Annotated in this window: 50 protein-coding genes and 1 pseudogene (1 of these 51 running past the window's edge); 20 read left to right on the top strand and 31 right to left on the bottom strand. The window is 62.7% G+C overall.

The genetic code is table 11. The annotated features are described in order from the left end of the window. Both AC5ZG5_RS34055 and AC5ZG5_RS34050 read right to left on the bottom strand, forming a co-directional pair. Positions 1–289 carry the 5' portion of a branched-chain amino acid ABC transporter permease gene (locus tag AC5ZG5_RS34055; RefSeq protein ID WP_456645343.1) on the bottom strand. It extends 578 nt beyond the left edge of the window, so the window shows 289 of its 867 coding nt (coding positions 1–289); it begins with the start codon at positions 287–289; its stop codon lies off the left edge, out of view. A 125-nt stretch (positions 290–414) separates the two neighbouring features. Further along, the gene (locus AC5ZG5_RS34050; protein ID WP_456645359.1) at positions 415–1,422 is read right to left on the bottom strand and encodes an amino acid ABC transporter substrate-binding protein; all 1,008 of its coding nucleotides are present in this window, start codon (positions 1,420–1,422) and stop codon (positions 415–417) included. 370 nt (positions 1,423–1,792) lie between these two features. Between AC5ZG5_RS34050 and AC5ZG5_RS34045 the strand changes: the two genes are divergently transcribed. Continuing rightward, positions 1,793–2,695 carry a LysR family transcriptional regulator gene (locus AC5ZG5_RS34045; protein WP_130229945.1) on the top strand — a complete coding sequence of 301 codons (903 nt, stop codon included), beginning with the start codon at positions 1,793–1,795 and terminating at the stop codon, positions 2,693–2,695. Positions 2,696–2,706: 11 nt separating this feature from the next. Here the strand turns inward: AC5ZG5_RS34045 and AC5ZG5_RS34040 are convergent, their stop codons facing one another. The 3 genes from AC5ZG5_RS34040 to AC5ZG5_RS34030 all read right to left on the bottom strand — a co-directional run bounded on the left by AC5ZG5_RS34040 (position 2,707) and on the right by AC5ZG5_RS34030 (position 5,795). Next, positions 2,707–4,350, bottom strand: coding sequence for a benzoate-CoA ligase family protein (locus AC5ZG5_RS34040; protein WP_456645342.1), 1,644 nt, complete (start codon positions 4,348–4,350; stop codon positions 2,707–2,709). A gap of 132 nt (positions 4,351–4,482) precedes the next feature. Then, the gene (locus AC5ZG5_RS34035) at positions 4,483–5,304 is read right to left on the bottom strand and encodes an alpha/beta hydrolase (protein WP_456645341.1); all 822 of its coding nucleotides are present in this window, start codon (positions 5,302–5,304) and stop codon (positions 4,483–4,485) included. Continuing rightward, on the bottom strand, positions 5,301–5,795 hold the full coding sequence (locus AC5ZG5_RS34030) for a MarR family winged helix-turn-helix transcriptional regulator (protein ID WP_028165273.1): 495 nt from the start codon (positions 5,793–5,795) through the stop codon (positions 5,301–5,303). Before AC5ZG5_RS34030 ends, AC5ZG5_RS34035 begins: the two co-directional genes overlap by 4 nt. A 267-nt stretch (positions 5,796–6,062) precedes the next feature. Here AC5ZG5_RS34030 and AC5ZG5_RS34025 point away from each other — a divergent pair, with 267 nt between their 5' ends. Both AC5ZG5_RS34025 and AC5ZG5_RS34020 read left to right on the top strand, forming a co-directional pair. Continuing rightward, positions 6,063–7,229, top strand: coding sequence for an ABC transporter substrate-binding protein (locus AC5ZG5_RS34025; RefSeq protein ID WP_456645340.1), 1,167 nt, complete (start codon positions 6,063–6,065; stop codon positions 7,227–7,229). A gap of 28 nt (positions 7,230–7,257) precedes the next feature. Then, positions 7,258–7,713, top strand: coding sequence for a cupin domain-containing protein (locus AC5ZG5_RS34020; protein WP_208822011.1), 456 nt, complete (start codon positions 7,258–7,260; stop codon positions 7,711–7,713). A gap of 167 nt (positions 7,714–7,880) precedes the next feature. On the opposite strand, the gene AC5ZG5_RS34015 is transcribed toward AC5ZG5_RS34020, so the two are convergent. The 9 genes from AC5ZG5_RS34015 to AC5ZG5_RS33975 all read right to left on the bottom strand — a co-directional run bounded on the left by AC5ZG5_RS34015 (position 7,881) and on the right by AC5ZG5_RS33975 (position 18,494). Continuing rightward, the gene (locus tag AC5ZG5_RS34015) at positions 7,881–9,122 is read right to left on the bottom strand and encodes a flavin-dependent oxidoreductase (protein WP_456645339.1); all 1,242 of its coding nucleotides are present in this window, start codon (positions 9,120–9,122) and stop codon (positions 7,881–7,883) included. A gap of 204 nt (positions 9,123–9,326) precedes the next feature. Then, complete coding sequence (locus AC5ZG5_RS34010; protein WP_456645338.1) at positions 9,327–9,722, bottom strand: RidA family protein; 396 nt, start codon at positions 9,720–9,722, stop codon at positions 9,327–9,329. Positions 9,723–9,743: 21 nt separating this feature from the next. Then, on the bottom strand, positions 9,744–10,583 hold the full coding sequence (locus AC5ZG5_RS34005) for an enoyl-CoA hydratase family protein (RefSeq protein ID WP_456645337.1): 840 nt from the start codon (positions 10,581–10,583) through the stop codon (positions 9,744–9,746). Between the two features lie 23 nt (positions 10,584–10,606). Then, positions 10,607–11,389 (bottom strand): SDR family NAD(P)-dependent oxidoreductase, encoded by a 783-nt coding sequence (locus tag AC5ZG5_RS34000; protein WP_456645336.1) that lies wholly within the window; start codon positions 11,387–11,389, stop codon positions 10,607–10,609. Continuing rightward, positions 11,386–13,701, bottom strand: coding sequence for a bifunctional salicylyl-CoA 5-hydroxylase/oxidoreductase (locus AC5ZG5_RS33995; protein ID WP_456645335.1), 2,316 nt, complete (start codon positions 13,699–13,701; stop codon positions 11,386–11,388). The genes AC5ZG5_RS34000 and AC5ZG5_RS33995 overlap by 4 nt, the downstream gene beginning before the upstream one ends. 320 nt (positions 13,702–14,021) lie before the next feature. Beyond that, positions 14,022–15,341 (bottom strand): UDP-glucose dehydrogenase family protein, encoded by a 1,320-nt coding sequence (locus AC5ZG5_RS33990; protein WP_456645334.1) that lies wholly within the window; start codon positions 15,339–15,341, stop codon positions 14,022–14,024. Positions 15,342–15,387: 46 nt separating this feature from the next. Further along, positions 15,388–16,179, bottom strand: coding sequence for an FkbM family methyltransferase (locus tag AC5ZG5_RS33985; protein ID WP_456645333.1), 792 nt, complete (start codon positions 16,177–16,179; stop codon positions 15,388–15,390). Positions 16,180–16,258: 79 nt separating this feature from the next. Next, positions 16,259–17,692, bottom strand: coding sequence for a mannose-1-phosphate guanylyltransferase/mannose-6-phosphate isomerase (locus AC5ZG5_RS33980; protein WP_456645332.1), 1,434 nt, complete (start codon positions 17,690–17,692; stop codon positions 16,259–16,261). Between the two features lie 40 nt (positions 17,693–17,732). Continuing rightward, on the bottom strand, positions 17,733–18,494 hold the full coding sequence (locus AC5ZG5_RS33975; RefSeq protein WP_028165262.1) for a sugar transferase: 762 nt from the start codon (positions 18,492–18,494) through the stop codon (positions 17,733–17,735). A gap of 560 nt (positions 18,495–19,054) precedes the next feature. Here AC5ZG5_RS33975 and AC5ZG5_RS33970 point away from each other — a divergent pair. The 10 genes from AC5ZG5_RS33970 (at position 19,055) to AC5ZG5_RS33925 (ending at position 30,844) form a co-directional block, all read left to right on the top strand. Further along, positions 19,055–19,192, top strand: coding sequence for a hypothetical protein (locus AC5ZG5_RS33970; protein WP_155255278.1), 138 nt, complete (start codon positions 19,055–19,057; stop codon positions 19,190–19,192). Positions 19,193–19,281: 89 nt separating this feature from the next. Further along, on the top strand, positions 19,282–20,016 hold the full coding sequence (locus AC5ZG5_RS33965) for a metallophosphoesterase family protein (protein ID WP_456645331.1): 735 nt from the start codon (positions 19,282–19,284) through the stop codon (positions 20,014–20,016). Positions 20,017–20,153: 137 nt separating this feature from the next. Beyond that, on the top strand, positions 20,154–20,747 hold the full coding sequence (locus tag AC5ZG5_RS33960; protein WP_130227818.1) for a polysaccharide biosynthesis/export family protein: 594 nt from the start codon (positions 20,154–20,156) through the stop codon (positions 20,745–20,747). A gap of 457 nt (positions 20,748–21,204) precedes the next feature. Next, positions 21,205–22,476: an outer membrane beta-barrel protein gene (locus tag AC5ZG5_RS33955; RefSeq protein ID WP_245474877.1), complete on the top strand. Its 1,272-nt coding sequence runs from the start codon at positions 21,205–21,207 to the stop codon at positions 22,474–22,476. Beyond that, the gene (locus AC5ZG5_RS33950; RefSeq protein ID WP_456645330.1) at positions 22,457–24,775 is read left to right on the top strand and encodes a polysaccharide biosynthesis tyrosine autokinase; all 2,319 of its coding nucleotides are present in this window, start codon (positions 22,457–22,459) and stop codon (positions 24,773–24,775) included. Before AC5ZG5_RS33955 ends, AC5ZG5_RS33950 begins: the two co-directional genes overlap by 20 nt. An 80-nt stretch (positions 24,776–24,855) precedes the next feature. Then, a complete protein-coding gene (locus tag AC5ZG5_RS33945) occupies positions 24,856–26,148 on the top strand; it encodes a VpsF family polysaccharide biosynthesis protein (RefSeq protein WP_456645329.1) in 1,293 nt (430 codons plus the stop codon). A 20-nt stretch (positions 26,149–26,168) separates the two neighbouring features. Next, on the top strand, positions 26,169–27,242 hold the full coding sequence (locus tag AC5ZG5_RS33940; protein ID WP_456645328.1) for a glycosyltransferase: 1,074 nt from the start codon (positions 26,169–26,171) through the stop codon (positions 27,240–27,242). Positions 27,243–27,246: 4 nt separating this feature from the next. Continuing rightward, complete coding sequence (locus AC5ZG5_RS33935; RefSeq protein WP_456645327.1) at positions 27,247–28,356, top strand: acyltransferase family protein; 1,110 nt, start codon at positions 27,247–27,249, stop codon at positions 28,354–28,356. Continuing rightward, positions 28,356–29,405 (top strand): acyltransferase family protein, encoded by a 1,050-nt coding sequence (locus tag AC5ZG5_RS33930; RefSeq protein WP_456645326.1) that lies wholly within the window; start codon positions 28,356–28,358, stop codon positions 29,403–29,405. The genes AC5ZG5_RS33935 and AC5ZG5_RS33930 overlap by 1 nt, the downstream gene beginning before the upstream one ends. A gap of 2 nt (positions 29,406–29,407) precedes the next feature. Continuing rightward, on the top strand, positions 29,408–30,844 hold the full coding sequence (locus AC5ZG5_RS33925; RefSeq protein WP_456645325.1) for a lipopolysaccharide biosynthesis protein: 1,437 nt from the start codon (positions 29,408–29,410) through the stop codon (positions 30,842–30,844). A gap of 8 nt (positions 30,845–30,852) precedes the next feature. On the opposite strand, the gene AC5ZG5_RS33920 is transcribed toward AC5ZG5_RS33925, so the two are convergent. Then, complete coding sequence (locus AC5ZG5_RS33920) at positions 30,853–31,956, bottom strand: endo-1,4-beta-xylanase (RefSeq protein ID WP_456645324.1); 1,104 nt, start codon at positions 31,954–31,956, stop codon at positions 30,853–30,855. Between the two features lie 206 nt (positions 31,957–32,162). Between AC5ZG5_RS33920 and AC5ZG5_RS33915 the strand changes: the two genes are divergently transcribed. The 4 genes from AC5ZG5_RS33915 to AC5ZG5_RS33900 are packed head-to-tail and all read left to right on the top strand — an operon-like array spanning position 32,163 to position 35,826. Next, positions 32,163–32,960 carry a WecB/TagA/CpsF family glycosyltransferase gene (locus AC5ZG5_RS33915; RefSeq protein ID WP_028165254.1) on the top strand — a complete coding sequence of 266 codons (798 nt, stop codon included), beginning with the start codon at positions 32,163–32,165 and terminating at the stop codon, positions 32,958–32,960. Continuing rightward, complete coding sequence (locus AC5ZG5_RS33910; RefSeq protein WP_130227813.1) at positions 32,957–34,231, top strand: glycosyltransferase; 1,275 nt, start codon at positions 32,957–32,959, stop codon at positions 34,229–34,231. The genes AC5ZG5_RS33915 and AC5ZG5_RS33910 overlap by 4 nt, the downstream gene beginning before the upstream one ends. A 9-nt stretch (positions 34,232–34,240) precedes the next feature. Further along, positions 34,241–35,416, top strand: a complete 1,176-nt coding sequence (locus AC5ZG5_RS33905; RefSeq protein WP_456645323.1) for a glycosyltransferase family 4 protein — start codon at positions 34,241–34,243, stop codon at positions 35,414–35,416. Beyond that, entirely contained in the window at positions 35,413–35,826 is a 414-nt protein-coding gene (locus AC5ZG5_RS33900; RefSeq protein ID WP_028165252.1) for a hypothetical protein, read from the top strand. Before AC5ZG5_RS33905 ends, AC5ZG5_RS33900 begins: the two co-directional genes overlap by 4 nt. A gap of 4 nt (positions 35,827–35,830) precedes the next feature. On the opposite strand, the gene AC5ZG5_RS33895 is transcribed toward AC5ZG5_RS33900, so the two are convergent. Both AC5ZG5_RS33895 and AC5ZG5_RS33890 read right to left on the bottom strand, forming a co-directional pair. Beyond that, positions 35,831–36,829, bottom strand: a complete 999-nt coding sequence (locus tag AC5ZG5_RS33895) for a class I SAM-dependent methyltransferase (RefSeq protein WP_456645322.1) — start codon at positions 36,827–36,829, stop codon at positions 35,831–35,833. A 323-nt stretch (positions 36,830–37,152) separates the two neighbouring features. Continuing rightward, positions 37,153–37,599 carry a DUF983 domain-containing protein gene (locus AC5ZG5_RS33890; RefSeq protein ID WP_456645321.1) on the bottom strand — a complete coding sequence of 149 codons (447 nt, stop codon included), beginning with the start codon at positions 37,597–37,599 and terminating at the stop codon, positions 37,153–37,155. 46 nt (positions 37,600–37,645) lie between these two features. On the opposite strand from AC5ZG5_RS33890, the gene AC5ZG5_RS33885 reads away from it, so the two are divergent. Further along, a complete protein-coding gene (locus AC5ZG5_RS33885; protein ID WP_456645320.1) occupies positions 37,646–39,055 on the top strand; it encodes an aminotransferase-like domain-containing protein in 1,410 nt (469 codons plus the stop codon). A 12-nt stretch (positions 39,056–39,067) separates the two neighbouring features. Here the strand turns inward: AC5ZG5_RS33885 and AC5ZG5_RS33880 are convergent, their stop codons facing one another. From AC5ZG5_RS33880 to AC5ZG5_RS33865, 4 genes are all read right to left on the bottom strand, one after another. Next, positions 39,068–39,262 carry a hypothetical protein gene (locus tag AC5ZG5_RS33880; RefSeq protein ID WP_456645319.1) on the bottom strand — a complete coding sequence of 65 codons (195 nt, stop codon included), beginning with the start codon at positions 39,260–39,262 and terminating at the stop codon, positions 39,068–39,070. Continuing rightward, positions 39,262–40,425 (bottom strand): PepSY-associated TM helix domain-containing protein, encoded by a 1,164-nt coding sequence (locus AC5ZG5_RS33875; protein WP_130227809.1) that lies wholly within the window; start codon positions 40,423–40,425, stop codon positions 39,262–39,264. Before AC5ZG5_RS33875 ends, AC5ZG5_RS33880 begins: the two co-directional genes overlap by 1 nt. Positions 40,426–40,434: 9 nt before the next feature. Next, complete coding sequence (locus AC5ZG5_RS33870; protein ID WP_456645318.1) at positions 40,435–42,771, bottom strand: TonB-dependent siderophore receptor; 2,337 nt, start codon at positions 42,769–42,771, stop codon at positions 40,435–40,437. A 205-nt stretch (positions 42,772–42,976) separates the two neighbouring features. After that, a complete protein-coding gene (locus tag AC5ZG5_RS33865; protein ID WP_456645317.1) occupies positions 42,977–43,897 on the bottom strand; it encodes a helix-turn-helix domain-containing protein in 921 nt (306 codons plus the stop codon). Positions 43,898–44,916: 1,019 nt separating this feature from the next. Here AC5ZG5_RS33865 and AC5ZG5_RS33860 point away from each other — a divergent pair. Beyond that, positions 44,917–46,653 (top strand): ABC transporter permease, encoded by a 1,737-nt coding sequence (locus AC5ZG5_RS33860; protein WP_456645316.1) that lies wholly within the window; start codon positions 44,917–44,919, stop codon positions 46,651–46,653. Between the two features lie 146 nt (positions 46,654–46,799). Here AC5ZG5_RS33860 and AC5ZG5_RS33855 read toward each other — a convergent pair whose 3' ends face one another. Continuing rightward, positions 46,800–47,624 (bottom strand): DUF1194 domain-containing protein, encoded by an 825-nt coding sequence (locus AC5ZG5_RS33855; protein ID WP_456645315.1) that lies wholly within the window; start codon positions 47,622–47,624, stop codon positions 46,800–46,802. A gap of 231 nt (positions 47,625–47,855) precedes the next feature. On the opposite strand from AC5ZG5_RS33855, the gene AC5ZG5_RS33850 reads away from it, so the two are divergent. Further along, the gene (locus AC5ZG5_RS33850; RefSeq protein ID WP_456645314.1) at positions 47,856–49,103 is read left to right on the top strand and encodes a multidrug effflux MFS transporter; all 1,248 of its coding nucleotides are present in this window, start codon (positions 47,856–47,858) and stop codon (positions 49,101–49,103) included. 216 nt (positions 49,104–49,319) lie between these two features. Here the strand turns inward: AC5ZG5_RS33850 and AC5ZG5_RS33845 are convergent, their stop codons facing one another. The 9 genes and pseudogenes from AC5ZG5_RS33845 to AC5ZG5_RS33805 all read right to left on the bottom strand — a co-directional run bounded on the left by AC5ZG5_RS33845 (position 49,320) and on the right by AC5ZG5_RS33805 (position 57,430). Continuing rightward, positions 49,320–50,180: a lytic transglycosylase domain-containing protein gene (locus AC5ZG5_RS33845; RefSeq protein ID WP_456645313.1), complete on the bottom strand. Its 861-nt coding sequence runs from the start codon at positions 50,178–50,180 to the stop codon at positions 49,320–49,322. A gap of 13 nt (positions 50,181–50,193) precedes the next feature. After that, positions 50,194–50,655, bottom strand: a complete 462-nt coding sequence (locus tag AC5ZG5_RS33840; protein ID WP_456645312.1) for a hypothetical protein — start codon at positions 50,653–50,655, stop codon at positions 50,194–50,196. Positions 50,656–50,675: 20 nt separating this feature from the next. Then, a complete protein-coding gene (locus AC5ZG5_RS33835; RefSeq protein ID WP_456645311.1) occupies positions 50,676–51,779 on the bottom strand; it encodes a peptidylprolyl isomerase in 1,104 nt (367 codons plus the stop codon). A 196-nt stretch (positions 51,780–51,975) separates the two neighbouring features. Continuing rightward, the gene (locus AC5ZG5_RS33830) at positions 51,976–53,286 is read right to left on the bottom strand and encodes a metal-dependent hydrolase family protein (protein WP_456645358.1); all 1,311 of its coding nucleotides are present in this window, start codon (positions 53,284–53,286) and stop codon (positions 51,976–51,978) included. Between the two features lie 181 nt (positions 53,287–53,467). Continuing rightward, complete coding sequence (locus AC5ZG5_RS33825; protein WP_028165242.1) at positions 53,468–54,031, bottom strand: HdeD family acid-resistance protein; 564 nt, start codon at positions 54,029–54,031, stop codon at positions 53,468–53,470. A gap of 42 nt (positions 54,032–54,073) precedes the next feature. Beyond that, positions 54,074–55,255 (bottom strand): MFS transporter, encoded by a 1,182-nt coding sequence (locus tag AC5ZG5_RS33820; protein WP_456645310.1) that lies wholly within the window; start codon positions 55,253–55,255, stop codon positions 54,074–54,076. A 100-nt stretch (positions 55,256–55,355) separates the two neighbouring features. After that, a pseudogene (locus AC5ZG5_RS33815) lies at positions 55,356–55,598 on the bottom strand (MFS transporter); the annotation flags it as partial. Positions 55,599–55,794: 196 nt separating this feature from the next. Then, positions 55,795–56,787 carry a glutaminase A gene (gene glsA, locus AC5ZG5_RS33810; RefSeq protein WP_456645309.1) on the bottom strand — a complete coding sequence of 331 codons (993 nt, stop codon included), beginning with the start codon at positions 56,785–56,787 and terminating at the stop codon, positions 55,795–55,797. A gap of 274 nt (positions 56,788–57,061) precedes the next feature. Next, positions 57,062–57,430, bottom strand: coding sequence for a hypothetical protein (locus AC5ZG5_RS33805; protein ID WP_456645308.1), 369 nt, complete (start codon positions 57,428–57,430; stop codon positions 57,062–57,064). Positions 57,431–57,671 lie beyond the last annotated feature (241 nt).

The following is a 57,671-nucleotide window of genomic DNA, read 5'->3' as shown; positions in this document are numbered from 1 at the left end:
TCGTCAGCGTCACCAGCACGGGGGCGGTGATCACGCGGTTGAGCAACAGCCGCTGCAGGAGGTAGCCGAGCACGAAGAACAGCGGCGCAGCGACCGCGACCGAGTACCAGGGCGAGATGTGCAGCGCGTTGTAGAGCCCGTAGGCGAGATAAGCGCCGAGCACGATGAAGGAGCCGTGGATCAGGTTGATGACGTTGAGCACGCCCCAGACCAGCGAGAAGCCGATCGCGATGCAGGCATAAAGGCAGCCGAGAACGACGGCGTTCACCAGGATCTGGGCTGCGTGCATGAGGGTGCCCTAACCGATCAGCTCAAGAGTGTCGTCATTGCGAGGAGCGGAGCGGACGAAGCAATCCACGCTTCCACAAGTGGCGAAATGGATTGCTTCGCTTCGCTCGCAATGACGGGTGGTCATCAGTTGACACCGATCTTGAGGTCGCCCTGCTTGATGGCTTCCGGGAACAGCACCACGGGCTTGGCGCCCTGGATCTGGAAGACCGGCGGATCGAGCGAGTTGATCTGGCCGTTGGCACCAAACCTGACGGGGCCGAAGAAAGTCACCACGTCGAGCTTGGCGAGTTCATCGCGTACCTTGTCGCGATCGAGCGAGCCGGCCTTTTCGATCGCCATCTGGAACAGCGCGCCGCACAACGCCGCCGACGCCTGGCCATAGTCCGGCTCGCTCTTGTACTTGGCCTTGAACAGCTTCACGAAATTCTCGGTCGCGCCGAAAATGTCCTTGCCCTCATATCGCGCGGCCGGATGCCACCAGGAGGCGCTGGTGATGTTCTCGGCGGTCTTGCCACCGGACTCGATGAATTCCTGGTAGGCGGGACCGGCGATCATGGTGACGACCGGCGCCTTCATCTCCTGGTCGACCATCTGTTTGCGCACCAGGAGCAGGTCGTTGATGTAGCCGGTGACGAAGATCCATTGCGGCGCCAGCGACTTGATCTGCGACAGCGCCGCCGAGTGATCGAGCGTGCCGATCGCATATTTCTCGAAATAGACGAGGTCGAAGCCGTTCGCCTTCGCCGACTTCTCCATCTCCTGCGCGATCGCGAGCGGGAACAGGTCGTTGCGCGCGAGGATGGCGACCTTCTTCACCTCGGGCACCTTGGCCTTGATGATCTGTGTCAGCGGCGTCGTCAGCGTGTCGTTCGGCGTGAAGGTGCCAAACAGATATTTGTAGCCCTGGTCGTAGACCTGGACGGAGGACGCGGTCGCCGCCAGCGTCGGCACCTTGTACTTCTCGGACACGGTGCTCGCCGCCTTGGCCGCGCCGGAACCGAAGGCGCCGAACATGAAGTTGACGTTGTCCTGGCTGATCATCTGCTCGGTCGCCTGTACCGCGCGCGGCGTGTTCGACTGATAGTCGGCGTAGACGATCTCGACCTTGTATTTCTTGCCGCCGACGGAAATGCCGCCGGCCTTGTTCGCCTCCTCGGCCCAGAGGTCATAGCCTGCTGCTGCTTGATCGCCTCAGGCGCGAGCGGGCCGGTGATCGGCAGCGGGGCCCCGAAACGGATGACGTCCTCGGCCGACGCGTTAGAAGCCAGCGCGCCGGAGAGAACCGCTGCCGCCCATATTGGGGTTGCAAGACGCGCGCAACGAGTGACCCAAGACTTATTCATAGAATATTTCTCCATGGCGGCCAGACCGAATGGAAAAATCATGGCAAATCCCGCATTCGAATAAAAGCATTGAAATTAGAGGTCTGAGGTCGAATAATTCGATCCCTGGTCAGCGCCTGCCATCTTGTTGGGCAGACCGACAGGAGGACGAACGCCGCATGATCGAGTCAGCCGCCATCCGATATTTCCGAGAGGTCACTCAATGCGGCTCGATCAAGCAAGCGGCTGCTACGCTGCGGATCGCGCCGAGCGCGATCAGCCGGCAGATGCAGGCGATCGAGGAGGAGCTATCGGCAAAGCTGTTCGAGCGCGGCCCGCGCGGGATGCAGCTCACCGGCGCCGGCCATTTGCTGTACCGCTACGCGGTCGAGAACCGCAATCAGCTCGACGGCATCCGCGTCAAGGTGCAGGAATTCGACAGCTCGCGGCGTGGACAGGTCAGGATCGCCACCGTCGAGGGCATGCTGATGAGCTTCCTGTCGAATTTCGCCGTTGACCTTGCCGGCGACTATCCGGGCATCTCGATCTCGATGACAATGGTGGGCTCGCGCGACGTGGCCGAGAAGGTTGGCCATAACGATGCTGACCTCGGCTTCGTGTTCGGCCGCGCGCCGCGCAGCGACCTGATCGAGCTCGGGCGAATGCGGCAGTCGCTGTGCCTGATCGTCTCGCCACGCCATCCGTTGGCGAACAAGGCGAGCTGCACGGTGAAGGAACTCGCAGGGCTACGCGTCGTGGTTCCCGATCCGTCCTTCGGCATTCGTCAGGAGGTCGATCGCGCCTGCGCGCAGGCCAAGGTCAGGCTCGAGGTGTGCACCGAGACCAACTCGCTCGCCTTCGCACAAAGGCTTGCCGCGCGCACCGATCTCGCCACCTTCTTGCCGCGAGTGGCCGCGGTGCAGGCGCTGGAGGCGGGCCTGCTCGTTGCCGTGCCGCTACGCGACAAGCGGCTGGAGGCGACGCAGGTCACCATGGTCCGGCTGGCGAGCCGAAACCTGTCGCCGTCCTGCCGGCTGGTGGCCGACCTCCTGATCGGCCGAATGCGTGAAGAGCAGGACTGAATTGTCCGAGCTCAGCTCGCTTTGCGCAGTTTGAAGCGCTGGATCTTGCCGGTCTGCGTTTTCGGCAGCGCATCGACGAAGCTGATGGCGCGGGGATATTTGTACGGCGCGATCCTGGCCTTGACGTGATCCTGCAGGAGCTTGACCTGCAACTCATCGCAGCGGCAGCCCTGCTTCAGCACGACATAGGCCGAGACGATCTGCCCGCGCTCTTCATCGACCTGCCCGACCACCGCACATTCCGCGACATCTGGATGTGTCAGCAGCGCGGCCTCGACCTCGGGACCTGCGATGTTGTAGCCGGAAGAAATGATCATGTCGTCGGCGCGGGCGACGAAGGAGAGCCTGCCATTCTCGTCGCGCACGAACGCGTCGCCGGTCAGGTTCCAGCCATCGCGCACATATTTGGTTTGGCGCGCGTCCGCGAGATAGCGACACCCGGTCGGGCCGCGCACCGCGAGTTTACCGACCTTGCCGGGCGGCAACTCGTTCATGTCGTCGTCGACGATCTTTGCCTCATAGCCGGAAACCGGATGTCCGGTCGTGCCCGCCACGGCATCGCCGATCCGGTTGGTGATGAAGATGTGCAGGATCTCCGTGCTGCCGATGCCGTCGAGAATCGGCTTGCCGGTCTTCCTGGTCCAGCTTTCGAACACCGGCGCCGGCAACGTCTCGCCGGCGGAAACAGCGATGCGCAGCGATGACAGATCGGCCCCGTTGTCCATCGCGGCCATCATCGCACGGTAGGCGGTCGGCGCGGTGAAGCAGATCGTGGCCTTGTAGGTCTCGATGATCTCGACCATCTGGTTCGGCGCGGCGTTTTCCAGCAGCGTCGCGGTGGCGCCGAACCGCAAAGGAAAGATCGCAAGCCCGCCGAGGCCAAACGTGAAGGCCAGCGGCGGCGAGCCGACAAAGACGTCGTTCTCGGTGACATCTAGCACTTCCTTCGCATAGCCGTCCGCGACGATCAGGAGATCGCGGTGGAAATGCATCGTCGCCTTCGGCTCGCCGGTCGTGCCCGATGTGAATCCTAATAGCGCCACGTCATCGCGGCCGGTCTTGACCGCGTCGAACCGCACCGGCTTGCTCAATGCGACGCGGTCGAGCTCGGCGTCGTGATTCTGCGTGCCGTCGAAATTGACGACCTGCTTGAGGAATTTGCTGGTCTTGGCACAAGCGACAAGTTCGTCGGCGATACGGCTATCAGTTAGCGCCAGCGAGATTTCGGCCTTATCGACGATCTTCGCCAGTTCGCCGGCGCGGAGCATCGGCATGCTGTTGACGACCACGGCGCCGGCCTTGGTCGCGGCGAGCCAGGCGGCGACGAAGGCCGGATTGTTGCCGGAGCGGATCAGCACGCGGTTGCCGGGCTTGACCCCGTAGTTCTCGACCAGCGCATGCGCAAGGCGGTTGGACCAGTCGGTCAATTCCTTGTAGGTGCGCTGGCGGCCGTTGCCGATCAGCGCAGTGTGGTCGCCAAAGCCTTTCTCGACCATGCGGTCGGTCAGTTCGACCGCGGCATTGAGATATTCTGGATATTGAAATTCAGGCCGGTCGAGCAGCAGGTCCGGCCATTGATGGAATGGCGGAAGATTGTCGCGCGTGAACGTGTCGACATGGGCGGAAGGGCCCAGCTTCGGTGCAAGAACTGCCATATCCATCGCCCCTCGCTTTCCAGCAAGAATGCTCACGATCACACATCGAGGACGCCCGGCAGCGTATCCGGCAACAATTTTATACTTAAAACAATTTCACGCAAGAGCGGATTTTGCGCTTCGCCGGAATGTTCAGGCCTGCGCCAATTCGCGCAGCCGCGCGACCATCGCCGAGTCCTGGTCGGCGAGCGGCGCGATCGCGGTGAAGTGATTGGCAGCGGCGACGACGCCGAAGCGGGTGGCAACGCCGGCCGCGCCCCATTGTTCGACGATGGTGCGGCTTTGCCGATGATATTCGGCGCTTTCGGTTTCGCCGACCACCGCATCCAGCGCTGTTCCGGCCGGCGGCCGCCAGAACAGCGGACTTGCAGCCTCGGCCGCCGCGGCATCCAGACGCAATGCCTTGTTGATCGAGGTTTCGGCCAGCGGCGCGAGCTCGAACAGGCCCGAGATCGAATAGGCGGATATGACCGGCCGCGTCGGCAGCGACGCATCGAGCGCCGGCCAATCGGTCGCGAGCATGCAGGCGGCGAGATGCCCGCCCGCGGAATGGCCGCTCACCACCAGCGGTCGGCCAAGCCGAGCCAATACGCGCGAGGCATCTCGCATCTGGCCGATGATGTCGGCAATGGTGACAGTGGGACAGAGATCGTAGCTTGGCACGGCAACCGTGACTCCGTGGGCATTGAGCCCGCGCGCGCAATGGCTGAAGAAGGAGCCGTCGAGCGCCTGCCAATAGCCGCCGTGGATGAAGACGACGATCGGCCCCTCGCTGCTTTCAAACAAATCAATGGTGTGGCGATTGCCCGGGCCGTAGGCGATGCGGCGCGGCGCATGCTGCGCGCGATAGGCGGCCGCGTCCCTGGCCCAGCCTTCGATCAGCGCGGGATGTTCCGGTACCCGCGCGCGGTTGTTGTATTCGACCTCGTAGTCGACCCCAGCCACGCCGCTCATGGCGTCCGCGCTTTGGCCGATCGCTGCGCCGACGCCTTTGTCTTGGCGAGCAGCCGCATCAATTCGCTGATATCCTTGCGCGAGAGGTCGGCGAAGACATCGGCGATCCAGGTCTCGTGCTCGGCGGCCATCTTGCGGAACTCGGCGCGGCCGAGCTTTGTCAGCCGGATGAACTGCACGCGCCGATCGGTCTCCGAGGTGCGGCGGTCGAGATGACCCGATTCCACCAGCCGTTCGACCAGACCGGTCACATTGCCGTTCGACACCATCATCCGCTTGGAGAGGTCGGACAGCGTCATGCCATCAGGCACCTTGTCGAGCTGGGCCATCAGGTCAAAGCGCGGCAACGTAACGTCGAAGCGCTCGCGAAGGCGGCTGCGCACCTCGCCCTCGATCAGTGTGGTGCAGGTCAGGAGCCGAAGCCAGAGCCGAAGCTCGGTGCCGTGATCCTCCGGCAGTTCGACCGCTTTTGTCTCGGAATCAAGCATCATGGGTAGTCACGCCTTTCGCGGCGCCAATCGCAGCCGATCGTTTTGACCTTCAAGCAATTCGCGGCATATCGCAAGCCGAATGAGCGATGCTCCATGATATCGCGGGATCTCTTTAAGCTTCAAGCAATTTGGCGCGGCGCTTGCATGCGGGCTTGCATACGATCCGCTGGCGGTCGAGACGCGGCGAGGCATTCCCTTGCGGCGCTTGCCGTCGTCAGAATAAGCTGTGGCGCGGGATTTTGATCTTTGTTGGCGCGGGGACAGACCATGAAACGGGCATTGAAGTTGGCAGGACTGGCGGCGCTGTTCGCCCTTGCTGCCGGACCTGCGCTGGCGCAGGAGAAGATCAAGATCGGCGTCATCGTGACGACGTCGGGCCCGGCTGCCGCGCTCGGCCAGCAGGTGCGCGACGGTTTTGCGCTGGCGATCAAGGATCTCGGCGGCAAGATGGCGGGCCGCGAGGTCGAGGTCGTGAATGTCGACGACGAGCTCAAGCCGGATGGCGCGGTGACCAAGGTGCGCGGGCTGCTGGAACGCGACAAGGTCGACTTCGTGGTCGGGCCGATCTTCTCCAACATCCTGCAGGCGATCCATCGCCCCGTGACCGAGAACAAGACGTTCCTGATCTCGCCCAACGCCGGACCCTCGAGCTACGCCGGCAAGGAATGCAACCCATTCTTCTACGTCACCTCCTATCAGAACGATCAGGTGCACGAGATCCTCGGCAAGGTCGCGCAGGATCGCGGCTACAAGCGCGTCTATCTCCTGGTACCGAACTATCAGGCCGGACGCGACTCGGTGGCCGGCTTCAAGCTCGACTACAAGGGCGAGATCGTCGATGAATCCTATACGCCGCTCAACACGCTCGACTTCCAGCCGGAGCTCACAAGAATCTCCTCGCTGAAGCCGGATGCGCTGTTCACCTTCATGCCGGGCGGCATGGGCGTCAATCTGGTGAAGCAGTACAAGCAGGCCGGCGCCACCGTGCCCGTGCTATCGGCCTTCACGGTCGATGAATCCACGCTGCCGGCCCAGCAGGATGCGGCGGTCGGCATGTTCGGCGGCGCCAACTGGGCGCCCAACCTCGACAATCCCCAGAACAAGAAGTTCGTGGCGGCCTATGAAGCCGCCTACCAGAGCGTCCCCGGCACCTACGCCATGCAAGCCTATGATGCGGCGCTCTTGATCGACAGCGCTGTGAAAGCGGTGAACGGCAACCTCTCCAACAAGGAGGCGGTCGCGGCGGCGCTGAAGAAGGCCGATTTCGTTTCGCTTCGCGGCGGCTTCAGGTTCAACGCCAACGGCTATCCGATCCAGGACTTCTATCTGACCCAGGTCGCCAAACGTCCTGATGGAAAGTTCCAGACCGAGATCGTACAAAAGGTGTTCGAGAATTACGGCGACCGCTACGCCAAGGATTGCTCGGCCAAGTGAACGTGCAAGTAAACGAGGGAGTGGAACAATGAACGATGAGATCGCGGGCATCACCCGCGCCAACGAGGGCATGCAGGGCATCACCTGGAACATCCTCGGCCAGACCTATGTGCCGAAGAACCGCACCGAGCATTCGTTCTCGTGGCATGCGACGTTTCCGCCCGGCACCTTCGTGCCGCCGCACATCCATCCCGACCAGGACGAATATCTCTACATCCTCGAAGGCAAGCTCGACTTCATGCTCGACGGCGCCGATGAATCGGCGACGCCAGGCGATCTCGTGCGCCTGCCGATGGGCAAGCCGCACGGCATCTTCAACAAGTCACAGCAGGCGGCGAAGACGCTGTTCTGGGTGTCGCCGACGCGCCGGCTCTACGACCTGTTCTGGGCGATCCACAACATGCGGGAGCAGAACCCGGATGACGTGGTGAAACTCGCCGCCGAGTACAACATCCACTTCCTGCCGCCGCCGGCGGCTGCTTAAGTTCGTAGCTCGGGATGGGGCGCCGCTTTCCACCTCTCCCGAAGGGAGAGGTCGGCGCGAAGCGCCGGGTGAGGGGTTTTGCTCCCTCGTGGACACCGCCCCCTCACCCGGATCGCATCTGGCGATGCGATCCGACCTCTCCCCGCTGGGGAGAGGTGGGCACCGAGCTACTGCCGCGCCACCACGCGGGCGGCGAAGCCGGCCTTGGCGGCGTAGCCGCGCACGATTGCTTCGCGGGCCTCGTAGCTGAGGATGGTGTCGATATCCGTAAAGCCCTGCGGGGCGATCTGCTCGACCGCATCGATCACGCCCTCCGGCCCGCCGCGGCGGTTGGAGGCGACGATGTCGGCGGTCATCGGCAGGCGCTGGCGTTCATAGGCGACCAGCGCCTGGCGCGGATGCTCGGAGCGCGCCAGCGCATCCGCGAGGCACCGCGCATCGAGGATGGCCTGTGAGGCGCCGTTGGAGCCGACCGGATACATCGGATGCGCGGCATCGCCGAGCAAGGTGACGCGCCCGCTCGTCCAATACGGCAAGGGATCGCGGTCGCAGCACGGATACTCCCAGAATTCCGGCGTGGCGCCGACCAGCGCTGCAAAGTCCACCTGCGGGATCGAGAAGCCTGTGACATGCGGCATCAGCTCTTCCCGCCTGCCGAGATTCGACCAGCCCTCGCGGCGCGGCGGCGGTGACGCGCCATCGCCGATCCGCACCATCACCGCCCAATTGGTGAGACGGCTGGCCGGGCTCGAGCCTTCCGCGATCGGATAGATCACGGCCTTGGCGTTCAGGCCCCCGGCGATGATCATCGAGCGGCCGGTCAGGAACGCGGGCCAGTCGGCGGCACCGCGCCACAGCATCAGGCCGTTCCAGCACGGCGGGCCTTCGTTCGGAAACAGCGTCTCGCGCACTTTCGAGTGGATGCCGTCGGCGCCGATCAGGATATCAGCGCGAGCGGTGTGCATATGTGCCCCCGCACGATCGAAGAAATAGGCCGTGACGCCGCCTTCATCCTGCGTGAACGCGCCGAGCCGGCAGCCGGTGTGGATCGCCTCGCCGCCAAGCCGCTCGACCACAGCCTGATGGATGACGCCCTGCAGACGGCCGCGATGGACGGAGAATTGCGGCACGTCGTGGCCGGCGTCCAGCCCGCGCTTCTCATGCCAGACCTGCTGGCCATGGCGCGTCAGGTAGAACAGTTCATGGGTCCGGATCGCGACCTTGTCGAGCGCGTCAAGCAGGCCAAGCCCGGCGAGTTCGCGGATTGCATGCGGCAAAGTGTTGATGCCGACCCCGAGCTCGCGGATCGTCTCCGCCTGCTCGAACAATTCGCAAGTAATGCCACGGGCCCGCAGCATCAGCGCCGTGGTGAGCCCGCCAATCCCGCCGCCGACGATAATCGCCTTCATCGCCCTACTCCACTCGCGACGTCATGCCCGGCCTTGCGCCGGGCATCCACGCCGTCCGCGCTGAACCAAGGACGTGGATGGCCGGGACGAGCCCGGCCATGACGAAAGCATTCGCTCGACGCACCAGCGTCGCATGGTCCAAACCGGCGTCGCAAGCGGGTTTGTTGGAGGTGGAGCGCGCTTAAAGTTAACGCTCTCACCACCTCAATCCGGAACCACCGCGATCGCCTGGATCTCGACCTTGGCGCGATCCTCGATCAGGCCGGAGACCTGGACCGCCGTCATCGCCGGGAAGCGGCGGCCCATGATGTCGCGGTAGACGGCGCCGATCTCCTTTAACCGGGAGGAATATTCGCGGCGGTCGAGCAGGAACCAGGTCATCGACACGATATGCTCCGGCTTTCCGCCGCCGCTGGCGGCGACAGCGACGACGTTGCGCAGGGTCTGCCCGATCTGCTCCACGAGGTCGTCAGTCTCGAACACGCATTGCGCGTTCCAGCCGATCTGGCCGGCGACAAGGATCATCTTGCCGCGCGCGGCAACGCCATTGGCATAGCCGACCGGTTGGGCCCAGCCTTCGGGCTGCAGGAGTTCGATCATGTGCTTATTCCCGTCAAAGCCTCAATTCCCCTCGAAGACCGGTTTCTTCTTGGCAGCGAACGCCTCGAAGGCGCGGCGGAAATCGCCGGTCACCATGCAGATCGCCTGCGCCTGCGCTTCCGACTCCACTATCTCGTCGATGCCCATCGCCCATTCCTGGTTGAACATCGTCTTGGTCATGCCATGCGCGAACCACGGACCGTCGGCGAGCGAGCGGGCGAGATCGTAGGCCGCGGCAGGTAGCTCCGCCGTCGGCACCAGGCGGTTGTGAAAGCCCCAGGCAAATCCCTCTTCCGCGCTCATGGCCCGGCCGGTGTAAAGCAACTCAGCGGCGCGGCCCTGACCGATCACCCGCGGCAACAATCCGCACGCGCCCATGTCGGCGCCGGCGAGGCCCACGCGCGTGAACAGGAAGGCGGTCTTGGCCTGCGGCGTCGCCAGCCGCAGATCGGAGGCGAGCGCCAGCATCGCGCCGGCGCCGGCGCAGATGCCGTCGATCGCGGCGACGATCTGCTGCGGGCATTTTCGCATCGCCTTCACGACATCGCCGGTCATGCGCGTGAACGCGATCAGGTCGGGCATCGCCATCCGCGTCAGCGGCTCGATGATCTCGAACACGTCGCCGCCGGAGCAGAAATTGCCGCCGTCCCCGGTCAGCACGATGGCGCGGACATCTGAGGCGTAGGCGAGATCGCGGAAGAGATCGCGCAGTTCCTCGTAGGACTGGAACGTCAGCGGATTCTTCTTGTCCGGCCGATTCAGCGTGATCGTGGCGACGCGGGCATCGTCATCGGTTGCCCATTTGAAATGGCGCGCCTGATAGTCCTTGAACGGCCGGAGCTTTGCTTTCATCTCAGACATGATTTCTTCCTTGGGCGTTTCTTTTATCCCGTGAAGACCTCGCCGCCTGCGACGGCAATGGCCTGTCCATTGATGGACGATGAGCTAGAGGAAGCGAGCCAAAGAATGGTGTCCGCGACTTCCTCAGGCGTGACCAGCCGCTGCATCGGATTGACTTTCGCCAGGGCTGCGCGTGCTTCGGCCTCGCTGCGGCCGGTCTTGGCGACGATGTTGGCGGCCGCCTCAGCCACTAACGGCGTATCGGTATAGCCGGGGCAGACCGCATTCACGGTGACGCCGCGACGCGCATATTCGAGCGCGAGCGCGCGCGTCAGCCCGACAACGCCGTGCTTCGCGGCGACATAGGCCGAGACGTAAGCGTAGCCGGTCAGGCCCGCCGTGGACGATACGTTGATGACGCGCCCGCGGCCACGTTGCGCCATGCCGGGCAGCACCGCATGAGTCACCAGGAACACGCTGGAGAGATTGCTCGCCAGCATGTCCGACCATAGAGCCGCATCCGTCTTCTCGAACGGCGCGCTCAATGCCTTCCCCGCATTGTTGACGAGAATGTCGATCGGGCCGACCTCGGCCTCGATCCGCTTGATGCCCTCGGTGACAGCGATTTCATCGGTCACATCGACAGGCAGAACAGCGCCGGCACCCGCCCCAATGGACGCCGCAGTCCCGGCAAGCGTATCCGGCCTCCTGCCTGCAACGCTCACGCGTACGCCGGCTTCGGCCAGCGCTCGTGCCGTGGCCGCGCCGATGCCGGAGCCGCCACCGGTGACGAGCGCATGTGCGTCGGGCCAGAAATTCCGGGTCATGCTTTCGCTCCCGCTGCCGCGCGCTCCAGATTGGCCTCATATTGCGGCTTGCCGGAGAGATACTGCTTCGGCCAGGCAATCGACTTCACGCCGATCTTAGCGGCCTCGTGCAGCGTCCAGGCCGCATCCGCAAGATGCGGGCGCGCGATCGCGCAGAGATCGGCGCGGCCGGCGGCGATGATGGAATTGGCGTGATCGGCCTCGGAAATCGCGCCGACCGCAATGGTCGCAATGCCGACCTCGTTGCGGATCTTGTCGGCAAACGGCGTCTGATAGAGCCGGCCATAGACCGGATGGTCGTCAGCCCAGACCTGGCCCGAGGAGCAATCGATCAGGTCGGCGCCGGCTTGCTTGAACAGCCTTGCGAACTGAAGCGCATCATCCGGCGTGTTGCCGCCCTCGGCCCAGTCATGGCATGACAGGCGCACCGAGATCGGCTTGTCCTGCGGCCACACGTCACGTATCGCCCGAAATACCTCCAGCGGATAACGCGCGCGGTTCTCGATGCTGCCGCCATATTCGTCCGTCCGGCGGTTGGTGAGCGGCGAGAGGAAGCTCGACAGCAGGTAACCGTGGGCGCAATGCAGTTCGAGGATGTCGAAGCCGGCCCGCACCGCACGCCGCGCCGCGGCGACGAACTGCTCGCGCACCTCATCCAGTTCGGCGCGCGTCATCGGTTCCGGCGTCTGACCGTCGGGCAGATAGGGAACGGCTGAGGCCGACACCAGCGGCCAGTTTCCTTCGGCAAGCGGCTCGTCCATTCCCTCCCAGGCCACGCGGGTCGAACCCTTGCGTCCGGAGTGGCCAAGCTGAATGCCGATCCTGGCCGCGCTATTGGCGTGGACGAAATCGACGATGCGCTTGTAGGCCTTCGCCTGCTCGTCGTTCCACAATCCGCAGCAGCCCGGCGTGATCCGCGCCTCCGGCGACACGCAGGTCATCTCGGTGAAGATCAGCCCGGCGCCGCCGAGCGCGCGGGCGCCGAAATGCACCAGATGGAAATCGTTCGGCACGCCCTCTTCTGCCGAATACATTGCCATCGGCGAGCAGATGATGCGGTTGGGCAATGATAAGCCGCGGATACGGAACGGCGTCAACATCGGCGGCGCCACGCGATCATTGGAATCCGGCAGCCCGGCGCGTTCGGCGAACCAGCGCTCATAGCCTTCGAGCCATGTCTTGTCGCGAAGCCGCAAATTCTCGTGGCTGATGCGCTGCGAACGGGTCAGCAGCGAATACATGAACTGCTCGGGCTCCAGGGTATCAGCATAGCGCGCGCCCACCACCTCGAACCACTCCATCGCATTGCGCGCGGCATTCTGGATCCGCGCCACATCGACGCGGCGAAGTTCCTCGTAGGCCGCGAGTACCGCGGGAATCTTGTCCGGCGTCGCGCCGAGCTGCTTGAACTGGTTGGTCAGCTCGATCGCATCCTCGAGCGCGAGCTTGGTCCCCGATCCGATCGCAAAGTGCGCGGTATGCGCGGCATCGCCCATCACCACGACTTGGCTGTTGCCGTTGAACGCGGTCCACTTGCCGCAGATCAATCGCGGGAAGGAAAGCCAGGCCGAGCCACGCAGATGCCGCGAATTGGAGATCAGCGAATGGCCATCGAGAATTTCGGCGAAGATCTTCTCACAGAACGCGATGGAGTCGTCCTGATCGAGCTTGTCGAGACCATGCGCAAGGAACGCCTCCTCCGTGGTCTCAACGATGAAGGTCGCCGCGCCCTCCTCGAACTTGTAGATATGCGCCTGGAACCAGCCGTGCTCGGTCTTGCGGAAGTCGAAGGTGAAGGCATCAAAGCGCTTGTTGGTGCCGAGCCAGATATAGCGGTTCGGCCGCATCAGGATGTCGGGCTGGAAGCTTTCGGCATAGCGCGTGCGGATCTTCGAGTTCACGCCGTCGGAGGCAACGATCAGGTCGGCATCCGGAAATTCGAGATCGGACTCGACCTCGCGCTCAAAGACCAGTTCGACGCCGAGTTCCTCGGCGCGCGCCTGCAATATGTTGAGCAGGCGCTTGCGGCCGATGCCGACAAAGCCGTGGCCGGTGGTGCGCATCCGGCGACCCTTGATCAGGACCTCGATATCGTCCCAGTGGTTGAAAGCCTGCTCGATCGCATCCGCCGTGACCGGATCCCATTTGCGCATGTTGTCCATGGTCGCATCCGAAAACACGACGCCGAAACCGAAAGTGTCGTAGGGGCGGTTGCGCTCGACCACCGAAATCCGGTGCGCCGGATCGAGCATCTTCATCAGGATGCCGAAATAGAGCCCGGCCGGCCCGCCCCCGATGCAGACGATGCGCATGGCTGTCTCCTCACCTTCGGCCGTCCGGGTATCTCCGCGGAGGGCTCCCGGAACCGAGAGGACAATACTTTATGCTTAAAATAATTTTGTCAAGCGAGGGGCGGTCCGTTCACTCCGGCAAACGGACGATTATGCCGTCCTTTCGCCCATGGGAACGTGGATTTTCGCGTGACTCGGGTCTGGAGACGAAGACCGAGGGGAGTGTTGGGAGCCGCGCCCGCAGCCTGAAGCAAAACGCCGGCCTCAACGGAGGCCGGCGCGCTACACCTTTATATGACGCCATACGATGCGGGCGCCTGCCGATAAGGCCGCCCCAGCGGCTAATACGCCAGCGGCTTCGGCCGGCCGACGCCGCAGTAATGAAAACCGTTCCGCGTCACATCCTCGGGCGAATAGATGTTGCGGAGATCGACGATCACGGGTGTTGCCATGATCGTTGCGATCTTCTTCAGGTCGAGCGCGCGGAACTGCTCCCATTCCGTCACGATCACGATCGCATGGCTTCCTCGCGCGCAATCATAAGCGTCGCGGCAGAAGGTGACGTTCTCGAACACCTTCTTGGCCTGCTCCATCCCGACCGGATCGAAGGCACGGATCGTCGCGCCCATATCCTGCAACGCCGTGATCAGCGGGATCGACGGCGCATCGCGCATGTCGTCGGTGTTCGGCTTGAAAGTGACGCCGAGCACGGCGATGGTCTTGCCGCGGATGTTGCCGCCGAAGGCATTCGCCACCTTGCGCGCCATGGCGCGCTTGCGCTGGTCGTTCACCGACACCACCGTCTCGACGATCCGCAGCGGGGCCTCGTGGTCCTGGCCGGTCTTGATCAGCGCCAGCGTATCCTTGGGAAAGCAGGAGCCGCCGAAGCCCGGACCGGCATGCAGGAATTTCGAGCCGATACGGTTGTCGAGCCCGATGCCGCGGGCGACCTCCTGGACATTGGCGCCGACCTTCTCGGCAAGATCGGCGATCTCGTTGATGAAGGTGATCTTGGTCGCAAGGAATGAGTTGGCGGCATATTTCGTCAGCTCCGCGGTGCGGCGGCTGGTGTAGAGGATCGGCGAGGTGTTGAGATGCAGCGGACGATAGACTTCGGCCATCACCTCCCTCGCAAAGGCATCCTCCGTGCCGATGACGATGCGGTCGGGATGCTTGAAATCCTGGATCGCGGCCCCTTCCCGCAGGAATTCGGGATTGGAGACGACGGCAAATTTCGCGTCCTTTTTCTCCTCGCGGATGATGCGCTCGACCTCGTCTCCGGTGCCGACCGGGACGGTCGACTTCGTCACCACGACTGCCGACTCCGGCAAGGCCGCGGCGATTTCGCGCGTCGCGGCGTAGACATGGGAAAGATCGGCGTGGCCGTCGCCGCGGCGGGACGGGGTGCCGACCGCGATGAAGATGACTTCGGAACGGCTGACCGCCCCCTTCAAGTCGGTCACGAAGGCCAGCCGGCCCTGCGCGATGTTTCTCGCCACCAGCTCCGAAAGCCCGGGCTCGTGGATCGGGATCTCGCCCTTGTTCAGCGCTGCGATCTTCTTTTCATCCTTGTCGACGCAAACGACGTAGTGCCCGAAGTCGGCGAAACACGCCCCCGACACCAGTCCGACATAACCGGCGCCGACCATCGTGATATGCATGACTTATCCTGTCTGACCAAAATGATCGCAGCGGCCGCACCGGTCATCATTTGACCAGCATCGACTCGCCATCGAGATGCTGCGGGAAGAAGAAGAAATTGTTGATATAAAACCGCCCTTCCTTGCGGCCACCATCCGCCTCGAGCGCCGCCGCATCCTGCAGCTCCTCGACATCGAACTTTTCGACGTCGACCACATCGCCTTCCTTCAGGAAGAAACCACGGTAGAACCGTTGCCGGAAGAAATCGAACACCGATTCCGTCGCGGCCGGCCGATGACGATCCTCCGCTTCCACCAGGAACACCGGCTGGCAGCGCTCCAGGAGTTCGACGGCACCGTTGAGGACGTTGAGCTCGTGCCCTTCCACGTCGATCTTCACGAAGGCGACCTCTTGATGCATCACCGAATCCAGTCGCGCCATCGGCACATGGGCGGCGACGATCGGATCGGCCGACGCCATCACACGCCGCTCAAGCGAGGCAAGGCCGTGGACCAGACCCGTGTCGCCGCGCGGAATGAAGAGTTCGGCGTCACCTTCGTGGTCCGACAGCGCGATCTCGTGCACGCTGACGTTTGAAGCAGATGTCCGCCGCAGCAGGCGCGCCATGTCGTGCGAGGGTTCGAAGGCGTGGACCTCGCGGGAAAGCCGCGCCAGCTTTCGCGTGTAGAGGCCGCAATTGGCGCCGATGTCGACCGTGACCGCATCGTCCGGGATAATCTTGTCGAGATAGGAAAGTTCCCGCTCCGCCGATTTCGGACGATGCATGAAGTGCCACTGCAGCCAGATCGATGGGAATGCATCCTTCAAGAGATCCTTGGCCTGCTGCTTGGCACCCATGTCCATTCCCTCCGTTATGTGTTGATGCGGATAGGATACTCCGAGACGCCGCCCGCTGGATTGGCTTGCGGCCGCCACGTCACACCCGGTGGTAGATATCCTGCACCCGGACGATGTCGTCCTCCCCAAGATACGTGCCCGACTGCACCTCGATCAGGTTGAGCGGAACCTTGCCCGGATTTTCCAGGCGATGCATGCAGCCGAGCGGAACGAAGATCGATTCGTTCTCGCGGAGCAGCACTTCCTCGTCGTCCCGCGTGACGATCGCGGTGCCGTTCACCACCACCCAATGCTCGGCGCGGTGAAAATGTTTCTGCAGCGACAGCTTGGCGCCCGGGTTGACAGTGATGCGCTTGACCTGGAAGCGGTCGCCGGCATGGATCGACGTGTAGTAACCCCACGGACGGTGCACGCTGTGGGTCTGCGTCGCGGCGCGATGGCCATTGGCCTTCAACCGCTCCACCAGCTTGCCGACATCCTGGGCGCGCTCGCGTTTGGTCACCAGCACCACGTCGGGCGAAGCGGTGATGACGAGATCCTCGACGCCGAGGGCGGCAACCAGCGGGCCGTCTCCCCGCACGTAGCAGCCGGAGCTGTCCTCGGCCACCGCATCGCCGATCACGACATTGCCGGATGCGTCCTTCTCGCCCATGGTCCACAGTGCCGACCAGCTTCCGACGTCGCTCCAGTCAAAACTGGCGGGAACCACCATGGCCTTGTCGGCCTTTTCCATCACCGCGTAGTCGACCGAGATGGACGGGCAGGACTCGAATGCCTTTTCTTCCAATCGCAGGAAATCGAGATCGCGCGTCGCGCCGGCCAGCGCCGCGCGGCAGGCATCCAGAATCGCGGGCTCGTGCCGCGCCAGTTCATCGATGAAGGCGCGTGCGGGCAGCAGGAAGATTCCGCTGTTCCACAGATGATCATTGCCGGCCAGCAAGCGCTCCGCGGTCACGGCGTCGGGCTTCTCGACGAAGCCCGCGACTTTGCGGATTTCGGGAAGATCGGCGATCCCGCCGCCCATGCGGATGTAGCCATATCCGGTCGCAGGCCCGGTCGGCTTGAGGCCGAACAGAACAAACTGTCCACGGCGCGCCGCCGGTAGCCCGCTCGCGATCGCGGCGCGGAACGCCGCGTGATCGCGCACCCAGTGGTCGACCGGCGTCACCAGGATCACCGCGCCGGGATCAACCTCGCTGGCGAGAAGCGCCGCGATCGCGACCGCCGGCGCCGTATTTCGTCCGAACGGCTCCAGCACCATGGTCGGATTGGCGATGCCGGCCGCGCGCAGTTGCTCGCCAATGGCAAAGCGATGCTCGGCATTGGCGATCACCATCGGATCGGCAAACAGCGACGGCTCCGTCACACGGTTCGCCGTCTGCTGCAGCAAGGTCTTCTCGCCGAGCAGCGCGAGCAGTTGCTTCGGCTGGTTCTCGCGCGACAGCGGCCAGAGCCGCGAGCCGGTTCCGCCCGACAAAAGAACTGGGACTATGCGGCCGCGTGGCTGCAGCATTCTGTCGCTCCCCTTGTTGTGATGCTTGGATGTCGGCGGGCTAGAAGCCGCTGCCGGACAGGAATTCGCGGCGGACGGTGCGCACGATGATCATGACGTCCATGCGCAAGGACCAGCGCTCGATGTAGTCGAGGTCGTAATCGATCCGCGAGATCGCGCGGCCGGCCTCAACCGTGCTTCCGCGGCAGCCGCTCACCTGCGCAAGGCCGGTGATCCCGGGCCGAGCGCTGTGGCGCTGGAAGTAATACGGCACGAGGTCCTCATAAGGCAGCTCAGCGGCCAGCATGCCCGGGACATGCGGGCGCGGGCCGACCAGCGACATGTCGCCCTTGATGACATTGATCAATTGCGGGATTTCATCGAGGCTCGTCTTGCGCAGGATCCTGCCGATCGGGGTGACTCGGGAATCGCCCTGCACGGTCTGCTTGACGCCGCGCACGTCGCCGGCGTCGGTCCGCATCGAGCGGAACTTGTAGATCTTGAAGCGCCGGTTTCGATAGCCGTACCGGTATTGGTGAAACAACACCGGTCCTCGCGACGTCAGCTTGATGCCGATGGCGATCGCGATCAAGAGCGGCGCGAAGAACAACAGCGCTGCGCTTGCAACCACGATATCGAAGATGCGCTTTGAGATGGAAGAACCCGGCTCAGTCCGCACCGCGCCGCGCGGGCGCTTTGCTCGATAGGGGCTATATGAATTGCTGCCGGCATATTCGACCGGCCGCATCGAGATGGTGCTCCGCTTGTTGCGGAGCGACCTGATACTGTCCTGGTCGAAGTTGGCTGTGACGATGGCGGCCATTTGCTCTCGCTCTCTCTGTTGAACCCAAAGAGGTCACAAGCGCGACGACGCAGACCGTCACTGCCCGTCTCGCGGGCACCTTCGCAATTGCGAATTTTCCTGCGTAGCAGAGACGCGTCTCGATCGCGCGGCGGTATAACTCTACGAACTCTTTGAGCGAAATGGGGCAGCAAAACGAAAATGTTGCGCGCGGTTTTGCATCGCGGCATCGTGAGCTTTGTGCGATGCAAAGAATCCGTTTTGTTCGGAAGCGCTTAGGTTGAAGTGCACGCGAAATGCGCTGCGTGTGTTTCGATGCAGCCATGCATTAACGCAAACCTGGAACCACGCGCGAATCGGATTCGATTCAGAAATGGCCACGCAACGGCTATATCAAGCACTTAATCTGTGCGATCATTTTTGAAGGATTTCTTTCACTGCATACTAAAGCGCCACTCGTACTCTCCCCGACGCGATCATTTCAATTGATGGTCTTCTCGATGATTGCGGGACGTCAACACCCGAAAACGGCCTTAACGAAGAAGCCGCTTGTCTCGGAAAGATTTTCCAGGGAGGCGCCAATGATCGCGGCGCGTTTGGATCGCCCTGAACCAAAACGACTCGATCCTGCGGGGCGTAAATTGAGGAACCGCATCATCCTGACGAACATGCTTGCCTGGATCGTGATCATTCTGCTCATCCGAATGATCTTCTTCTAGACTTTATACAGGCAAGGGAAACGGGAACAGGTGCCGCTGCGGCGGCGCCGCCGATTGACCTCATGACGGTTCCATGATCGAAGCAGTCGATGATGCGGCCGCCAGTTGCATATCCCGCGTTCGTTGCACCTTCGGCTCCCGCAGACACGCGCATCTACGCGGTCGGCGACATTCACGGACGCGCCGACCTGCTCGCCGAGACCATTGCGCGTATCGACGACGACATAAGCCGGCGGCCGATCCGCTACGCGCTCGAGATCTATCTCGGCGACTATATCGACCGCGGCCCCGATTCCAAGACCGTGCTCGATCTGTTGGCAGTTCGCCTCGTCAGGAATCACGCGGTTTGCCTGCGTGGCAATCATGAAGAGCTGTTGCAACACTTTCTTGACGATCCGGCGGCGTTCGCGCAGTGGCGGCGGCTCGGCGGCATGCAGACGCTCGCCTCCTATGGCGTGTTTCCGCGCGACGTGCCCGTCTCCGAAGTCAACCTGCAGCGCCGCTTTCTCAACGTGTTCCCGCGCACGCATGTCCTGTTCCTGCAATGCCTGCGCGACAGCTTTATCTGTGGTGACTTCTTCTTTGCCCATGCCGGGCTGCGCCCCGGCGTTCCGGTCGAGCAGCAGCATCCGGAGGATCTACTTTGGATCCGCCAGGAGTTTCTCAGTTCGGATGAAGATCACGGCAAATATGTCGTGCACGGCCACACCCCGGTTCCCCATCCCGACATCAGGCATAACCGCATCAATATCGACACCGGCGCGTGGAGAAGCGGGACCCTGACCTGCATCGCCATTGAAGGAACAGCGATTCTGGTCCTGTGACAGACGATGGCGCCATTAACGCTGCGCGATCATGGAACCGCATGGAGCTGTCGCGGAACCACTACCCACATTTTTTCGCCTTGTTTCCTCACTTATGCTCCGCGCCGTTACTGACGGACTTTCGTGGGGATGCAGTCATGCAGCAACAATCAATCCGTGTCGCCCGCGCGGCGCCACGCAATATTCTATTTGCGTTTGTTTTGGCGAGCATCGCAAGTTTTGCAACTTGCGCGTCGGCTCAAACGCAAACCGGCTCGCATGCGTTCTCGACAGGGACCTACGTGCTCGGTCCGAACGACAGAGTGCGTGTGAAGGTCTATGGGGAGCCCGACATCACGGGAGAGTATGAAATCGACGCGAGCGGTCAGGTCTCGATTCCACTTGCAGGACGCATGAGGGCGTCCGGCATGACGACCAAGCAGTTGGAACGCGCGATCACATCCGCGCTATCGAAGGACATCGTGCGTGATCCGAAGGTGAACGTCGAGATCGTCGCGTACAGACCTTATTACATCCTCGGCGAGGTCAAGAAGGCCGGCGAGTATCCGTACCGCCTTGGTCTGACGGTGATGGATGCGGTCGCCAGTGCCGGCGGATTCACCTATCGCGCCAACGAGGGCAAGGTCTATCTGCGCCGATCGGGCAGTCCAGCGGAGGAGATCTACGCGCTCGATGCACCGATCCTGGTGTTTCCTGGCGACAACATCCGGGTTCCCGAGCGCTACTTCTGAGTGGCTCGTTCGACGGAGCAATCTCGTTCGCAAATCACGCGCGTAAACATTTACGTCATGCGCGCTGCCATAGTGTCGTCGATTTGCGATGAGTATTATTTTGCAATGCAGAAAACTTTTTCCCGCGACGCACGTTAATGCGCGGGAAGATGTTCTCTGATCAAACCAGCAATGCTCCGTAGTGCGCGCGTAACAAGTGCAAAGGGCTGCCATGTCAATGCGCAGTCCGCGGTGAATTTGTGAGCACGGGCAGCCGGGCCTTAGAACTTCACCGCTCCAGAGTTCCCGCAAGGGATGGATTATGGGACGCACGACTGCATTTGGCTGGTTGAACGCGATTGGAACGAGTGGGTCGCAGACCCGTTCGGTCGTCGCGTTCGGTCGCCGCGGACTGAAGATCCTACCCGCGCCGGTGACTGCGATTGTGCTTGGACTCGGATCGCCAGCGGAGGCGCAGGTGCTCCCTTGGCCGAATGAGGAGGTGGCGCCGCCATGGAACGCGCAACAGATCTTCGAGCCATCTCCGTTACCCAAGCTGACCGATCCTGACACCCGTGAAGCCATCCCGCCGGAGGACACGCCCGTGAAAGGCCGTCTACAGCCTGGCTATGAGCCTGTCGGCATTCGCTCGGGCTCATGGATGTTCAATCCGTCGCTGATCACTGGCGGGTTCTTCGACAGCAACGTATTCGCGTCGAATACCGACATCCGAAGTGACGTCGCGGCCGTGGTCGAGCCGTCGCTGCGTGCCCACACGCTATGGGAACGGCACGGCCTTGACCTCAAGCTCGATGCCCAGGAGACGGTCTATAAGCAGAACTCCAGCCTCAACCAGACCAATGCCAGCCTGAAGGGCAATGGCTGGCTCGACATTGCCCATGACATGGTGCTTCTGGGCAGCTTCCAGGTCGCGCATCTCAATGAGGGGGTTGGTTCGCTGAGTTCGCCCGCCAACGCCATCGCGCCGACACCTTATAATCTGTACTCAGGCGATGTGACGCTGCGCAAGGAATTCAACCGGCTGACCACCTCGGTCGGATTCAGCACCGATTCCTACGACTACGGCTCGACCGTCTCGCAGGACGGCAGGACCATCAACCAGGATGCCCGCGACGGACAGATCTACTCGCTCCATAGCCGGATCGATTATGCGTTTTCCGAGACCCTTGGCTGGTTCGGCAGCGCCGAGGGCAATGTGCGCGACCTCCGCGGCCAGCCTCTCCAGCCGCTGAGCTCCCAGGGCTATCGTGCGCTCACCGGCGTCACCCTCGGACTGGCGCGCCTGATCACCGGCGAAATCGGCTTCGGCTATGTGCAGCAACAGTTCGTCGATCCGACTATCGGCACGATCGCAGGCCCGACCTATCACGCCAGGCTGACCTGGAGCCCGACGCGGATGATCGACGTTCACTTCAACGCCGAGCAGATCGTCACGGAGACTTCCGTCACGAGTGCGAGCGGCGTGCTCGCCAACGCCGTGCAGTTCGGGCTGGACTATGAGTTCCGTCGCAACGTCATCGTTTCGTTCTACGGCGCCTATGAGATCGACCGCTTCTTCGGGCAGCCGCGCAAGGATCAGGTCACCACGTCCGATGCCCGCGTCAAATATTTGCTGAATCGTTTCGCCGCGATCGCGGTCTACTACCGCTTCACGTCGCGCGAAAGCAACATTCCGACTTTCAGCTACGACAAACACCTGGTGGGATTGAATGTTACAACGCAGTTCTGAGCACCTGCCTCGCCCTCCGGAAGAGAGGACGGAACCTGCCGCAAGTCGCTGGCAGGCTCCGACCGTCGATCTGCGCGAGATGGCGCGTATCCTGCGCCGCCGCTACAAGCTTGCCATCCTGCCCGCTGTCGTGCTGGTCGCACTCGGGCTGACCTACTGCCTGCTGGCCACGACTTTATATACGGCAACCGCGACCGTGCTGGTCGATCCACGCCGAGCCGCCGCTGTCGAGACCAACAGCCAGACCGCGCTTTCGAACTATGGCACCGATGATGCAACCATCGAAAGCCAGTCATTGCTGATCCAGTCGATCGCGATCCTGGACCGTGTGGTCCGCAGGCTGAAGCTGACGCAAGATCCGGAATTCATCCCGACACCAGGCCTCCTCGATCCGGTCAAGCGGCTGTTCGCCTCGGCTGCGCCCGAAGGCGCGGCGGATCCGCAAGACGCGGCGCGCGCGCGTTCGATCGAAATCCTGCAGAAGCGCATGAAGGTGACTCGGCAAGGCACGACCTTCCTGGTCGATATCAATGTCAGCTCGGAATCGCCGTCGAAAGCCGCTATTATCGCCAACGCGGTCGCGGACGCCTATTTCGAGGATCAGGTCCGCGCCAAGAATGACGCGACCCGCATCGCGGCTAACTGGCTCGGCGGCCAGATCAACGATCTCAAATCGAGGGTCGTCGCCTCCGAGAAGGCGGTTGAGGATTTCCGATCCGCCAACAATCTGACGGTGTCGCAGGGCGTGACCGTCAACGACCAGCAGATCACCGACCTCAACAACAAGCTGATCGCCGCGCGGGTGCAGACCGCGGAGGCGCGCGCCAAATACGACCAGGTGCAGCAGATCGCCAAATCCGGTGGCGACCCCGGCGGAATCAATGCGGCGATTTCGTCGGATATGATCACGAAGTTGCGCACGCAATATGCCGACATTGCCAAGAACGAGGCCGATCTCTCCAGCAAATACGGCGCGCGGCATCCGCTCGTCACCAATGTGCGCGCGCAGCTCAAGGACACCCAGCGGCTGATCAACGAGGAAATCAAGCGGATCCTCGAGAGCACCAAGCACGATTACGACGTGGCGCTCTCCCGCGAAAACTCGCTGAGCCAGAGCCTGGAGCAGTTGCAGAACGTATCCAATACTTCGAGCCAGGCCCAGGTACGGCTGCATGAGTTGCAGCGCGAGGCCGAAGCCAACCGCACGCTCTATGAATCCTATCTGGCGCGCTCGAAGGAAGCGACGTCGCAGGAAAGCCTGGAATTGCCGGATTCGCGGGTGGTGACCAAAGCCAGCGTTCCGATCCGTCCCTCCTCGCCGAAGACCATGCTAATCCTGGGCCTTGCCGGGATGCTCGGCCTCGGCTTGGGAACCGTGCTCGCCTTCGGGGCCGACTATCTCGACGGCCGCATCAAGACGCTGGAGCAGGCGGAGTCGATATCGGGCGTGCCGGCGCTCGCCGCGGTGCCGTTGATCGGCACAAGGGAGCTTGCAGGATTGGCGCGGCGGCGCGGACGGGGCGAACTCGAAAATCACGATCCGAGAACGGTCAAGCTGTTGCCGGCCGCCTTGCAACCGCCTTTGATGCGCTATGCGATCGACGAGCCCGCCACATTCTTCGCGGAAGCGATTCGCTCGGTTCGCCTGGCGCTGCAACGGACGATGCGGCTGCAGCCGGTCAGGGTCGTGCTCGTCACCTCCGCCCTGGACAGCGAAGGCAAGACCACGCTTGCCGGCAATCTGGCGCAGTCGCTGGCGACGTTGGGTATCCGGACGCTTCTGATCGACGGCGATCTCCGCAACCCGCAACTCACCCGCTCGCTCTGCCCGCGCGCCGACATCGGATTGTTGGACGTGGCCCTGGGACGCGCGGCTATCGACCAGGCGATCCTGACCGACGAAAGCACCGGACTGTCCGTGCTGCCGTCGACCGCGGTCAAGCAGGCCGAGATCATCACCGAACTGATGTTCTCCGACCGCATCGTCGATGTGCTCGATCACTTACGTCATCGCTACGAATTGATCATCGTCGACTCGCCGCCGCTGGTGCCGCTGGTTGACGGCCGGGCGCTGGCCGAGCTTGCGGACCGCATCATCCTGGCGCTGGCCTGGGATCAGACCCCGCGTGAGGTCCTGGCCCACACCATCGACCTGCTCTCGCCGGTCTCCGATCGCATTCTCGGCACCGTTCTCACGCGCGTCGACCTCAGTCGCCTGCAGTTCTACGACTACTACCGCAGTTCCGCCTATCTCAAACCATACGGAACCGCGAGCCTCAGCCCCGGAGCGGCGCGGTGAACACGCGCAGCTTTGCCAGCCAACCTTTAAGCCTGCCCGGCGCGGTGTCGCACGCACCGTCCGGAACGCGGACGCGTGGGATGACGTTCGACACGTTTGTCGAGTGGCTGGCGACGGGCTTCCTTGCGCTCGCAGTCGTCGCCATGTTCATGCTCTCGGCGGGCATGCTCACCGCCGTGAAGATCCACTATCTGACGGCGGGCGGCAATTTTTACGAGAAGCTGCATCCAGCGACGTACTTTACCTTCCTCGCCTTTTTCCTGCTGCTGATACGCAGCCGCGGGCCGATTGGCGAGATCGACCGGATGTTCTCGCAGTCGAAGCTCCTCTTGTTCTATCTGCTCTGCTGGCTGTTCCTGCTGGTGCAGATGTTCGTGCTGGAACGGCCGTTCACGGTGATCTTCGATACGTTCTTGACGCCGGTCGTGTTATGTCTTGCGATCTGGCAGCTCTCACCGTCGCAACGACGGCCGCTCGCCTGGGCGATCCATGTCACGATTCTCGTGAATATCGTGGTCGGCTATTATGAGTATTTCTCAGGTCACCGCCTGATTCCGCTGACAATGGGCGACATCGTCGTCCTCGGCGAATGGCGCTCCTCGGCGTTTCTCGGCCATCCCCTCACGGCATCGGGCGTGGTCGCGGGCTATGTGCTGGCGCTGCTGCTGCGGCCGGCGCTCTGCCCTCCGATTCTGATACGAGTGCCGCTGATCGCCTTCAGCCTGGCCTCGCTCATGGCGTTCGGCGGCCGGACCGCGCTGGTGACCGTGCTGATCGTGATGGGACTGCTTGTCGGGATCGAGATGCTCCACATGCTGCGGGGCAAGCGCATCCCGCTCTCGGCCGCGATCCTTGCCATTTGCCTGCTGTTCGCAGCGGGCGCAGTCGGATTTGCCGCGCTCGATCTCGGCATCTTCGACAAGATGCTGCTGCGCTTCTCCTCCGACAAGGGCAGCACGCTGGCACGCTATGCCACCTTTCACCTGCTGTCGTATTTCGACTGGCAAGAATTGCTGCTCGGCCCCAATCCGGTCCGGGTGACTTCACTGCAGAGCCAGCTCGGCCTCGACTATGGTATCGAGAATTTCTGGATCTCCTGCATCGCGCAGTTCGGCGTCATCCACACCGTTGCGCTGACGATTGGGCTCGCTTGCCTCTTCACCGAGATCATCCGACGCGCCGACCGCGGCGTCTGGGCGATGCTGCTGCTGATGTTGACGATCGCTGCGAGCTCGGTGAGCTTCTCGTCCAAGAATATCCAGCTTGCACAGTTCATCGTCCTGATCACCGTGCTGCTGCCGCGCGACGAATATCGGCGGACAGCCCCTCCGCCTCCCGTCGCTCAGCGCCGTTACCGGCCTGCTCCCGCGTAAATCTGGCGTCAGGACATCGTATGGACATCTACGTCGACAACACCCATCTCGGACGTCACGTCACCGGACTCGAGCGCATTACGCTCGAACTGTTTTCCGCGTCCGCGCTCGCTCCGCTCAATGTGGTGCCGGTCACCGCGCGCGGCACGCGCCAGATGGTGACGACCCAGACCTTTGGCTTGCCGATGCGGCTTGCGACCTCGTCGGCGATACTGCTGTGCCCCGGTTTTCCGCCGAGCCCGCTATTGCTGCCGTTCGCCTCGCGCGTGCTGCCCTACATCCACGATGATTTCCTGGTGACCAGGCCCGCCGAACTGAACGCACGTGCCCGGCTCTATATGGCGCGTCCCTTCAAGCTGGCGCTGCGGCACTATCCGCGATTCCTTGCCAACTCCAACGATACAAGGCGCCGGATCGCCGCCTATACCCGACCCGATGCCGAGATCACGCTGTACCGTCCCTCCGTGCGCAACGTGTTCGGATTACAGTCGGAGCAGCGCGCCGGCCGCGCGACTGCGCCGCCACCGCTGCGGCTGGTCGCCCTCGGCACCGTCGAGCCGCGGAAGAATTTCAAGGCGGCGGCCGCGCTCGTCGGGGCGCTGCGCGGAAGAGGTTTTGCCGACGCCACGCTGGATATCGTCGGCCGGCGGGGCTGGGGCGACGACTGGCAAGCGCTGGAAGCCATGCCGGGCGTTACGCTGCACGATTATCAACCGACCGAGCGCGTCAGGGAATTGCTTGATACGGCCGACCTGTTCGTCTGCACCTCGCATGACGAAGGGCTCGGCCTGCCCTTGCTCGAAGCGCAATATGCCGGGCTGCCGATTGCAGCACCCGATGCGCCGATCTTCCGTGAGGTGCTCGACGCCTCCGGCATCTTCATCAATCCCGCCGAGCCCACCGCCGCCGCGGCGCAGATTGCAGCTGCGCTGTCGATCCAGAATTGGCGGACGCGCTATGTCGCGCTCGCCGAGCAGAATCTTGCTCGCTGGAACGCGCTTGCCCATGGCGACCGCGAGGCGGTGATCGACCTGATCTCGCGCCTTGCTGCCCACCCCCTCTCCTCTGGCCAGTTCAACCCGAAGCGGATCTAAACTTTTGCACAAGACCACCAACGCGATGCGGCACCTCGACAGCCTGCGGATCATCGCCGCTTGCGCTGTGGTGATTTTGCACTATTCCGATTATTTCAAGGAGCTGCCGACCGGGCGCATCATCATCGCCCATGTCTGGCATTTCAACCTGTTCGTCGACCTGTTTTTCGTGGTTTCCGGCTTCGTCATCGCGCGTCAATATCATGACGACGTCGGCGACGGCCCCGCCATCGGACGCTTCCTCTGGCGGCGCATCGCCCGCATCTATCCACTGCATCTCGCCACGCTGACATTCTATATTGGCATTGCTTTCGCGCTTTCGTTTGGCATCGCGCACACGGACAATCCCGGGCGCTATTCGTTCTCCGATCTGCCGGCGCAATTCCTGTTGCTGCATGCTTTCGTCGGTGAACGGTTGACGTTCAACTTCCCGAGCTGGTCATTGTCGGCGGAAATGTTCTGCTATCTGCTGTTTCCGCTGATCGTTGCGCTCACATTGCAGCGCAAAGTACTGATCATCGCGCTTGTAGCGTTGTCTGCGCTTGCTAACAGCATTTGGGCAGCGACCATGGATACCCTGCCATGGTCCGAGTGGATCAACTTGGGCGGAGCCTTCCGCGCGGTTCCCGCGTTCAGCCTCGGCATTGCCTGTTCCCTCTACCGCGACCAGATCGCGCGCTGGCCCGCAACGCGCGGCGCCCTGATTTCGACGCTTGTTGCATTCATCTTGTTCGGATCGTGGCTGACGCCAATGGCTGCGCTGGTTGCGGTCTACGTGATCGCCGTACTCGCGATCCAACTCGACTGCAGCGGCCGCGATACGTTGCTATCGATGCTCAAGCTCGATCGCTTCGCGCCACTGACTTATTCCAGCTATATGCTGCACATGCCTATCGCAACCGTCATCATCACCTTGGATTCGCGTCTGATGCTTTTCGCCTCTCCCGATGCCAAGCTGATCCTGGCGCCCGTGTCGATCATCATCCTTGGCATCGTGAGTGTGCTGTCCTACCGATACTTCGAGACGCCGTCACGACGCTACCTGACCGACCTCTACGACCGCCGCTTCGTCAAGCCGGTGGCGGCACCGATCTCCCATCGGGAGATCGCGTGATGACGCTCGCGACGTCGGCACAGGCAGACATCGTTCACGCCCGCACGGATGCGCGGGCGACGAGCCGCGACGCCGTGATCGATACCATGCGGGGCGTGGCCATCCTGATGGTGATCGGGATCCATTCCCTGCCGCAGCCGCTCGATCTTGCATGGACCAAGGCGATCGATGCCGCGCTGCGGCCTTGCGTACCCATCTTCCTGTTCGCGTCCGGGTACCTGACCGCGCGCGCCGGACGTGTGCCATTGTTCAAGCGGCTGAAGGCGGCGGTGTTCCCCTATACGATCGCCTTCATCGCCGCCTATCTCTACATGGCCCTGCACAATCCCGCGATGGATCATCGCGTAACCACGACGTTGGCGCGGTTCGCACTCGCTTATGTCTTCGTGTACTACTACGTGTTCGTCTATGTCGGCTGCACCGTCGTGCTGTGGCTGATCTATGCTGCCGCCGGAACGGACCGGCAGAACACGGAGCAGCGGATGACAATCCTGCTCGCCCTTGCGATCGGTTTCGGGCTTGTCGCCGGAAGCTACCTCGATCCCCTGCTGTTCCATCTCGGCTTTGCCGAATCGTTCGTCGATGAAGCCCGGATGCGCGATATCCCCTTCTGGTTTTCGTTCATGGCTGTAGGCGCGCTGACGGCAACGTTCGCCGGCGTGGCCGCACGGAGCATGCGCGCGATCGTTGTCGGCGCCATGCTGTTTGCCTATTTGCTGTATCTGTCCGTGCGCCTGTCCGGAATCGGCGATGCGGCAGTCTACGACTCGACGGCGTTCTTCCTGTACGCGGCGCTGTTCAGCCTTGCGCTGCTGGTGTTGCAGCCGAGCGCAGCCTGGCTCGCGAGCCTCGGCTCGGGCAGCTATTTCATCTATCTCTGGCACATCTTCATCGTGATGTTGCTGCGTGACCACGCCGGATTGCGCCAGTTCGGCCCCGCCGTCAGTTTTGCGATCACTTTCGGACTGACAGCACTGGTCAGCATCGCTGCGCTAGGCGCGGTCAAGCAGTTCTCCTCCGCGCGCGTTGCCCGCTGGCTGGGAGCGTGAGGATGTTGCTGCGCCACACACTGCTCTACCTCCCTGCGCAGTTCGTCGGGCCGCTGTTCCAGTTGATTGCGATGATCGTATGGACCCATGTGGTCAACGATCACACGCTCGGCATCATCACGCTAGTCACCGCCACACACGAATTCCTGCAGATCGCGTTCCTGGCCTGGTGGTCGCAATACGCACTGCGCTTCTCCGGCCGCTACAAGGATGGCGACGCGCCGCGCTTCTACCGCACCGAAAATGCGGTGCTGCTGGCGTCGGTCCTGCTGCAGAGCATTGTCATCGTCGTCGTGCTGCGCCTCGTCATTTCACCCGACGCGCACTTCGGCATGCTGCTGGCGGCCGTCGCCTACGTGGTGACCCGTTCGCTGAACCTCTATATCGGCGAGCGCGCCCGCGCCCAGCAGCAGATCTGGGTTTACACGATCCAGCAGGTGGTCGGCCCCGCATTCGGCTTTGCCGTGGGCCTCGTGATGATCAAGCTGTTCGGCCAATCCGCCGAATGGCCGCTGGCCGGATACGCCGTCGCGCAACTCGCGGCTGCGCTGGTCGTGCTGCCGAAGATCGCCTACGGCCGCCGCCTGTGGCCGATCGATCGCGAGATCGTGGTGCACGCATTGCATTACGGCGTTCCCCTGATCATCGGTGGCGGGCTCGGCTGGGTCGGCCTCAATGCCTCGCGCTTCATCATCAACGAGATGCAGGGTGTGGCCGCCGCCGGCCTGTTCGCCGTCGGTTACGGACTGGGACAACGCGCCGCCGCGGTCGCCGCCATGCTGGTGACGGCCGCCGCCTTTCCGCTCGCAGTCAAGAGCATGGAGCAAAGCGGCAGCAAGGCGGCAATGCGGCAGCTTGCCGATAACACCGCGCTGCTCGTTGCGATTCTCGCGCCAAGCCTGACCGGCATCTTCATGCTGCGACTCGAGATCGTACACCTTCTGATCGCGGTGCCGTTCCAGCAGGCAACGCTGAGCGTGCTGCCGCTCGCGACACTCGCCGGCGCGATCCGCAACCTTCGCGCCCATTTCGGCGACCAGGTCTTCCTGCTGCATAACCGCACGCGCTGGATGATGGCGATCTCCGCCATTGACGCCACCATGACGGTGATCCTCAGCGTGGTGTGCCTGCGCTACTGGGGACTTGCCGGCGCGGCAGGCGCCACGGTTCTCGCTGCGACTGCGGCAGCCGCCACGAGCTTCAGCATCGGCTTCTCGCTGTTCGGGTTGACGCTGCCGTTTGCGCACCTGGCGCGCATTGCCGTTGCGACCGTCGCGATGGCGGCGCTGCTCCGCGAGTTCCCGGAAGCGCGAAATGCGATCATGCTCGCGGCACATATCGCAGCCGGGGCGGCGGTCTATCTGACAATGCTGGCGCTGCTGTACGCACCGTCACTCCTGAAGATGCTGCGGGCACGCCCGCAACATTCCGGAGCATGACGATTCTGTTACGCTTTCTTCGCATTCTCGAACGCGCGTGCGATCGCGAACCACAGCGGCTTTCGCTGCATCGATGAATCATAAGGTAGTGGCCGCGGCAGGCGTTGCGCCAGCGGATCCTTCTTCTTGGCAGCATCCGTGTAGAAGGAATAATTGTCCGCCAACTCCCAGGCGATCACCATCTTGACCGCCGGCACCCGCAACGCGTTGTTGAGGAATTTCTCCGCAGTCTCGGCGATCATCGCGTCGCGGGTTGCGATATCGTCCGGGAACGTGTCGTCGCGCACATCGAATTCGGTGATGTAGATGTCCACGCCGCGTGATGCGAGTTCATGCAGGAACTCGACGAACCGTCCCGGATCATGCGGATAGCGCGGCTGCAGGTGACCCTGCAAGCCGATGGCCGCGAGCGGCACGCCAGCCTGCTTCAATTCATCGACAAGACGCAACAATCCGCTGCGCACGATGTGCCCCACCTCGTCATCGCGCTCGGTCTGCGCCTCGTTAAGAACAAATTTGGTTTTCTTGTCGACCATGGCCGCGCGTTCGTAAGCACGGCGGATGTAGCCGGTTCCGCCGAAAGCGTCATACCACGGCCCTAATCTGTAGCCGCCGGGCGCTTTGTGGCCGGGCCAGAACGGCTCGTTGACGACATCCCATGAATGCAACTTGCCGACGTAGCGGCTGACCACTTCTTCTATATAGGAGTCGAAGAACGCCTGACGCTCCGCGTTGCTCATGCTCTTGATCCACTGCGGAACCCAATCATTCCAGATCAGGCAATGACCGCGCATCGGAATGCGATTGCTCGCACAAAATTGCAGCAGACGATCCGCGCTCTCGAAACGTTTGGGGCCAGGTTGTGGCGCGATCGTGCCCATTTTCATCGCAACGTCAGTTGTGATGATGCGCGTTTGCGTTGTGTAAAGCTCGCGATACGCAAGGTCCTTGTCGATCACGGGGCCAGCGGCAGCGCCAAAGGCAAAGCCATGTTGTGCAGCGATTGCACCGAGACTCTGTCCTTGCGCCGGCGCCGCAGTTGAAATTCCTGCACGCGCGGCGACGCCTGAGGCTGCGAGAATGGCGAGTGCACTTCGTCGCGACATCTGCATGGCTGCTCTCCATCAAGTGAATGCATTCGTTGCGCTGAATCATTTTTGCACAGCGGCATCGCCATCGTTGCGACGCAATAGTTCTATTTCGTGACGCCGCTCGTCGAGGAAGAGTCTTCGAGATGCGAGTTCCCATCGCACAAGCATTGAGCATGCCGACGACTTCCATCAGCGCACCTCGGCTTCTCTCGCACCTGGAGATCGACATGCCGGAAATACAGACGCAGCCTGCGACATCCAATCTCAATGTTGATGGCATCTCCATCAACATTGGTTCACTTCCCGAAGCGGTGAACTCGATCGTATCGGCTGCGCAGCAAGGCGAAAACTTCAGCGTATGCACGTTGAATCTCGATCATGTCGTTCAACTGCAACAGCGGCCTGACTTCCGTGCTGCCTATCGTCGTGCAAAATTTGTGACGGCGGACGGGTTCCCGATCGTCGTGCTGTCGCGTTTGCTTGGCACGCATATCGAGCGGACCACCGGCGCCGATCTCGTGGAACCGCTCTGCGAGGAAGCGCGAAAGAAGGGCCTTCCTGTATTCCTGCTTGGGTCGAATGACGCGACATTGAAGATGACCGCGCAACGTCTGTCGGAACGGTTCCAGGGCCTGCAAGTTGTGGGATGGTATGCGCCCGGCCCCAACTTCGATCCTTATTCCGCCGAGGCCGATCATGCGATCGAACTGATCCGCGAGTCCGGTGCAAGACTCTGTTTCGTTGCGCTCGGCGCGCCCCGCCAGGAAGTATTTGCCGCGCGCTGCCTCGACGAGCTCGATGGCACTGGTGTGTTGTGCATCGGCGCGGCGCTCGATTTCATCGCCGGCACGCAGAAGCGCGCGCCGTCGGTTACCCAGAAGGCCGGACTCGAATGGGCTTGGCGCATGCTGAACAACCCAAGCCGGCTCGGACCGCGCTATGCCCGCTGCATGGCCGCCGTTCCGGGACTCGTTGCGCGCACGCTGCCCCAGATCATCAACGCACGAATCCGGAAGACCGCATGACCTCGACCGTCACACTGGCGCTGCGCGCCCGCAATGCAAGCCGCGTTCGGCCACGCTATCAGATCTGCCTGCTCCATCCGTTCGATCCGCGCGGCCAAAAGGTCGGCGGGCTCGAGACCTATATCCGCGACTTCATCACCTTCCATCCTGACAACACCGACATCCTGTTCGTCGGCGTGGATTCGATCGGTGACCTCACCCTCGGCGAAGTGCACCGGGTCACATTCCGCGGCCGCACCTTCGATTTCCTTCCGATCCTTCGCTACAGCGATGCCCAGGCGCGTGAAGCCGCGCGCACCATTCGTTCCTCGTTGACAGGCCAGTTCTTCGTGGCACTGCTGCGTCATTTCGGCCAGATCGCACGGCTGGTACGGACACGGCGATGCTCGATCGATTTACGTCGGGTTGAGTTCTCCTGGCTGCCGGCGATCTTGCGTCTCCCCTTCGTGCAGATGCTACATGGCGAGGGCGCGCCGAAACTGCAGATGGATTCGCTGCTCCGGAAATATTCCTTCGTGCACAATACCGGCGAGCGGTTCGCCGTGACGATGAGCGAGAAGTTCCTCTGCGTTAATCCATTCATCACCGAGCGGATGCAGAAGACCTATCCGCGCAGCAAGGACAAGATCGATACGCTGTGGACCTGGGTCAATACCGACATCTTCCAGCCGCAGCCGTTCCCGGAGAGCATGTCGCCATTCCAGATCGTGTTCGCCGGCAGGCTCGACGAATTCAAGGACCCGCCGCTGATGTTCCGCACCATCGAGCGATTGCGACAGCGGCTGAACGGCCCGATCCGCTTTCACTATATCGGCACCAGCGACCCGCATCGCTTCAGCGAGTTTGCCGCGATCGAGGACATCACCATTCGCCACGGCTTCAAAGATGCCACGGGCATGGCGAAGACGCTGGCGGAGGCGCATGCGGGCATCCTCACCTCAGAATTCGAGGGCATGCCGCGCTGCGTTCTGGAAACGCTTGCGGTCGGCCGTCCCGTTGTCGCGATGCATCTGCCGCAGCTCGAATCCGTCATCCATGATGGCCAGAGCGGCTATCTGGTGACACGGGATGGCAGCCGCGACGATATGGTGGAGACTCTGGCACAGCGCTTCATCGATGTCCGCGACGCCATCGACGGCGGCAAGATCACGCCCGAGCAGGTCGCCGATGCGATCCAGGACTTCACGCCGGCCACGCAACTGGCGCGCGTGTACCGCTACCATCAGGAAATTCAGGACGCCCGCGGCTTCGCCGCCGCCACGGCCTCTTGAGGCATCGACGTGAACATCCTGCTGCTGACCAGTGAGTTTGCTCCCGCCATGGGCGGGATCGGCACCTATGCAGGGGAGATCGCCGCCGCCGCGGCCCGGCTCGGCGCGCGCGTCACCGTGGTTGCGCCGGACTACGGACAGGACAATGCAGGCCGCGATCGCACGCTGCCGTTCGAAGTGGCCCGCTTTGCCGGTGGCCTGCATTCGATGAAGGAGCTGCCGGCGAAAATGCTGCTGGCACGCAACAAGGTTCGGGAGCATCCATACGATGTGATCCATGCGGCCGATTGGCCGTTCTTCATTCCCGTCGCATTGTCGCGCTGGCAGACGCGGGCACGCGTGCTGATGACCGTGCACGGCACCGAGATCAACGAAACCCAGACACCGTTGAAGCGATTTGCAATCCGCAGCGCCGGCGTGTTCGGCCCGCGGACGGAGATCGTGGCGAACAGCCGCTACACCAGGGATCTGTTCCGAGAACGGTTTGCCGTTGACGCAGGACAAATCAGCGCGATCAGTCTCGGTGTTTCCGACTTCTGGTTCGGCGAGCGACGCGATCGTGCGGACATCCGCGCCGGCCTTGGGCTGGCGCCGGAGCGGCTGGTCATAGTCACCGTCGCGCGGATCACCCACCGCAAAGGACATCATCTGACGCTCGCGGCACTGGCGCGCCTCCCCGAGCGGTTGCGCCAGCGTATCACCTGGCTCGTGATCGGCCCGAATGGCGAGGCCGACTATGTCAACGAACTCCAGCGCTTGATCGAAACCGCGAACTGCGATGTCCGCCTGCTCGGTCCGCTGCCGAATGAAGAGATCCGCGACATCTATGGCGCGGCTGATCTGTTCTGCCTGACGGGCCTTCCGGATTCCTCCGGCCGGGTCGAGGGATTCGGGCTGGTCTATCTCGAGGCCGGTGCCGGCGGCGTGCCGAGTGTTGCGACGGCTGTCGGCGGCGTTCCCGACGCTGTGCTGCCGGATCAAAGCGGCATCCTTGTTGCGCCCGATAGCGACAGCATTTCCGCGGCGATCGCCAGGTTCGCCGAGAATGACGAACTGCGTGCGAGCCTTGCCGCAGGCGCGCTGGCCCATGCACGCGCATTGTCCTGGGAACGTTGCGCTGCCGCGACCTACGGACTGGCTCGGAACGAGCGGCCTGCGCCGCAGGCTGAGGTGGTGACGGCATGAGGCGGATCGCCGCCGCCGCGATCCTGCTTGTGCTCGCCACCGGCACGGCACACGCCGGCGCCGACAACTGCCGCCGAAGCCGCGAATACTTGTTGGGTAGCCTCGGCGGCGATCTGAAGTTGCCGCCCCAATCCTACAACGATCTGTTCAAGATCTGTATGGCGGCGAGCAGCATGACGAATGTGAAGGACGCCTATATCCTCAAGGACGGCGGTATCGCGGTCGTTCCCAAGCAGGACACCGTTCCTGCCACGGCGTCGACATTGTCGCAATTCTGCGACGCCTATCCGAGTGCGACGCTGCGCTTCCTCACCAGCAAGGAAGTGCTGACGATGAAATCCGTCGTCGACATCGTGCAGCTTTCCTCGACCTCGGCGACACCTTGCAAGAAGATCAAAGGCCTCACCTGAAGCGTCACTTCTGCGCGTCATAGTAGCGCGGCATGGCGTGCGGATCGAGCGGACGCTCCGCCCGGCGTCCGAGGAAGAAGAAGCCGCTCGCCGCATCCGATCCGGGGCGGCCGCGCGTCAACGGATCGAGCAGGCGGATCCAGAAGAACGGCAGCGCGACCAGGCGCGAGAGCTTGTCGCCGGCGCCGAGCGCACGGGCGAAATAGCGGATCGACCACACCAGCGCGACGCCTGCGCCGCCGACGCGGCCCGCGCGGATTTCCGCGAACTGCTTGAACAGCCAGCGATGGCCGCTCCGCGTGAAGCGCGAGAAATCATAGCCGCGCTCATGCACTTGTTGCATGAACGGCGTTTCGGCATAGACGAGGCCCCTGCGCCGCAGCACGCGGTGAATCTCGCTCACGACGGACGTGGGCTCGAGGACGTGTTCGAGCACGGCCTGGATCCAGACGCCGTCAAACACGCCATCCTCGAACGGCAGCCGGTGCGCGTCGGCCACCAGCAGCGTATAGGGCGACGCGTAAACATCTGTTCCGATCAACTCGATGGAGTCATCCATGTAGAGTTCGTCGGCGCCGTCGCCCACGGCACCTCCGCCGATGACGAGCACGACCGGCCGCTCCGATTCCTGCTTCAGGAGCTCGATGAAGCGTGCACAGTTTGATTGCGCCACCTGATTGCCGCCGAAGGTGAGCTGATGGAGCCGCGAGCTGATCGAGCGGCGCGAAACGTCGCGGTGAAACACCGAACCATTGCCGCCACCATACATTCCGCGCTCGAAGACGCTGGCGGCGAAATCGATCAGCACCGGCTGGTCCTCGACCACCGGAAACCCGCTTCTTGAGTATTCACACGTCACGTTGGAACAGAACAGCCGCGCGTCGATCTCGCGCAGCGACGCCGCACAACGGGGACAGCGAACCGCGCGCCGCCACCAATCGGTCTGCGCCCACGTGTCCAATCGGTCGGTGACAGAGGAATCCAATGAAGCCCCTTCGTTCAAGCGATGTTCCTGGGTTCCGCCCTAGGAACTAGTTGTGATTTTTTGTTGCAGATTGCGGCACGTCGGCGACGCAACAAGCAAACGCGTGCGGGGTTGGATGGTTCTGTCTGATGGGCGCATGGACTTACCTTCAGCAAGCCACAATATGCCCGCCGCCGGTCAGGCCACGCATCGACACAGGCCCGCGCTTTCGAACGTGAGAATGTTTCTTCAAATTGTCAGCACGATGGCCGCGCCGATTGTTGCTACGATCTTGGTGATGGGCTCATTACGTGAAAATGGCTCACGGAGCTTCTCTGCCCACAGGCCAGTTCGAGCAGCGTTCAGGTAAGCGCCTGCCTCTTCAGCGAAGTGGTGTCGGTGGACGGGGTGGATTTTGCGGAATTAGCCGACCTTCGATTCTTCGATTGCGCGAAATCATGCATTCCCGTTTGCCACTGAAGGCCAACGATCGCGCCTTTCGTCGGCTGAAGCAGCGCGAGCGATGCGAACAGCGTAAAGGGCAGCCATATCGCGAGTTGCAGCCACGCCGGCGGCGCGTAAGCCATCTCGACGGCGAGCAAAGCCGGCACGACCACATGTCCGACCACGACGATGACGAGATAGGCGGGAAAGTCATCGGCACGCTGCGGCGTGTAGTCCTCGCCGCAGACTTCGCAGTGATCCACGACCTTCAGGAACCGGCGGAAAAGGTGCCCCTTCCCGCAATTGGGGCATCGCATGGTGAAGCCGCGCAATGCGGCTCGGGCAACCGAAACTGGCTGTGTCATCGCTGAATTCCTTGACCTGAGGCATGTCCATACAGTACGAGAATGTATGGATACAATCAAAGACAAACAGGCCTATTGTATGGATTGGGTCCCTACACTTTCCGAATGGCAAGGCCCCCTGTTCATGCGGATCGTCGATGCGCTGGCGTCCGACATCGAGAGCGGCCGGCTTGTTCGCGGACAAAGGCTGCCGACGCACCGCGCGCTCGCCACCGAGCTCGGCATCGATCTCACCACCGTCACCCGCGCCTACGGCGAAGCGCGCCGGCGCGGCCTGCTGGACGCCAGGGTCGGTCAGGGCACGTTCGTCTCGGAGACGACGGTGCGTTCGCCGTCGCACGTTCCCGCGCAAGTCACGATCGACCTTTCGATGAATCTTCCACCTCAACCGGTGGAAGCCAATCTGGATCTTCGGATCGCGCAGGGGTTGGAGACGATTCGCAGAGAGAGCGGCTTCGGCGCATTCCTGACCTATTCAAGACCAGGCGGCAGCGATCTCGATCTCGAGATGGCGGCAAACTGGCTGCGCCATCGCGTGACGGATGCGGATGCCGAACGTCTCGTGATCTTTCCGGGATCGCAGGCCATCGTGTTCAATGCGCTTCTCGCCCTCACCTCGCCCGGCGACGTGGTTCTGACGGAGGCACTCACCTATCCCGGCCTGAAGACAGCCGCCGCCCGATTGGGCGTTCGCCTGATCGGCTTGCCGATGGACGAACAAGGCGCGCGGCCGGATGCGCTCAAGGATGCATGCCGCAAGTACAAGCCGAAGGCCGTCTATCTGGTGCCAACGCAGCAGAATCCGACGACCGCCACCGCAGGCCCGGCGCGCCGCAAGGCCATCGCCGAAATCATCCGCCATGCAGGGACCTTCCTGATCGAGGACGACGCCTATGGTCTGCTCGAGCCGTCAGCTTCGCCGATCGCAAACCTGATTCCCGAGCGGAGCTATTTCGCCGCCAGCACGTCGAAATGCATCGCTCCGGGACTGCGCGTCGCCTATCTGCTGGCACCCGATCCCACCGCAGCGCAGACCATGCGCAGCGGATTGCAGGCGACGATGCAGATGTCACCACCCCTGATGGTCGCGCTCCTCACCCACTGGATCCGAAACGGCATCGCCGATGAGATCATCGAGGCGGTGCGCAACGAAGCCAAGGGACGACAGCAACTGGCGGGACGTATCCTGAAGGGCATCGCTTTCGCATCCCGTCCCACCAGCCATCACCTTTGGCTGGAGCTACCGCCATCCTGGAATCGGATGGACCTGCTTTCGCATCTGCTGCGCCACGGGCTTGCCGTTGTCGGCGAAGATGCCTTCGCCGTCATTGACAAGCCGCCGCGCGGGATCCGTGTCTCCCTTGGCGCGGCGCGCAACCGCGCCGATGTCAGCCAGGCCATGCAGGTGCTCGCGGCGGCCATGAAATTGTCTGTCATGGCGACGCAGATCGTCTGAGGCGCCGGCCGCTCAATTCGGCTTTCGCCACCAGATGAAGAGCGAGTAGAGGACAACCGGGACGGCCAGGGTGACCCATGAGAGGGCATCCCACCAACCGTCTCCCACGAGCGCGCCGACGAGGCCGAGCGTGCTGACGACCGCGACCAGCAAGGGCGCGATAAAGATCTGTCGAAGCGTGCGATGCATGGGTTTGCGCGACGTCATCAGGACGACAATGCGGGACTTTCGAGGTTTGAGGAGCGCGCGATCACGCGATCGACGCTGACCCCTGCCCTTCGCCGCCGCACCCACAAATAGATGCCGGTGCCGAGGATGATGATCGTGAGCACGTCGAGCAGTGCCCAGAGGATCTTGAGCGGCATGCCGCCATAGTCGCCGAAATGCAGCGGCTGGGAAATGAACAGGGTCGAGACGTACCAGGGCATATCGCGGCTGTCGGTGAGCGTGCCGGTCTCGGCGTCGACCAGGGCCGGCTTCAAAAGGCGCGAGGTGAGCGGCGTGTTGCCGCGCAGGAACACCGCGTAGTGGCTCTTACTGCTGAAGATCGAGCCGGGGAATGCGACGAAGCTTGGCGTCATCCCCGGCACCGCATGCGCCGCCACCTCGACCGCTGCATTGACCGACGTCAGCTTCGCGGGCACCGAGCGATCGCGATACTGCGCGGTCATCTCGGCAAGCTGGCCATACTGCCACATCTTCAGGACCAGGTCGGCCCATGTGTTGATGACGCCGGTGAAGCCGACCACCAGCGTCCACGCAACGAGAAGGATGCCGGCAAGGTTGTGGACGTCAAGCCAGCGCACCACGCGCGTCCGGCCGGCGCGATAGGTGCCGAAGCTCAGCTTCCGCATCGAGGGCGCATAGACGACGATGCCGGAGATGATGGCGACGCAGAACAGGATGCCCATCAGGCCGAGGAAGAGCTTGCCCGGCAGGCCAGCGAACATGTCCGTGTGCAGCTTGAGCATGATGTAGGTGAAGCGGCCGGTCACGTCAGGTGCATCCAGATAGGCGCCCGTATGCGCGTCCATCCGGATCAAGAGGTTCTTGCTCGGATCGGACGTGATCGAAGGCCCGACGCTGACGAACATCGCGTTCGGATCGTCCCGGTCCCAGATCAGGAAATGCGGGACCTGTCCCGCTGCATTGGCGATTGCGTTGGCGAGCAGATGGTCGAGATCGGCAAGCGGCGCATCCGCCGCCACCTCAGCCGGCTTCACCTGGCTGTGCAGGAGGTCGTCGATCTCCTCATGGAAAATCAGCGGCAGCCCCGTGATGCACAGGAGCAGCATGAACACCGTACAGATGAGGCTCGTCCATTTGTGGACGAAACCCCATCGCCGAAGAGACCTGGTTGCCGCCGTCACTTTGCCGTCCTAGTTCCAGCTATATTTCAACGTGCCGAGCACCGTACGTCCATTCCCCAAGCCACAATAGGGCAAGCCGGTCAAGCACGACGCCACGTAGAAGTGGTCGGTCAGGTTGGTCACATTGACCTGCGCCTTCAATCCCTTCCAGTCCGGCCGCAGATAGCCGAAATCGTAGCTCACGGCGGCATCGAACAGCGTATAGGCCGGGACGACGAAAGTGTTGAAGCTGTCTCCATAGGTCTCGCCGACATAGCGCACGCCGAACCCGAGCCCGAGACCTGCAACCGGACCATCGTACCAGGTGTACTTGCCCCAGAGCGAGGCTTGGTCCTGGGCGGTGTTCATCATGTATTTGCCGGCATATCCGGCAATGCTTGAAGTGACCTTCGGATCGAGATGGCTGTAGCCGCCGACGATCTCCAGTTCGCGGGTGATGTTGCCTTTCGCTTCAAACTCGAAGCCGCGAACGCGAACGGCGTCGGTCTGCACGTTGAACAGCGGATTGATCGGGCTTGCGGTGAGAATGTCCTGCTGTTTGATCTCGAACACGGCGGCCGTCAGCATCAGGTTCGATCCGTTCGGCATGAATTTGACGCCGGCTTCAGTGCCTTCGCCGGTGGTCGGCCTGAACGAGTTGCCGGCGAGATCGGCGCCCAGATTTGGCGTGAACGATGTCGCATAGCTCACATAGGGCGACAATCCGAAATCGAAGAGATAGTTGAGGCCGACGCGTCCCGTCTGCGCCCGGTCGTCGCGGGAGTAGCTGCCGGCGAGCGGAAAGACTGCGAAGCTCTTGGAATCCGTGCTCACCCAATCGTTGCGGCCGCTCACCGTCAGCGTCCAGCGGTCGAGCTTGATCTGGTCCTGCAGATAGAGACCGGCCTGGCTCAGCTTGTCGTTGCGCAGGATGAATGGCGCCAATGATGCGAAGGACGGAACAGCGGTATTATATACCGGAGCGTAGGCGTCGATCGGAGCGATACCGGCGGATCGATAGTCGGTGTTGGACCAGAGATTAAAGTAGTCGAAGCCCAACAGCACCTTGTGGGCGAGCGGTCCGGTCAGGAAATCCGCCTGCAACTGGTTGTCGAGAGCGATGTTGGCGGCGCTTGCCTTCACATAATTATAGCTGCGGTTGACGAGACGGTCGGTCGCCATGCCTTCCGTGCGAACCGAAGAGAGATCGTTGGTGACATCGGTGTAACGCAGGTTCTGCCGGAACTGCAGGTTGTTGTCGAAGCGGTGCTCGAAGGCATAGCCGACCATGAACTGCTCGAGATTGTAGCCGTCAGCCCCGGGTACACCGAGATAGCGGCTGTATGGAACGTGCCCGTTCGGGTTGGGCAGGAACGACACCTGGCCCGTCACGTATTGCTGGTAGCCCCTGTTGTCGGCCTTCTGGTACTGCGAGAGCAGCGTGAAGCTGGTGTCCGTCGTCGGGGCCCAGGTGAAGCTCGGCGCAATGAACAGCTTGTTGTCCTGCACGAAATCGGTCTGGGTATTGCTGTCACGTGCGAGCCCGACGATGCGGTAGAGGAACTCGCCATTCTTGTCGATCGGGCCGCCGAGGTCGAACGCGCCCTGGAAGCGATCGAATGAGCCGAACGTGCCCTCGATCGTGTATTGCGGCGTCGCCGTCGGCCGCCTGCTCACCATGTTGAGCAGGCCGCCCGGCTCGGACTGGCCATAGACCACCGACGACGGCCCCTTCAGCACCTCGATCCGCTCGAGCCCATAGGTCTCGATCCGCGGCACGGCGAAGGTGGTGTTGTCCAGCGGCAGCCGCAGGCCATCCAGATATCTCGGCGCATCGAAGCCTCTGAGCTTGAAGTTGTCGAAGAACGCATTGGCCCCGAAGCTCTGCACCGTGACACCAGGCGTATAGCGCAACGCTTCGGCGACGTTCTGCGCGCCCTGCGCCTGGATCTGGTCCTGGGTGACGATCGAAATCGACTGCGGCGTCTCCAGGATCGGCGTGTCCGTCTTGGTCGCGGTCACGCTTTGCTTGGCGAGATAGCCGACCACCGGACCGATACCCCTCTCGCCGCTTGAGCGTCCGGCCGCTCCGCCCGGCGCGGCGGCTTCCTGCGTCACCGGGGCCGGCGTCCGCCGCGCGACGTTGCGGCCGGATCGCGCCGCCCGCGTCGATCGCACCGGAGCCACACGGCCGCGCTGCTGGCGAGGTGCATCGACCGTGACCGGCGGCAATTCGGTGTTCGATCTCGGCTGCTCCGCGCCGGACGGACTCTGCGCCAGCGCCGGCGTGTCCGTGAATGCCATCGCAGCGAAGCCACAAATCGTCACAAGGGCGAGTCCCCACTCGCTCTTTCGCTTGAATTCCATCGCCAGATCCCCCGTCGCGGAACGCCCGCGGACTCAGGGGACTGAGTGCAAGAATTGCGAAGCTCACGCCTTTGCGATTGCGCAAAAACTCTTTGATCTATTGTCGACAAGCTCCAGATTGGCTGCCGGAACATCAGCATCAGCTTGCTATCTTAGTGGACACACGTCACGATCAGCCGCCCCACTGCGTAGAATTATTCTCATTCTAATTTGATGGACGGCAGCGACTGGGGGCGTATCCGAAATGCTTGCGAAACGCGGTCGCAAAATTGGCGGGGTTGCCGTAGCCCGCGAGATAGGCCGCCTCGTTGATCGATATGCCCTGCTCGATGATCGCATCGCGTGCCGATTCGAGCCGGCGCGTCCGCAGATATTCGGAGGCGCTGACGCCAAACGCCCGTCGGAAATGGGTGTTGAAGGAGCGGCGGCTGATGCCTGCCTCGCGCGCCAATTGGGAGACTTTCCACGGGCGCCGCAGATCCGCGTCGATCGCGTCGCGGATCGCGCGCAGCCGCCGCTGCTTGTGATCGCCGGCCATCTCCATGCTCGCGCGCTCGCCCGCGATCGATATGACGCGCGCGAGGATCTCCATCGCATGCGCGGACAGCAGCAGCTCTTCCGCGCGTCCTTCCAGTGTCGGAGACAGCATTTCGGTTGCCATGGCAAGGATGCGTGGCGGCGCCTTCAGCGTGACCACGAATTCATCCGATTCCGCCGAGGAAAACAGCTCGAGGAACTCGCGCTGCAGGCCGAGCCGATCGATCGATGCCTTGGGAAACGCGAGGCCCGCGGCAAACATACGCACTCCGCCGGAGGTCTCGCCGCTCCAGAGCTGCGGTTTCCGCAAAGCCATCACGACAATCGAATTTTCCGAGTAGCGGAACCGCGTGACATCGCGATGCGGACCTCCCTGGCCTGAGCCCTTCAACACGATGGTGACGAACAGGCCGGCCTTGATCACGCCTTCGCTGCGTATCATGCGATCAAGGATGAAATTGTTTCGCTGGAACAGGCAGCCGGGAGATTCGAGCCATTGCGCAGTCCCCTCGAAGTCGTCCTCCCTTGATACTCCCTCGGAGTCGAAGACGCGGAACTGATCGAAGATGCGATGATAGATGTGCGTCACGTCCTTTGCCTGGAGCCGGCCAGCAAACCTTGGATCTATCTGCCTCTCAACCGTTGCCGAGGCAATTAGAACGCTTTCAAAGTGCCGCGCTGCGTCCGCAGTCGGTAGGATGGGTCGAACCTCGCATCGGTGTCGTCCCGTCGAAAGACGGGACCCATAACCACAGGGAGGTGTTGTGGCGCGAGCATGCGGTTGCAGCGGAGCACATCATAAGCGCTTGTGGTTATGGGTCCTGGCCTTCGCCAGGACGACGGCGTCATTGCGAGCGGAGCGAAGCAATCCATCTCGCCGCTTGCGGAAGCATGGATTGCTTCGCTTTGCTCGCAATGACGGGGTCAGGTCTGAGTTGAATGTCAAACAGCGATAAGGATATGACTCCGCATTCTCGCGGCGCCTTGCGTCCGAGCTTTGCGTCTCGTTCCACCCTCCTCGATATCAGAGGGCGCAGGGAAAGCCGGGTGCCGGTTGCACCCGTGGGTCCCGTGCAACAAAAAGCACGGGGGTAGGACCACAGGTTCAACCGAAGCATTCCGGCTTTCCCTGCGCGATGGTTTACGGCTTACTTCGTGCTCTCCCCGGTGACCGGGCTCTTTTGCCACCGTCACTCTGCGGATGCTTGATCCACAGAACTTAGCGCCAGCGTCGGGGCGCCAGGACCACACGACTTCGCCGTCCGTGATGTGTGTGCTCGTCACTCACACGCTTCACGTCCACCGCATCTCACCGCAACGTTCGTGACGATCGCGAGCCGCCCCTCATCCGCCGTGAGACGCGCCGAGTTAAATCACTGATTTGCCCGACGGGTTAAGCGGTTTATTTTTCGCGCCAAGGCTGGACCGGGCAAATCACATTGAAATAATTCATGAAATTCGTCCAAAAGTGACTCCGCGCACAGGCTCGGGCCGCTCACGACTGGCCTCTACTATCGGCTCGTCGTGAACCCTGCCTATAACGGCGATCGCGGTCCGGTCTCGATCCTCTCGGCCGCGTGCACGCCGGGTTCTGACCAGAGGTGGCTCATGACGTTTCAGGATATCCGCAGCGCCGTCCTCGGGCAAAACTCGCTTCGGCCCAATGTCTGGGATCTCGTGGCGCTGCTGCTCTTGATCGGCGTCCTGGTGCTGATCGTCTATGGCGGCAAGCAGACGATTGAGCCGCTGTCGGAGCTCGAGCGTACGCCGGTTACGCTCGATCCGCGCAATCTTCCGCTCTATGCGCTGCGGACCACGATGCGGATGCTGCTGGCGATCGTTTGCTCGACGGTCTTCACCTTCATCTATGCCACGCTCGCCGCCAAGAGCCGGCGCGCGGAGATCGTGCTGATCCCGCTGCTCGACATCCTGCAGTCGGTGCCGATCCTCGGCTTCCTGACCTTCACGGTCGTGTTCTTCATGAACCTGTTCCCGGGGCAGGTGCTGGGTGCCGAGCTGGCCTGCGTGTTCGCGATCTTCACCAGCCAGGCCTGGAACATGACCTTCAGCATGTATCAGTCGCTGCGCAGCGTGCCGAAGGATCTCGAGGAAGCGACGCAGAGCTTTCACCTCTCCGGCTGGCAGCGGTTCTGGCGACTGGATGTGCCCTTTGCGATGCCGGGCCTGATCTGGAACGCGATGATGTCGATGTCCGGCGGCTGGTTCTTCGTGGTGGCATCGGAGGCGATCACCGCGGGCAACACGACGGTCACCCTGCCCGGCGTCGGCTCCTATGTGGCGCTGGCCATTCAAGAGCAGAACCTGCCGGCGATCGTCTATGCGCTGATGACCATGCTGCTCGTCATCATCGCCTACGACCAGCTCTTGTTTCGCCCGATCGTGGCCTGGGCCGACAAATTCCGCTTCGAGCAGACTGCCTCCACCGAGCCACCGACGTCCTGGATGCTCGACCTCTTCAGGCGTACGCGCGCGCTGCGCGCGTTGACCTATCCGCTTGGCGCTGCGAACAAGGTCATTTCGACCCTCCGCATCAGCGTGCCTGCGGTACTGCGGACGCAAGGCAAGAGCAGCCAGCCCTCCCGCCTCGTCGACGGCATATGGCTGGCAGTGGTCGCCGCCGTGACGAGCTACGCGACCTGGAAGATCTATCAGTATCTCTCCGCCACGCTCGGCTGGTCTGACGTGACCACTGCGGTTGGATATGGATTCGTCACGCTCGCGCGCGTGGTCGTGCTGATTGCGCTGGCAACGATCATATGGGTACCGATCGGCGTCTGGATCGGGCTGCGGCCGAAACTCGCCGAACGCATACAGCCGCTCGCGCAGTTCCTGGCGGCGTTCCCGGCCAACCTGGCCTTTCCCGTGTTTGTCGTGCTGATCGTGCATTTCGGATTGAATCCGAACATCTGGCTCAGCCCGCTGATGATCCTCGGCACCCAGTGGTACATCCTGTTCAACGTGATCGCCGGCGCCGCCGCCTTCCCGAGCGATTTGCGGGAAGCCGCCGGCAGCTTCCATCTGAAGGGATGGCGCTGGTGGGTGAAGGTGATCCTGCCCGGCATTTTCCCCTACTACGTCACGGGAGCAATCACCGCCTCGGGCGGATCGTGGAACGCTTCGATCGTCGCGGAAGTCGCAAGCTGGGGCGACACCCATCTGACCGCGATCGGCCTCGGCTCCTATATCGCGCGAGCGACCGAAGCCGGCGATTTTCCGAAGGTCGTGCTCGGCATCGCCGTCATGTGCGTGATGGTGACGCTGTTCAATCGCCTGCTGTGGCGGCAGCTCTATGCCTTTGGCGAGCGTCGTCTTCGTCTCGGCTGACATCCAGAGCCGTTCAGCCTCGAAGATCGGGGTTGGAGCATGATGTCATTTGGTTGAATCGGCGTGACCGCGGTAGTCCACCTCTCCCTATGGGAGAGGTAAGGCACCTCCGACGTGGCGCCAATTCGACCTGATCTCATCATGCTCTAGCGTCCCCAACGGTCCTCCCAGAGCTTTTCGCCGATCTGGCAATCGATCCTTGGTTCCTTCGCGGCGGCGGGAACGACCTTCTGCTCGGGGTCACGTCCGGCCACTTCGAGCACCAGCTTGGTGCGAATGGCTTCCTTGAATCGTTCGCGATCCTTGATTGCCACGACGAAGGAGCCGGGCCCGCCGATGACGCAATCCTCGTAGTACCAATCGAGATTGTCGATATCCATCATTGAATGGGACGGCTCCTTGATCATGATCGGCAGGCCGTTGATGACGATGCCTTTCGCCAGCGCCTGGTCGCGAGCGGGCGTGACAGGTGGCCCGTTGTTGTTGGGACCGTCGCCGGAAACATCGATGACACGCCGAAAGCCGCGGTTAGGGTCCTCGTCGAAGAGCGGCGTTCCGAACAGGATTGCGCCCGAAATTGAGGTGCGCGACCCGCGCCGGATTGGCGCCTGCATGATTTCGCTGGCGACTGCGTCAGCCGTCTCGGGGCCGTCGATCACGCGCCAGGGAATGATCACCCGTTGGTCGCCGAACGCCGACCATTCGAAGTAGGTCAGGGCGATCTTTCCGTTCGGGCCTCCCTTCAGCGCCTGCAAAAACTCCCTGGAAACGATGGCCTCAGCATAACCCTCGCGCTGCGCCGTGAGCTCGTCCGTATCCATGGAATAGGAGACGTCGGCCGCAATGATAAGCTCGATATCGACGGAAGGCGGGCCCTGCCGGTCGGCAAGTGCCGGTGGCTGACCAGGCGCTGCAGCCCCGGCGAGCACGCTGGCGGCCAGCACCGCTGCGATCGAGATGCACCATCGCATCGCGGACCTCCTCGATCCCTAGCCCCGATATGATGGTGACACGCAAGTTTCACAGGGCAAAGCGGAGAGATTGGCGACTCGGTATCCATATTTCGGAATTCGCCAAGCCATGACTGCCTAAAAGTGCGCCGCGCTGCCTATCCAGTCTGGAACCGCCGGTCCGCCATTCCGAAACGCGGGATTGTGCATTGCAGCACGATCGTTATGTTGCGCTCCGCAAAAGGATGCTACGTGTCTGAAATCAACGCCGAGGCCTGGGTATCGTCAGGCCACCGCCCGATGGGCTTCCCCGAATTTGTCATTGCGATCGCATCGATCATGGCGCTGAACCCGCTGGCCATGGACATGATGCTGCCGGCGCTGCCGAGCATCGGCGCCGCATTCAACATTGCCGACGCCAACCATCCGCAGATGGTGCTGTCGACCTTCCTGATCGGCTTCGGTGTCGGACAGTTCGTGATGGGCCCGTTGTCGGATCGCTTCGGCCGCCGTCCGGTGCTGCTCGGCGGCATGGCCGTCTATGGTGTCGCAAGCCTGCTCGCGATCGCGGCGCCATCCTTCGAGACGTTGCTGCTCGCGCGTGCGCTGCAGGGCCTCGGCACGTCGGCGACGCGTGTGATCGCCACCTCGATCGTGCGCGACTGTTACGCAGGACGACGCATGGCGAGCGTGATGTCGCTCGCGATGATGGTCTTCATCGCGGTGCCTGTGGTCGCGCCGTCGTTCGGCCAGGCGGTGCTGCTGCTGACGCAGTGGCGCGGCATTTTCGTTGCGCTGATGCTGTACGGCGTGATCGCGCTGGCCTGGAGCGCGTTGCGCATGCCGGAAACGCTACCGGTGGAGGAGCGCAAGTCGCTTCGGCTTGGCGAGGTGCTTGGCGCCTTCCGGCAGACCATCAGCAACCGCCAGACGCTGGGCTATGCGTTGGCATGTGGCGGCGTGTGGGGCGCGATGTTCGCGTTCGTGTTCTCCTCGCAGCAGGTGTTCACCGATATCTACCGGCTCGGCCACTACTTCCCGCTCGCATTCGCCGCCATTGCGACCGGCGTCGCCATCGCCGGCTTTCTCAACTCCCGCATCGTCGGCCGCCTCGGCATGCGCGTGATCTCGCACGGCGCATTGGCGGGATTTCTGCTGGTTGCCGCCGTCATGCTGGCGGCGGTGAAGCTGCAAATGCTGCCCTTACCGTTGTTCATGCTGCTGTCGGCGCTGATGATGTTCACCTTCGGCCTGATGATGGCGAACTTCACGGCGCTCGCCATGGAGCCGCATGGCCATATCGCAGGTACCGCGTCGTCGCTGTACGGATCGATCACGACATTGCTCGGCATCGGCGTCGGGATGGCGATCGGCCAGAGCTATGACGGCACGCTGCTGCCGTTCTCGACTGGCTTCTTCCTCTGCGCGCTCGCGGCACTCGCCATCGCGGCTGTGACGGAAAAGCGCCGCCTGTTCCGGCCGCATCATCACGCGGTGTAGCCGCGCAGGTCTGATGATTTTCTCAAATCGAGGAAGTGGCTCGGATTCACCTCGCCCCGCCCGCGGGGAGAGGTCGAAATTCAGGCGCAGCTTGAATTTCGGGTGAGGGGGAGCCTCCGCAAACACAGCCGTCATCGTGTTCGCGGATAGAGCCCCTCACCCCAACCCTCTCCCCGTAAGAACGGGGAGAGGGAGGATCACCAGCATCTTCGCCCTTTATTTTCCGCCGTGCACCTGGACGACGAGCGCGCTGAGGCGGGCGTTCAGGTTGGCATAGTTGATATTGGGGCCGCCCAGGCCGGCCAAGCATCTGCGCTTGCATCCACCGCCACCGCCGCCGCCACCACGGGCCGGCTCGCCGAAGGTGGCGACGGGAACGCTGCCGGTAACCTGGAAGCCGCGCGCCATCAGCCGCGAGCGCACCGCGAGGCAATAGCTCACCGACAGATGGGAGAAGCGCGTCTCGCCATGGCCGGCGCGGTATTTCATCACGGCGGTGCAGAGATCGCCGCGGGCGAGCCGCCATGCCTGGGCGAGGTAGGTCACCCCATAGCGGATGTTGGTCTCGGGCACGGCGAGTTCGGCATTGGAGCCGGTGAAGCCAAGCATCCGCGCCGTCGAGGGCAACACCTGCATCAATCCGATTTCACCGACGCCGCCGATCGCGCCCGCATTGTAGCCGCTCTCCACGCCCATCACGGCTTCCGCGATCTCGGGCGCAAGGCCCGTGCCGGCGGTCTGCTTCTCGATCAGCTCGCGATAGCGGGAGCGAGGCTGCGCGCTTGAGGTCGAGGTCGCGCCGCCTCGCGTCGGGGGCAACCCGACCTTGGCATTCTCGCGCCATTGCCGTTCGATGGCCGATGGAGATTCGGCCGGCGCAGCTTCCTTGGCTGGCGCAGCTTCGGCTGGCGCAGCTTCCTTTTCAGGCTCGCTTGCCGCCTCGGCAGCGGGGGATTCCTCCGCCGCCGCGGGTGACGTATCGGCGAACGCGAGAGCGCTTGTCAGTGCGAGGCCGACGCCGGTCGCCAGCGCAAGCAACCAACCGCGCGACAGCCTGGTCTGCCGATGCCCCCGCACGCCCCCGCCTCGCTCACTCTGTAGATCGAAGCCGCAGGCGAAGACGCAGCGGCTGAAGCATGTCGGGAGGCGGCGCGCCGGCATTGGCGGAGGCAAGCAGCGGACGCAACCGGCCGGCAAGCTCGGGATCCATGCTGCTGTCGAACGCGATGCGGTCCATCCTGCCGTCGGGCAGGATCGAGGCGCTCACGACGAATGTCAGCGGCTTGTTCTCCTTCTCTCGCCCCGCCGCGAAGGTCACAAGCCACCGCGACGTGTCGCCGTCGGCATCGATCTGCTGCTGAAAGGCCCCCTGCAGCCGGGACGCATAGTCGCGCCACGCGGCGGGCGCCTCGGACGCGGCCTTGTAGTCCGTGCTTTGCGCCGCAGCCGGCGCGCGCCCGGCGGAAAGGCCGAGCGCCACGAGACCGAAGGAACGCAGCAGACGCCGCAGCCTGCCCGGATTCCCGTTCATGATCTGGGATTTCGATGCCATCGTTTCCGTGCCGAATGCTGTTAGCGGGTAGCGCCTGCCGATTGCGTCAGCTCGCCAGCGATGCGGGATAGAGCGATTTCGTTGATCGCGGGCGGATTCTGCTCGAGCGCGCGCGCAAGATAGGCGCGGCGATTGAGCTCGGCACGCTGCGCCCGCAGGCGCTGGACCAGGGTGTCGCGCACGTCGGCAAGCGCCACGGTTTCGGACGGCTTGGTCTCGATCAGCTTGACGATGTGATAGCCGTCGGCGAGCTTGATCGGCTCGCTCACGCTATTGACGGCCATTCCCATCACGCGGCTCTTGATCTCGGGAACGAGCTGCGGCTCGGGCAGCCAGCCGAGATCGCCGCCCTTGTCGGCCTGCTCCCGCTGGTCGGTGGTGTCCTTGGCGATCTCGGTGAAGTCCGCCTTCGGCTGCTTCAGCTTGGCCTGGATGTCCGCGACCTTCGCCTTGGCCTTCTCCTCGGCCGCGGCGTCCGCTCCTTCCGCCAGCGCGACATAGATCTGGGCGAGATGAAAGCGGCGCGGCATGATCAGCGCGCCCTTGTTGGCGTCATAGGTCTTCTGGATTTCCGCCTCATCCGGATAATTCTCCGGCGGCACCGACGCCGACTGCAGATAGGTCTCGAAGATGGCCTCCTCGCGCAGCTTGGTGAGCTGAGCGACGACGGCCGGTTGGTCCTGCCACTTCTTGTCTGTGGCTTCCTTGAGGACGAGCTGCCTTGCAAACATCGCGCGGAGCGTCTGGTTGAGAAGCGCGGGATCGCGCGCGAGCGCGGCGCGCTGTTCGGGCCCGACGGCGGCGAGGAAAGCGCGGATTTCCGACGCGGAGACGTCACGTCCGCCAACGCGCGCGACCGGCTCGTTGCCGGGCGCCGCCGCCTCGGCCTGCGGCGCCGGGGCGGCCGGCTGGGCCGCTGCAACAGGCGCTGGTGCTGCGGCAGGCGCCTTCGGCTTCACCACCCGCTGCGGTGCCGCCGGGGGAGGATTTTGCGCGAAAGTGGGTTCAGCCCCGCCCAATGCGCCGGCCAGTCCGACGATCGCCAACGCCACGAGGTGACGGCCGACACGATCGCGATGGTATCGCGGTGCTGGGCGTTCAAACGCAGGACGAAAGGCAGTCATAGTGACCTCAGGGTTCGATCTTCTGGTTCAGAATCCGGTCGCCGTAGTCCTGCGACAACGTTCTGGATCTCGACGCGGCGGAAGCCGAGTAGCGGTTCGCTAGCCACTACTCACCAAATGTCACATTTTCATAACAGTCCACCAGTTCGCGACCGGTCTTGGCCGGTTGCTGGTATCTCCGTACGTACATGGCGGATCAGCGCCGGGAAGGCTCGTGGGCGAGAAGGTTCTTGTAGACCTTTCCGCCTTTCATGATGACGAGGAAATTCTTCGCCGGATCTTCCACGAGCCTGATGTTGTCGATCGGATTGCCGTCGACCAGCAGGAGGTCGGCGAGCGCGCCCTCCTCCACCACGCCCAGCTTGCCGGGATATGGGTTTCGGGGTCCGGACAGGCTGAGCAATTCGGCATTGGTCGATGTCGCCATTGTCAGCGCTTCAGCCGGCGTGTACCAGCGCGTGAGGTCGGCCAGCATGGCGCCTTGCCGCTCCGCCAGCGCCTGAGAGAACAGGATGTCAGTGCCGAAGGCAGTCTTGATTCCGTATTTCTTTGCCAGCGCGTAGACTCTGTCCGTGCCGGCAACCACCTGCCGCATCTTCGCCTGCTCCGACGGCCCGAGCGCACTTGCGCCCGCCAGATCTAGGAAAGGTTGCGTGCTCAACCAGATTCCTTTCTCCGCCATGAGGCGCGCCGTAGCCTCGTCCATCAGGTGGCCGTGCTCTACGCACTTTGCTCCCGCCGCAATCGAGCGCTGAATCGAAACCGGCGTATAGGCGTGCACAGCCACATAGGTGCCCCAGTTTTCGGCAGCTTCGACGGCGGCACGCAGCTCGGGCTCGGTGAAGGTGGATACATTGAGCGGGCTGAACGGCGAAGCGACGCCACCGCCCGCGGTGAGCTTGACCTGTGAGGCCCCCTGCATGAGCTGCTCTCGCGCGCGCACACGAACCTCATCCGGACTGTCCGCGACCATGCTGCCGCCAATTCTTTCCATGCGGCTGAGCATGCCGCCGATCGTTCTTGGCAGATCGGTAAGCTGCCGGAAATCGCCATGGCCGCCGGTGATGGTGATCACGGCACCAGACGGATAGATGCGAGGGCCGGCGACGAGGCCATCGTCAATCGCGCGCTTGAGCCCAAAGCTCGGCCCGCCCATGTCGCGAATGGTGGTGAAGCCCCGCATCAGCGTGGCGGTGGCTTCCGCTGCCGCAAGGAGATTGTTGTAGCCGACGTCGTCAGCCAGAGTAGCCGCCGGCGTCGGGCGCACCAACATCGCATGCCAATGCGCGTCGATCAGCCCGGGCATCAACACGCGTTCGCCGCCGTCGATCACCTGAGCGTCAGCCTTGATCGCTGCAACCGAAATCTTCTCGATCTTGTTGTCCCGGACCAGGACATTGGACGGCGCGGAGAGCGCGGCGTTCTTTCCGTCAAAGATGCGAACGTTCTGGAACAGCACGGCGGACGCTTGTTGAGCCTGCGCAATCGGCAAAGCCGCGAGGTTCATTCCAATTGAAGCCAGGAGCGCAGCAATGAAAGCTCGACCCGGCTTCCTCAAACCTGACATGATTGATCTCCACCAATGGCGCATAGCGCAAGGTTCGCATTCTTGTTGTGCGGGAGGGTAACGCCCGACGTGATCGCGGGCGATTAGCGGCGTACTGCCAGTCTTCGTCGATCGACGGCTGCTACCCCGTTCTGACAGCCGGCAGCCAGGCAAGGGTCAGCCATCCGATGCCGTGAGACAAGAGGTCGATGCCGAGCAGCAATCCGATCACCCATGTCCCGGTGGCCGGAAATCCCGTGAGGATGATGAGACCTGCCACAACACCGAACAGCCCGGACACCAGAATGATCCAGCCGAACTGCTGCCAATGGCTGATGCCGACCAGGATGCGGATGAACCCCGAGATCAGAAGCAGCAGACCGAGGACAAGCGTCAGGATCAGCGCACTGGTCAGCGGCTGGGTCACCAGCACGATGCCGAATGCAAGATAGAGCGCGCCGAGCAGCAGTTGCCACACGAACCCTCCCCAACCCTTGGTCCAGAAAGCGTGAATGATCTCGAATCCACCGGCGAAAATCGCCATCCAGCCGATGAAGATGGTGCTGATCACGGTGAACAGCGCGAGATCTCCCAGGACCAGCAGGCCCGCGACGATCATGACGATTCCGAGCAGGATGCACACCCATAAAGGCGGTGTCGGCAGCCCGGTCAGGCGCATCGTAGAACCATTGTCATAGGTGGTCATGTCATTCTCCTCGATTTCAAGAGCACTCGACCCCGTTGCGCATCAGGCGGTTCGCCCGCTTTCGCTCGCCGTCTCGTCGCTCGGAATCTCTCCCGGTCGATAGTTCGGCAGCCGCCCGGCCGGAATGATCGACACAAGTGCCAGCGCAGCCATGACCAGCAGGCCGATTTTCAAGGCGCGCAGACGCGCCTCCGTGTTGACGCGCACCGCCTCGGCGACCTCTGCCGGGGATGCACTGGTATCGGCAAGGACAGTCTGAAGCCGGTCATTGCTGACGAAATTGATGTTGTCGAGATCGACCTGCGCTTGAAGTTCGGGCGTGAGCTTGGGGCTCGCGGCGATGCCGGTCAGCGCGATCGAACTCAACAGACCGACAAGGAGCGCGCCCGCCACTGCCGTCCCGACAGCGGCAGCGAGGTTGTTGGTGGTGCCGCGCAGCGATCCGACATCCCCTGCGAGTTCCTTGGGAGAAGCCGTGACCAGCACGTTGAACAGCAGCGTGACGAGCGCGCCTTGCCCGATACCAAAGACAACGAGCCCGAGCAGCACCGGCACCTCGCTCCAGTCGTTGCGCACAACGAATGCGAGCCACAACAGCGCGACTGTACAAAGGATGAAGCCGGCTCGCCCGATCTGCCGCGGCGTCAGCCTGTCATAGACATGCACGATCAGCATCGCGGCAAAGAATACTGTAAGGTTGAACGGCATCATCGCCACCGCAGTGGCAATCGGGCTGCGACCCTGCACGATCTGAATGTAGAGCGGGACGGAAAAGTTGAGCGCGGCCTCCAGCGCGACGACGGCGAACATCGCGTAGACGGCCGCTCGCTCTTCCGGCGAATCGATCACCTGAAGCGCAAGCAGAGGAGTCTTGCCTGCCTCCTGGCGTCTGTGTGTCCACATCAGGAACGCCTGGCCGAGCACGATGCCCACCACGATCAGGATCGGGGCGGGAGACAAGCCAAGAAAGCTGAACGGCGCGTTCGGGCTCGCCAACGCGAGCCCCCATCTGTTCAGATTATTGAAGCCGAAGCTGATGAGAATGATCGCGGCTGCTGCAAGTATGACGCCGACGAGATCAATCTCCACATCCGGCCGGCCGTGATCGCGCCTGAGCCGGAAGCTGAGGAAAAACACGATGGCGGAAACGGCGATGAGAATTCCGAACACCGGCCGCCAGCCGATATAGGTGCCGAGTACGCCGCCGATGATGAAGGCGAGCACGCCGGCCGCTGCACGTGCAGAACCGAGCGCACCCACCGGTTGCCTGCTGGCGTCCGGTGTAGTTCTCGGCAATGAGGGCCACCAGCGAGGGCACGATGACGGCGCCGGCGGCGCCGCACAGCGCCTGCGCCGTGATCATCACGACTGCCGTCGGGCTGAACGTCATCATGACCTGGGATATGAAGAACAGCACGACGGCCGCACGGAACACCTGCAGCGCGCCGTAGCGCTGCGCGAGCTTGGCGCCCAGCATGACGAAGCCGGCGACCAGCATGGAATAGGCCACGATGCCGGTCGCGACCGTGGTCGGAGGAACGCCGAAGCTCTTGACCATTCCCCCCATCGCCACCGGCAGCGAAGCGACGTTGAACGACATGATCATCTGGCCGAGCGCGATCGCGATCATGGGAATCCATGATGCGCGTTCCTCCTCATGGATGCCGCCGATCGAGATTGTCTGTGTCACTCTGGCGTCCTCCGATTTGCCCGGGCTTTCAGGATCGGCTAGCTGGATAGGACGCCGATCCAGTCAACATTGGTCAGTCTTCCGGTTGCGAAACGAACAGATCCATGCCCAATCGCTGCGACAGGAATTTCGCGGCGAGTTGCCCTCTCACGCTGTTGCCGGCCGCATCCAGCGGCGGCGCGAACGTGCCGAAGCCGCCTTTTCCGGGAGAAACCGCGACAATGCCGCCGCCGATCCCGCTCTTTCCCGGCAGGCCGATGTCGTAAAGCCAGTCGCCTGACGTCTCATACAATCCGGCCGTGATCATCACGGCCAAGGCGTAATGACAGACCGCAGCGTCGACCACGCGCTGCTTCGTGATCGGGTTCATTCCACCGTCCGCCAGCGTCGCGCCCATCACGGCGAGGTCTTTGGCGGTCACGTTCAGCGAACACTGCCGCGTGTAGAGATCGGTCGCCTGTTTGGCGTCGCAATAGATCCGGTCGTAGCTCTCGAGCAGCCGCGCGATACTGCGATTGCGAAAATTGGTCTCTGACGCGGAGGCGTAGACCTCTTCGTTGAGTGGAAGCTTGCGGCCCGCGAAGCGCGACAGCCCGCCGTGGATGAACTCCCACTGCGCCTCGGCGGACCTGCCTGGCGCCAAGCTCGTCGTCGCGATGGCGCCCGCATTCACCATCGGATTGGTACGCCCCTCCCCGCGCTCGATCGCGGCAAGCGAGTTGAACGGAAGTCCGGTGGCGTTGGCGCCGAGCTTTGCGCGTGCCTCTTCGGGGCCAATGGTCTCGCAGATCAGCGCGAAGACGAACGGCTTCGACACGCTCATGATGGAGAATTCGTAGTCTATGTCGCCCGCGCCGTAGACATGCCCATCGGTTGCAACGACACAAACGCCGAACAGTTCGCTGGGCACTCGGGCGAGCGCCGGGTAGACCTGCGAATTGTGGCCGTCGGCGTTCGATTTAATACGCCGGTGCGCGTCTTCCACCAGCGACTGCACCATCTCGGGATTAGGTAGATGACCGGTCGAAACGTAAGGCCGTTCATCGATCGCCGATGGTGACACCATCGCACCACTCCGCCGAACCGGGCTATGTTATTGATCTAACGCCCACGTTTAATGCGAGTCAATCTGCAACCGATGCAGCAATTTGCTGATAGACCAGCAAATGTGCCGGCTGCCATCGAGTTCTCTCACGCGCGCAAGGCTCCAACACTCGTTAGGTAAGGCACACTGTCGCAATCGACATCGCCCGCAATTGAATCAAAGAGCAGCCATTGACTGCAGAATCCGAACGCCGGGAAATTTGCAAGGTGGCCGCCTGAGTGTACGATTGCGTCACTCACGCGAGCCTGCCGCTGACCTGAGAAAAAAGGACGCGACGAGAAACTGGAGAAGGCGGGACATCATCTGAACAGCGAGGCTGATCATGGTGGCAAGTACGAGTGACGGACACTTTCTGCTGGTGAAGAAGCTTGGTGGGTTGGTCGCGGTTATCATCGGATGCCTGCTGACGGCAGTTGGCGTGACGTTTGAATCCACCAGCACGACGACTGTCGGCGTTCTCTTTCTTGTTCTTGGCGCCGTCCTGCTCACCCTCAAGATCATCAGACGGAATCAAGGAAGCCCGCTCGGATAGCTGGCTTGCGGCGTTGAGAATGAGGATGAGCCCGCAGCGATAGCGGTTCACTTCGTTCGCCAGTTCGGACAATGGGCGGTTGTTGACGATCGGCAGTCCGCGTTACCAGGCGCGTGCCTCCGCACATGTGCCCTAAAGGTAAGAGCGAGTCGCTTAAGCCGATAGCGAGTCAATCAAGTCTAGGACCCTCCCCGCCTACCCACCCTCGACTTGCTGACCTTGAAGTCCGCTTTGCCCCAAGGGACTAAACCGCTCGCGCGGTAGGGAACCGGCTGGCAGCGGTGTCCAGACGATAGCGTAACAGGGCGTCCTG

This window comes from Bradyrhizobium sp. Ses1 (genome assembly GCF_059512365.1).
This window is presented reverse-complemented; position numbering and strand designations above follow the sequence as displayed.

Bases quoted from the DNA above. Each gene is read 5' to 3' on its own strand.
- AC5ZG5_RS33985 (WP_456645333.1), bottom strand. From the start codon at position 16,179: ATGGGTGCCAAGCAGCAGGCCAAGGATCTCTTGAAGGATGCATTCCCA.
- AC5ZG5_RS34015 (WP_456645339.1), bottom strand. From the start codon at position 9,122: ATGAAGGCGATTATCGTCGGCGGCGGGATTGGCGGGCTCACCACGGCG.
- glsA (WP_456645309.1), bottom strand. From the start codon at position 56,787: ATGGTGTCACCATCGGCGATCGATGAACGGCCTTACGTTTCGACCGGT.
- AC5ZG5_RS33965 (WP_456645331.1), top strand. From the start codon at position 19,282: ATGATGCGGCCGCCAGTTGCATATCCCGCGTTCGTTGCACCTTCGGCT.
- AC5ZG5_RS33975 (WP_028165262.1), bottom strand. From the start codon at position 18,494: ATGGCCGCCATCGTCACAGCCAACTTCGACCAGGACAGTATCAGGTCG.
- AC5ZG5_RS33995 (WP_456645335.1), bottom strand. From the start codon at position 13,701: ATGCGCATCGTCTGCATCGGGGGCGGGCCGGCCGGGCTCTATTTCGGC.
- AC5ZG5_RS33980 (WP_456645332.1), bottom strand. From the start codon at position 17,692: ATGCTGCAGCCACGCGGCCGCATAGTCCCAGTTCTTTTGTCGGGCGGA.
- AC5ZG5_RS33835 (WP_456645311.1), bottom strand. From the start codon at position 51,779: ATGACTGCCTTTCGTCCTGCGTTTGAACGCCCAGCACCGCGATACCAT.
- AC5ZG5_RS33950 (WP_456645330.1), top strand. From the start codon at position 22,457: ATGTTACAACGCAGTTCTGAGCACCTGCCTCGCCCTCCGGAAGAGAGG.
- AC5ZG5_RS33945 (WP_456645329.1), top strand. From the start codon at position 24,856: ATGACGTTCGACACGTTTGTCGAGTGGCTGGCGACGGGCTTCCTTGCG.
- AC5ZG5_RS33910 (WP_130227813.1), top strand. From the start codon at position 32,957: ATGACCTCGACCGTCACACTGGCGCTGCGCGCCCGCAATGCAAGCCGC.
- AC5ZG5_RS33990 (WP_456645334.1), bottom strand. From the start codon at position 15,341: ATGCATATCACGATGGTCGGCGCCGGTTATGTCGGACTGGTGTCGGGG.
- AC5ZG5_RS34010 (WP_456645338.1), bottom strand. From the start codon at position 9,722: ATGATCGAACTCCTGCAGCCCGAAGGCTGGGCCCAACCGGTCGGCTAT.
- AC5ZG5_RS33880 (WP_456645319.1), bottom strand. From the start codon at position 39,262: ATGACGTCGCGCAAACCCATGCATCGCACGCTTCGACAGATCTTTATC.
- AC5ZG5_RS33885 (WP_456645320.1), top strand. From the start codon at position 37,646: ATGGATACAATCAAAGACAAACAGGCCTATTGTATGGATTGGGTCCCT.
- AC5ZG5_RS33870 (WP_456645318.1), bottom strand. From the start codon at position 42,771: ATGGAATTCAAGCGAAAGAGCGAGTGGGGACTCGCCCTTGTGACGATT.
- AC5ZG5_RS33940 (WP_456645328.1), top strand. From the start codon at position 26,169: ATGGACATCTACGTCGACAACACCCATCTCGGACGTCACGTCACCGGA.
- AC5ZG5_RS34045 (WP_130229945.1), top strand. From the start codon at position 1,793: ATGATCGAGTCAGCCGCCATCCGATATTTCCGAGAGGTCACTCAATGC.
- AC5ZG5_RS33930 (WP_456645326.1), top strand. From the start codon at position 28,356: ATGACGCTCGCGACGTCGGCACAGGCAGACATCGTTCACGCCCGCACG.
- AC5ZG5_RS34025 (WP_456645340.1), top strand. From the start codon at position 6,063: ATGAAACGGGCATTGAAGTTGGCAGGACTGGCGGCGCTGTTCGCCCTT.
- AC5ZG5_RS33830 (WP_456645358.1), bottom strand. From the start codon at position 53,286: ATGAACCTCGCGGCTTTGCCGATTGCGCAGGCTCAACAAGCGTCCGCC.
- AC5ZG5_RS33890 (WP_456645321.1), bottom strand. From the start codon at position 37,599: ATGACACAGCCAGTTTCGGTTGCCCGAGCCGCATTGCGCGGCTTCACC.
- AC5ZG5_RS33825 (WP_028165242.1), bottom strand. From the start codon at position 54,031: ATGACCACCTATGACAATGGTTCTACGATGCGCCTGACCGGGCTGCCG.
- AC5ZG5_RS33960 (WP_130227818.1), top strand. From the start codon at position 20,154: ATGCAGCAACAATCAATCCGTGTCGCCCGCGCGGCGCCACGCAATATT.
- AC5ZG5_RS33970 (WP_155255278.1), top strand. From the start codon at position 19,055: ATGATCGCGGCGCGTTTGGATCGCCCTGAACCAAAACGACTCGATCCT.
- AC5ZG5_RS34005 (WP_456645337.1), bottom strand. From the start codon at position 10,583: ATGTCTGAGATGAAAGCAAAGCTCCGGCCGTTCAAGGACTATCAGGCG.
- AC5ZG5_RS33900 (WP_028165252.1), top strand. From the start codon at position 35,413: ATGAGGCGGATCGCCGCCGCCGCGATCCTGCTTGTGCTCGCCACCGGC.
- AC5ZG5_RS34035 (WP_456645341.1), bottom strand. From the start codon at position 5,304: ATGAGCGGCGTGGCTGGGGTCGACTACGAGGTCGAATACAACAACCGC.
- AC5ZG5_RS33915 (WP_028165254.1), top strand. From the start codon at position 32,163: ATGCCGGAAATACAGACGCAGCCTGCGACATCCAATCTCAATGTTGAT.
- AC5ZG5_RS33920 (WP_456645324.1), bottom strand. From the start codon at position 31,956: ATGCAGATGTCGCGACGAAGTGCACTCGCCATTCTCGCAGCCTCAGGC.
- AC5ZG5_RS34020 (WP_208822011.1), top strand. From the start codon at position 7,258: ATGAACGATGAGATCGCGGGCATCACCCGCGCCAACGAGGGCATGCAG.
- AC5ZG5_RS34040 (WP_456645342.1), bottom strand. From the start codon at position 4,350: ATGGCAGTTCTTGCACCGAAGCTGGGCCCTTCCGCCCATGTCGACACG.
- AC5ZG5_RS34030 (WP_028165273.1), bottom strand. From the start codon at position 5,795: ATGATGCTTGATTCCGAGACAAAAGCGGTCGAACTGCCGGAGGATCAC.
- AC5ZG5_RS33855 (WP_456645315.1), bottom strand. From the start codon at position 47,624: ATGCGATGGTGCATCTCGATCGCAGCGGTGCTGGCCGCCAGCGTGCTC.
- AC5ZG5_RS34000 (WP_456645336.1), bottom strand. From the start codon at position 11,389: ATGACCCGGAATTTCTGGCCCGACGCACATGCGCTCGTCACCGGTGGC.
- AC5ZG5_RS33925 (WP_456645325.1), top strand. From the start codon at position 29,408: ATGTTGCTGCGCCACACACTGCTCTACCTCCCTGCGCAGTTCGTCGGG.
- AC5ZG5_RS33860 (WP_456645316.1), top strand. From the start codon at position 44,917: ATGACGTTTCAGGATATCCGCAGCGCCGTCCTCGGGCAAAACTCGCTT.
- AC5ZG5_RS33840 (WP_456645312.1), bottom strand. From the start codon at position 50,655: ATGGCATCGAAATCCCAGATCATGAACGGGAATCCGGGCAGGCTGCGG.